The organism is uncultured Aliiroseovarius sp. (assembly GCF_947497285.1).
Lineage (GTDB): Bacteria > Pseudomonadota > Alphaproteobacteria > Rhodobacterales > Rhodobacteraceae > Aliiroseovarius.
Genome location: NZ_CANMFT010000001.1, coordinates 112,937 through 169,961, shown reverse-complemented (window position 1 = coordinate 169,961; position 57,025 = coordinate 112,937). Strand labels below are relative to the sequence as shown.

Here is a 57,025-nt window from a genome sequence, read left to right as displayed (position 1 = left end):
TATCCAATGATCCGTACACTTACACTTGCCGCCGCTCTTCTCACACCTGCTGCTGCGTTTGCGCAGGACTTGCCATCCGCACCCTACCTGCCGCTCAACATGGCCACCCAAGCGGCACAGGCTGCTGTCGATGCGTGTGCCGCCGAAGGTCACAACGTCAGCGTTGCGATTGTCGCCCGCAGCGGCGTGACCAAGGTCATTCTGCGTGCCGACAACGCAGGCCCCCACTCCGTCGGGTCAAGCACGGGCAAAGCATTTACGTCCGCCAGCATGGGCCGCGACACTGCCGGCTTGGCCGGTTTCATCGGTGGGAACCCTGAAAACGACGGCCTGCGCGATATGGACAGCCGTTTGGTCATTCAAGCCGGTGGTTTGCCGATCAAGATCGGTGGTGCCTTGGTGGGTGGCATCGGTGTCGGTGGCGCACCATCAGGCGCGATTGACGAGACTTGCGCGCGCGCAGGCCTTGATACCATTGGCGCCGAATAAACCAAACATGACCTGCCCCTGTTCGGGGCGGGTCACCGCATGTGAAAGGTCAATCAAATGCTTCGTTTCCTGATCATAGCCGCCACGTTTGCTTTCACTGGCGTGGCCCATGCACAGACGGCACCCTCAGCCTCAGACATAGCGTCTTACACCGGGCTTCATCTAGCAGCCCACGAAGGGCACCTGGACGATGTCAACCGGTTGATCGCATCAGGTGCAGATGTAGATGCACGAGATCGCGCGGGCCGAACGCCCGCCCATGTCGCCGCCTTCGCCTCGCATGACGATGTCGTCGCTGCTCTGGCCAAGGGTGGTGCGGATATGAACGCGCTGGAAGACCGTGTCTACGATGTTCTGACCATTGCCGCTGTCGCGAACGATCCTGAACTGGTGTCGTTGGCCATGCAGGTTGGCAACAGGCCGGACCTCGTCACCAGCGTCTACGACGGAACGGCCTTGATCGCTGCGGCGCATCTGGGCCACCACGACGTCGTCGCCCGACTGGTCGCCGGCGGCGCACCGCTGGACCACGTCAACAATCTTGGGTGGACCGCGTTGATCGAGGCTGTGGTACTGGGGGATGGCGGATCAGATCACGTGCGGACGGTCGAAGTTCTAGTAGAGGCCGGTGCAGATAAAACCATTGGTGATCGCGACGGTGTAACGCCACTTCAGCACGCAACGGCGCGTGGTTATGCAGACATGGTCACGCTTCTAAGGTGACAGTTGATCCATTGCAAAAAATCTAACGGATTGACGCAAAACCAGATACATCGAGCGTGTTTTGCCACACCAATGCCAAAAGGTCAGGCCGTTCGCATCGCCCGAAAAATTGTGCTATTTGATCAGATGCGCGGCTGATCTTGGGTCGCGGACGAACCTGACCGAGTATCTGCCGAGATGGACAAGCTTTCTGTCATGCACGCCTTTCGCCGCATCGTTGAACGCGGCAGTTTTGCGCGGGCGGCGGAAGATCTGGGCGTTTCTCCGGCCCTCTTGAGCCGAGAGATCAAGTTGCTCGAGGAAAGTCTGGGCAGCACGCTGCTGACGCGGACGACACGATCCATGTCGCTGACGGATGCTGGGCAGATCTACTACGACGAAGCGTCCGGCATCCTCGACAACGTGGCCCGGGTCGAAAACCGCATCCGTGACGGCGCCGGGGCGGTGCGCGGTCATCTTAAGGTGAACGCCTCCAGTTCCTTTGGCCAGACAGTTATCGCGCCTTTGCTACCGGGTTTTCTCGACGCCTATCCTGAGCTCAGGTTGACGCTTTCTCTGGATGATCGCGTGGTGGATATGGTCGAGGGTGGGTTCGACGTCTCGATCCGCATCCGGGCCACATTGCCGGATTCGGCACTGGTCGCGCGCAAGGTCGGCACCATGCGCCAGCGGATATTCGCAGCACCCGCGTATCTGGAAAAAGCCGGTGTTCCGAGCGCGCCTGAGGACATCGTGCATCATCGTGTGGTCGGTTTCTTGCTTGCAGATCACCTGACCACTTGGACCATGCATGGACCTTCTGACACCATCACGCTTGATCTTGATCCACCTGTCCGCGTCGGCAACAGCCTTGTCTTGCGCGACCTGTTGATCGCGGGCCAAGGCCTCGGCACACTTCCGGAATTCGTCTCGAACGAGCCCGTGGCGCGCGGCGAACTTGTGCGCGTGTTGCCAGACTACGAACTTCCATCACCCGAGATTTTTGCTGTGACAGCGTCGCGGTTGGGGATGGACGCCAAGGTGACGGCCTTTCTTGACCATCTGCGCGCGGCCCTGCACGGCTGACATTCTTCAACCAGCGTAAAGAATGAAGTGAGAACCAGCCGGTTAATCCCGTCCACCCCATCCCCCATCCTCTTAGGCATCGAAACGCCAACACCCTGAGAGGATCCAATGACCCGCATTCTTGTTCTTTACTACTCCAGCTATGGCCATGTCCGCGCGCTTGCCGAAGCCGAAGCCGAAGGGGCGCGCAGCATCGCTGGCACCCATGTCGATCTGAAACGTGTGCCTGAAACGGTGCCTGACGCCGTGCGCCAGAACGCTGGTTTTATCGACGACGACACGCCGATCGCGACGCCCGCTGATCTGGAAAGCTATGACGCCATCATCTTCGGCACGCCTACCCTGTTTGGGATGATGGCTAGTCAGATGAAGAGCTTTCTTGATCAGGCCGGTGGCCTTTGGGCACGCAACGCGCTGGTCGGCAAGGTGGCTGGTGTTTTCACCTCGACCGGATCGCAGCATGGCGGGCATGAGGCGACGCTTCTGTCCACCCAGATCCCGCTTCAGCATTTCGGAATGCTGATTGCCGGGATGCCCTACACCTTCGCCGGTCAGACCACCGCCGATGGCATCGTGGGCGGCGCACCTTATGGGGCAGGCACCATTGCCGGGGCAGATGGATCGCGCGCGCCCTCCGCGATCGACCTTGCAGGCGCGCGCTTCCAAGGTGCGCACGTGGCCCGGATTGCCACGCGCCTGGCTGGCGCAAATCTGCATGAGGAGGCCGCGTGATGGCCTCGCTCACCATAGATTTTTTCCACGACGTTGTGTGCTGCTGGTGCTTCAATATCTCGTCGCGAATGCGCAGCTTGGCCGCCGAGTTTGACCTCGACATCCGGCATCGGACCTTTGTCCTGCAAGCAAGCCGCTCTGAAATGGCGTCGCGCTGGGGAAACCCGGAAGACGCACGCGAAACCATTCTTGGGCACTGGGTGAATTGCCGCCGGGTCAGTGACCAGCCTGAGTTGGTCGACATCGACGCCATGCGGTCCGCCCCGTTCGACTACCCACACGGATTGACCGCTGCACTGGGGTGCAAGGCGGCGGAACGGCTCGGCGGGCAAGCTGCCCACTGGGACATGTTCGACCGGCTGCAACGTGCCCATCTGACCGAGGCACGTGATGTTGCCGACCCCCAGACCGTGTTGGCCGTGGCACGAGAGCTCGGCTTTGAAAATGCCGCCTTCGCCGAGGCTTTTGACGACCCTGACACTGCGCGGGCAGTCGAGGCCGACAGGCAACATGCCCGTCAGCTCCAAGTCCGCTCTATCCCAACCCTCATCGTCCGTGAGACCGGCGCACGCCTTGTCAACGGACCGCGCGAGGATCTGGCCGCGCAACTGCGTGCCGCCCTTCGCCTAACCGCTTGAAAGGAGACCCTGATGAACCTGTTCTTCCGCCGCACGCAGGTCCGACACCGCCGCCACCTTCCGCGTGGCGCAACCCGCGACCTGTCACCCCACATGATGCGCGACATCGGCCTTGAGACATGGCCGGAACACCCGCGCGACCATATTCGCCGCCTCTGGTGAGCTGCTAGCCCGGAGATCAACCATGACCCGCACCACCGACATTTTTCTGACCGCGCTCGCCCCCGCGATTTGGGGCAGCACCTACCTTGTCACGACAGAGGCGCTGCCTGCGGGCTATCCGGTGACGCTCGCCGCGCTGCGCGCCCTGCCCGCCGGATTGTTGCTTCTCGCCGTTACGCGCTGCTTTCCACCGCGCGTCTGGCTCGGACGGGTTTTCCTGCTTGGCAGCTTGAACTTCGCGCTGTTCTGGGTGCTGCTGTTTGTGGCCGCCTATCGGCTGCCGGGCGGGGTCGCAGCGACACTTGGTTCCGTGCAAGCCATGATCGTCATCGTGATGGCCCGCGGCTGGCTTGGAACACCAATCAGGGCCGGGGTGGTGGCCGCAGCTGCAACCGGTGTCATCGGAGTGGCCCTGTTGCTAATCGGACCAGAGGCGCGCCTTGATCCCACCGGCATCGCCGCCGGACTTGGCGGAGCTGCTTCAATGGCGGCGGGCACCGTGCTGAGCCGCAAATGGCAGCCGCCCGTTCCCGCGCTCAGCTTCACGGCGTGGCAGTTGACGGCGGGTGGGCTGATCCTGTTGTCGATCGCGCTTTTGATCGAGCCACCTTTGCCGCCGCTCACGACGACGAACCTTCTCGGCCTAAGCTGGCTTGGCCTCATTGGCGCAGCGGTGACTTATGCGATATGGTTTCGCGGTGTGGCCCGACTTGAGCCGGGCGCTGTCTCGATGTTGGGTATGATGAGCCCCGTAACGGCGGTGATCCTTGGGTGGGTCTGGTTGGAACAAGCGCTGTCACCGATGCAATTCGCCGGTGCGGTGATCGTGCTTGGGTCTGTCTGGGCAGGCCAGCGCGCGAACCGTCCACGTGCTGGCGATGCCTCGGTGCGCCCTGCCCCGACAAGGGCCAAGGCCGCCTGATTGCAACTCAAGAAAGGATCTTCAGAATGTTCAATCTTACCCTGACAAATGACGTCGCGCGGAAGGTTCGCCTGGCAGGACTGCTGTATCTCATCATCATTGTCACTGGCCTTGGCGCCGAGCTTGGGCTTCGTGGTCCGCTCGTCGACTTCGAAAACGCTGCTGGCACGGCCCGTTCCATCCTCGCTGCACCGGTTCAGTTCCGGCTGGCCATCGCCGCTGACCTTTTGATGGCGCTCAGCGATGCGGGGCTTGCCGTGCTGCTCTATCTGGTCTTCCGAACTGTCGCGCCGGGTCTTGCGCTCTCGGCCATGGTGTTTCGCCTGATCCAGACCGTGCTGATCGCCGCCAATCTCATGGCCTTGCAGGCTGCGTGGCTGTTTCTGGCCAGCACGGATGGTCTTGCGGATCACGCTGCCCTCGCGCTGCTGCTTCTCAACCTGCACGCTCACGGCTATGATCTGGGACTTGTCTTTTTCGGTGTGAACAGCCTGATCATGGGCGTGCTTGTCTGGTATTCAGGTCTGTTTCACCGCGCCTTTGGGGCCGGACTGGCAGTTGCCGGAGCGGTCTATCTGATCGGAAGTGGGCTGCGCTTCTTCGCCCCCGAGTTTCACGCAGGCTTCACCCCGATCTATGGCGTCACAATCCTTGCGGAAACGGCGTTTTGCGTCCGGTTGCTCCTCCAGCGGAACCCCAATTTACTGGAACTGGATCAAAACTGAACGCCGTGTCGCGCTGATTTCAAAACCGTGCAATCTATCCTATCATCACCAATCAGGAGAGATCTTATGGCTGAACGAGGCTTTACTGTCCGCGCCCTTGGTGAAATCGCCATCCGGTGCATTGATCTTGACGCGATGGTCGCGTTCTATCGCGATGTGATCGGGCTTGAACCATTCAATGATCCGGAAAACGGCAACATCGTTTTCTTCCGTATCGCCGAGGGCTTTGGCGGCCATACCGCCGTGCTGGCACTGTTTCGCCACGACATCGAAGGCGCAGGCCGCACCCGGGCGGGTGAGTTGCCCCCCGCGACGGGTCCGGGCTCCTCGCTCCATCACATTGCGCTTAGCCTGCCTTGGGAAGAGCAAGATGCGGTCATCGCTTGGTATGAGAAACTTGGGCTGGAATACAACGTGGAAACATTTGATTGGGTCGGGTGGCGCGGGGTCTTCACCTTCGATCCGGACGGCAACACCGTGGAACTCGTTGCGAAAGACCCACGCTGAATCACGCCTTTCGTAGCGGTGTCTAAGCTCGCTACCCGCTAGCCAAATTGACCCGTCGCATGCTGCTTCACCAACGGGTGTCAGACGTGCTGAACGGCGGATGCGGTGGGTGCAACCAAGGCTAGGAATGGGTTTTGAACCGATTGCTCGATGCCTTGCAGTATTAACGCAATGATCTGCGAATTCTCCGGGCGCAGACGCGCCCAAAGCCGACTTTGCCGATGTCGTCAACCGCTGCGATGCAGCTAAGCCAGATCGGACATTCGCTGCGGTTGCATGATCTAGGATCTCTTAAAGTGACAGTCGCGCGACGGAGCAGGCATTCACAACGTTCGCACAAACCGCAGCTTTCGGCACACTGCGCCAATTGAGTTTGCATCTATTCAGCTATCAGAGCTTTGGTCTTGCCACGCTCTGGTGCGCATTGAATATATCGAAACGCACATTGTGGTTGCGAGCCAACCGACCAGTGACAGGTGAAATTATCTCGTCCACAAACGACATTTTCTGCATTGCAATGCTTGTTTTGTCGAAGGTTCTTCCTGCAACCGCGCCAAGCAGGTTGCGTCGAGTGCAGCAGGTTCTGCTGCCTCAGAGTGCGTATTGCTCCATCGCCCAAATTATATCGTCACGATGCTGCTCGATGGCCGCGAGGCAGTGGTCCACATTCTGTGGCGAGAAGTAGTGCTCTTTGTCGAGAATGTTGACTGTCCCAATGACCTCTTCCAAGCAAATCGGCACATTTAACGCAGCGCCACATCCAAGGCTTTCAATCAAGGCATGGTCCGGGAAATAGATCGCGAACTCCGCAACGGTGTTCGCGACGAAAACCTCACCGCGTTCTACAACCTGTTCTGTCCAAGCCCCTTGCGACATCGATTTGGTCCCGGACACCGGATAAGCGTCGGTGTGAGATGTATAGACCCGCCGCGCAAGACCAGCGGCGCGGTCCAGAACCGTTACGGTGAACAACCGCCCCCCGGTTTGCGTGTGCAAGGCACGATAGATCGCCTCGGGGGACGGTTGTTGGGTCATTCCTTTTCGACCAGACGGTAGAAGACGTAGTCAGATGTGGCGCCGTTGACGAACCCTTTGATGTTGTCCCGCATCGCGACCTGTTTGATCGCCTGGAACATGATAACGAACGGCGCTTCGGCCTGGGTTTCTTTCTGAAGCTCCAGATACATGCCAAGCCGCTTGTCCGCGTCCTGCTCGCCCAGGGCTGCCATGGTTTTGGCGTTCATCTCTGCAGGTGGCATCCATGCGTTGCGCCACGTCGTGGTGGAGGCGTATTTGTCATCGGAGTTATCCTTGTTGTACGCAAATGCCTTGGCGTTGGAATGCGGGTCCATGAAGTCAGGCCCCCAATACAGCAACATCGCCTCATGGGTGCGCGCGCGGTACTTGGTGATGACCTGCGCGCCTGTGCCTGCAATGATTTCGAGGTTAATCCCGCCTTCGGCGAAGGAGGCCTGTAACGCCTGTGCCATTTCCACGAAAGTTGGGGCCGATATGACATCCATCGTGACGTTGATGGGCGTCTCCACCCCGGCGTCCTTCAGGATCTGTTTGGCTTTTTCGGGGTCGTAACTAAACGGTGTGTCGGTCAACGCGCCCGGAAAACCATCCGGCCAAAATGCCTGATGCACCTTCATCTGACCCTTGAGCATGCCATTGGCCATGCCTTGATAATCCACCAGATAACGTGCAGCTTCCCATACTGCGGTATCGGTCAGACTGTCGGTTTTCTGATTGAACGACACCCAATGCACGGCGGCTTGCGGGTAGGTCTCTACACGCACACCATCAACCCCCTCAAGGCCGGCGATCTGACCGGGATCAAGGTCCTTGGCCATGTCGATATCGCCCGCTTCAAGCTGCAATCGTTGGGTTGCACCTTCGGGGTTGTGTTGAATGACGATGCGGTCCATCGACGGGCGGCCCTGATAATAATCAGGGTTGGCATCGAGCGAGAGGATATCGGCAGGACGATAGGTGCCCAAGCTGAACGGCCCGGTGCCCGCAGAGTTCTTGTTCAACCACGCATGGCCCATGTCGCCGTCGACCTCGTTGGCCATGACGGTTTGCATGTCCACGACTGATGCCGGGCGTGCGGCGAGCACGTTCAAAACGAAAGATGGCGCAAAGTCGCCCTCGTAACGCACGATGACCGTATTGCCTTCTGCGGTGACCATTTCGGCGATGTTGTCAGCGGTCCAACCCAACTGAGTCAGGATGAAGGATGGTGCCTTATCAAGGGCGACGACACGGGTCCATGATCCGACCACATCCTCGGCTCGCACCGGATTGCCAGAGTGGAATTTAACTCCGTCGCGCAAGGTGAAAGTGACAGTCTTGGCGGTGGCGTCGACGGTCCACTCGGTGGCCAACGCAGGGGCCAACACAGTCGTGTCGGTCGCATCATAGCGCACCAGCGTGTCATACGTGTTGGCAACATATTCGCCTGAGCTGAATTCGTAAGCCGAGGCTGGATCGATCGTGACAATGTCGTCGATGTTTTGGGCCACCACAAGCATGTTGTCTGGCGTTGCGGCTGTCACCGGCGAAAGCGCCAAGGCGCTTGCCAGAAGTCCCGCAATGAACGTTGTCTTTAGGTTAAGCATGTCGTCCCCCTAGTGGTTGGTGCCCTCGAACAGAGGTCTGCAGCAACTGCTGCGAATAAGGAAGTTTGGCCGAGAATTGTACGCTAGACCTCTACTTCTATGATTTCAACAATCTCGCCGTCCTTCGTGACCGCAAGCCTGTCGCATATGCAACCCGCGGCTGAGAGGTGTGCGACACGATCTGACAGGCGAGCCAGTGTTCCGTGCGCAGGACGGGGCCACTTGTTGCTGTAGGCCGCCAGCGTCGCGTGCGTGCAAGCGTGACAGACGGTACCGTATGTCACTGAAACGAGTTGAAGACTGGAAAGAGCTTTGTCTAGCTCAGGCGGACCCGCTGGAGGCAGTGAACCTGTATGACGCGGTTGATCGAAAAAACCTCTCGGCAGTCCTTGTCAGAACTGATGCTCCGGCGGACCATCGACCTTCGAGGTCGTGCGCCGCGGCTACTGCGCCCTGGCGTTCAGGTGGCAGTCCAAGTCGATTTCAAATGAGAAAATCTTTATGACGATGACGGCTTTGAACGGCCGAAGGGGAGTGAAGCTATCACTTGTCTCTCCGACTTCAATCTAAGAAAAGGTAAAAAATAGCGTTCATGCGTCCTGTTGAGGATTGCTGAACTCTCACGCCGCCTACAGCCAGCGCTCAATTTCACGTCAGGCCATCACCCAAGGGAATAACCCGCGCCCCGCACTGTTCGGATTGGATCGGTGCCGCCGTTGCGCGTTATGGACTTGCGCAGCCGTGCGACATGGACATCGACGGTTCTTGAATCCAAAAAAATACCACGACCCCAGACCAGATCGAGCAATTGCTCGCGACTGAAGACGCGACCGGGCCGTTCCATGAACCTTGATAACAGTCGAAACTCGATAGGTCCCAAATTGAGGTCTTGGTTATCGCGGCTGACACGATGGCTTTCAGGATCAAGGACAATATCTTCGTAAGTTAAGGTCGCGACAGCCGCTGACTGGGTCCGGCGCAATTGTGTGCGGGCGCGAGCCATTAATTCTTTGACGGAATACGGTTTCGTCACATAGTCATCGGCGCCGGTATCCAGACCACGGACACTGTCAACTTCTTCGGAACGAGCCGACAACATGATGATGGGGATGTGTTTTGTGGCGTCACTGGTCTTGATCCGGCGACAAACTTCGATCCCGCTGAGCAAGGGCATCATCCAATCTAGGATAATTAGATCGGGCAGGTCTTCTCGTATCATTTGCATCGCTTCCTCGCCGTTGGTCGCGTGGCGCACTGCAAAGCCTTCTGCATTCAAATTGTAGGTCATGATCTCTGCCTGAGCAGGCTCATCTTCGACAAGCAGGACCTGCGCTTGAATTGGCGCCATCCCTTAGCCCCCCGTGACTGTGGATGTTGTATCCGCCTTCGGACGCGCCTCTTCTGGTTGCTTTCCGTCGGCCAAATATATGACTTGTTCCGCAATTGATGTCACATGGTCCCCCATGCGTTCCGTGTTTTTTGAAATGAAATGCAGATGCAAGCAGGCCGTAATATTGCGGGGATCCTCCATCATGAAGGTCAACAGTTCACGAAACAGCGCGTTATACATCTGATCCACCTCGACATCGCGGGCAATAACATCAGCGGCAAGCGCAGTATCGCGGTGGATATAGGCATCCAGCGCGTCTTTGAGCATTAACTCGACCGCACGCGTCATGCGATGAAGGGTGCCGGTGCTGCCGCTGATCGGATCGGCATTCGACAAAACTTCGGTGCGTTTCGCCATGTTCTTAGCGTAGTCCCCGATCCTTTCAAGATTGCCGCTGATCTTGATCACGCTCAAAATCAATCGCAAATCAATGGCAGTCGGCGCACGCAAAGCAATAATCCGTGCCGCACTTTCATTGATAGCCTCTTCAAGCGCATCAATTGAAGAATCCGCTGAGCGCACCTGCTGTGCAAGGTCTTCATCGCGTGTTTCAAGCGACTCCATGCCCAGGCGGATGGCGTTTTCGACCAACCCTCCCATTTTCATGATCTGCGCTTGAACAGCTTCCAGGTCGGTATCGAACGCCGAAGAAATATGTGCGTTGGTCATGGGTTATCCAATCCTGCCGGTGATGTAGCTTTCGGTTCTGGGGTCACTTGGGGCCGTAAATACCTGATCTGTGTCGCCATATTCAACCAAACTGCCAAGGTGGAAAAACGCCGTTTTCTGGCTGATCCTTGCTGCCTGCTGCATGGAATGGGTGACGATCACGACGCAATAGTTTTCGCGCAAATCGTTGATCAATTCTTCGATCTGGGCCGTCGCGATCGGGTCAAGCGCAGAGCAAGGTTCATCCATCAACAGCACTTCGGGCGAGGTTGCAATCGCCCGCGCGATGCAAAGTCGCTGCTGCTGGCCGCCTGAAAGGCCAGTACCGGTCTTGTTCAAACGATCCTTGACCTCATCCCAAAGCGCCGCTTTTCGAAGCGCGTTTTCGACAATGTTGTCCAGATCGGCCTTATTGCGGGCAAGACCGTGAATTTTTGGGCCATAGGCCACGTTGTCAAAGATAGATTTGGGAAACGGATTCGGCTTTTGAAAGACCATCCCAACCTTGGCGCGTAGTTGCACTGGATCGACTGAGCGGTGGTAGATATCTTCACCTTCGATCAGGATTTCACCGCTCACACGGCAAGTTTCAATCGTGTCGTTCATCCGGTTCAAGCAACGTAGGAACGTCGATTTTCCACACCCGGATGGGCCGATAAATGCGGTCACAGTGTTTGCGGAAATACCTACCGACACATCTTTGATGGCGACGCTGTCCCCATAAGAAACATGTACGTTTCTGGCAGTGATTTTTGGGACGGCCATATCCGGGTTAGGCTGGATCAATGTGTTCACTTTCATCATATTTTCTTTCTACCACCGGCGTTCAAAGCGGCGGCGCAGCAGGACGGCGACTGTGTTCATCACTGCCAAAAACACCAATAGGGTTATGATCGCGCCGGACGCGCGTTCCACAAAACCGGGATCGGCACGCTGCGTCCAGTTGAAGACCTGCACGGGCAGCGCAGTTGCAGCTTCGCCAAACAGGCCCGCAGTCTCGCTGTAAGCCGCCGGATAATCGCGCACGAAGGCCACCATGCCAATCAGCAACAGCGGCGCGGTTTCGCCCAAGGCTTGGGCCAGCCCGATGATTGTTCCCGTCAAGATACCAGGTGCGGCAAGCGGTAAGACATGGTGAAACACCGACTGCATCTTTGTCGCGCCAAGCCCCAAGGCCGCGTCGCGGATCGACGGTGGCACCGCCTTAAGTGCGGCGCGGGTTGCGATGATGATCGTCGGCAAGGTCATCAGCGTAAGCACCAGCCCGCCAACCAAGGGCGACGACTGCCGCAGTCCCAAAAAGTTGATGAAGATCGCCAACCCCAAAATTCCGTATACGATGGACGGCACAGCTGCCAGATTGCTGATGTTCACTTCGATCAGATCTGACACACGGTTTTTCGGCGCAAATTCTTCAAGGTAGATCGCAGCGGCGACCCCGATGGGCAATGCCAGAACCAAGACAACAAGCATCATGTACAGCGACCCCAGAATTGCGACGCCAAGTCCTGCAGCTTCGGGACGCTGATCGCTCGCGTCAGGAGCGGTCAAAAACTGCCAATTGAAACGAGTTACGAGCACGCCCACATCCGCGAGGAGTTGGGCAACACGCAAAGCCTCAGGCGAGGTGTTGCCGTCGCGCTCAGCACTTTCCATCGTGACACGGCCTTTGAAAAAACCGTCAATCCGACCGTTGGCCAGCACGTCCAACGCAATGACACCACCAACAAGGTCCGGGTTTGCAAGGACTTGATTGCGCAGAGACGCCGCGGCCTCTTTGCTGATCATGTCGCCTACATCTTTGTTGGACAGTGTTGTTTCGATGTTCAGCTTGGCGATGCTGGCCACAAGTGCATCGCGCAGCAACGGCGCGTAACCGAATGTAGATACGCTCGCCATGGCTGCGGGGTCGCGGTCACCGCCTTTGTCCAAGGTTTCGGCGGGCAGGGGAATCTCGAGCATGAGGTAGGTCTGGCGGAACGCACTTGCCCCGTTTGCCAGCACAGAGGCCAGCAAGACCACCAGCGCAAGAGCAGCCACACCGATTGCGCACAAGCCGTAAGAATGGAACCGCTTTTCAGCGGCATTGCGACGTTTGACACGTTCATCTTGTACGAACAGAGACTTGGTTGGGGAAGTCATTCGTATTGTTCCCGGTATTTGCGAACGACCAACAAGGCGACCGCGTTCAAGGCTAAGGTAAAGGCGAACAGTGTCAGCCCAAGCGCGAAAGCAACCAGCGTTTCGGGGCTGGCAAAATCCGTGTCGCCTGTAAGCTGGCTCACGATTTTGACTGTGATCGTTGTCATCGCCTCAAACGGGTTCAGCGACATTTGTGCGGCGGCACCCGCTCCGAGGACGACGATCATCGTTTCGCCAATAGCGCGGCTTGCAGCCAGCAATACTGCACCCATGATACCGGGCAAGGCGGCCGGCAGAATGACCTTTCGGACGGTTTCCGACCGCGTAGCGCCAAGTGCATATGACCCATCGCGCATCGTTTGTGGCACGGCATTGATCGCATCATCTGATAGCGAGGAAACAAAGGGGATAAGCATGATGCCCATCACCACGCCTGCAGTCATGACCGAGGATGCACTGCCCCCCAACCCGAGCGGTTGCGCAAAATAGTCCCGAAGCAACGGTCCGACAGTGACAAGCGCAAAAAGCCCGTAAACAATTGTGGGAATCCCGGCAAGGATTTCGATCAGCGGTTTCGCAATGCCCCGCATCCAGGGTCCTGCATATTCGGACAAATAGATCGCCGCAAACAGGCCAACCGGTACGGCAAGCGCCAAGGCAATGAAGCTGACATAAAAGGTGCCCCAAAGCAGCGGTAGAAAACCAAGAGAGCTGTCGCCCCGAAAGTTAGGGGCCCAATCGGTGGAAAAGAAGAAATCTTGCCAAGCGTATTGCTGGAAGAAATGCATCGCCTCAAAAAGCATCGACAAGACGATGCCGACCGTGGTCAGAATCGCGACCACAGATGCTGCAATTAAGAGCGACTTAATCCAAACCTCAGAGGCTTGGCGGGCTCGAAAGTTGACAGTGGACCGCAGTATCGCAACAACGCATCCCAGAACCGCAACCGTCAGAACTGTCCAATAGACCACGTAGTCAGGTAGTGCCGCGGTATTCAGCCGAGGTCCGATTAACTTGACCAAAGATAGCCCGACAAAACAGATCGCCGCAGGGACAAGAACGCTGAGAACCGCGTTTATGCCGTGCGCACGAGGCAAAGCGGCCAGACTGCGCAAATCGCCCTTGGCAGCGCGATGCACCCGAACTTGCGATCCGAGCAGCCCAAAAAGGGCGAGAACGGCCAGCAACCCCGGCAAAGACGAAAACAATTCAACAACCCACATCAGTGCAGATTTCCCCCATTAGAAACGGGGCCGGCAGGATGCCGGCCCCGTAACCTAGTTACATGACATCCAGCAAAGTGCGGTTGGCGACTGCGTCCTGAGTCTTGGAAAGCTCCGGGTCTGAGACGAGGCCGTATTCAGCCAATGGACCATCAGGGCCAGCAATCTCATCACTGACGAAGAAGCTGACAAACTCTTGAAGGCCGGGAATGACATCCAGATGCGCTGCCTTGACATAGAAATAAAGCGGGCGTGACACAGGATATTCACCGGATGCGATGCTCGCTGTATTCGGCACGACGTCTGACATAGGCGCGACTTGCAAGCGGTCTGTGTTGTTTTCATAGAACGCCAGACCAAACACCCCGATGCCGTTCGCATCCGCTTCGATCCGCGCCAAGGTTTCCGTGTAGTCGCCGTCAATATCGACAGACAGACCGTCGGTGCGCACGGCCATGCAGCTCTGTTCGGCCGCATCTTCGTCGCCACCATTCAGGTTCAAGATCGCGTCCATTGCACCGCTGTCGATGCAACCCTGCAGAAGAACCTTCTCTTCGAACACTTCGCGTGTGCCGTGCTTGGTGCCAGGGATGAATGCCTGAATTTGCTGATCTGGAAAATCGCTGTTGACCGCGTTCCAGTTGGAATTGGAATTCGCAACCATGGCGCCATCAACGGGCAGCTCAGCAGCCAGGGCCATATACCAATCAGACGGCGTGAAGGCGAAACCGTTGCCTGCGATGTCGCTGGCAAAAACAATCCCGTCGTAGCCGATGCGTATTTCGACGATATCGGTCACACCGTTTTCAGCGCAGACTTCAAGCTCGGAGGATTTGATAGCGCGGCTGGCATTGGCGATGTCTACAGTGTTTTCACCGACCCCCTCGCAGAACCGTTTGAGGCCAGCGGAGGACCCGCCGGATTCCACCACAGGCGTTGAGAAATCGAAATTCTCACCAAACGCCTCGGCAACGATGGCCGCGTAAGGAAGCACGGTGGACGACCCTGCGACCTGAACATTGTCGCGGGCAGCGGCGGCAGTGACGGATGCGGCGACGATGGCCAGTGTGGATGCTGTAAGATTCAAGGGCGACATGAAAACTCCTGTCATATCCGGATCAAAGGCCACCCCCTTGATGGCCCTGCCGCGTTTGTCGACACGGCATGCTTCGGTTTTGCGACAGGTAAGTTACGGTTTTATGACAGATGGATATTTTGCTCTTGATGACCAAAATAGTTTGTTCAGCCCTAGGCCGGTGGCAGGATGACCGTGAATTGAGACCCTTGCTCCAATTGGCTGTCGATCTTTAATCGTCCCCGATGACGGTTCAGGATATGTTTAACGATCGACAGTCCCAATCCGGTGCCACCGAGTTCTCGACTACGATGGCTGTCGGCGCGATAAAACCGCTCTGTCAGGCGGGGCAGGTGGATGGGGTCAATTCCGGGCCCATGATCATATACCGTGATTGCGATCGCAGGACCGCGCAGGACCGGATCATGTACTGATTTCGAAGCCGCAATCTCTACAGATTGATCCGCACCACCATATTTAATCGCGTTCTCAACCAGATTGGTGAAAACCTGTATCAACTGATCACTGTCACCGATTACAAGCAACGGGGTTTCGCCCAGATCGCACTGCAACCTCACACGCCTATCCTTCGCTAGTGGAGAGATGTTGCTCAGCATTGTTTGCAGCGTGTCTCTTAAATCAATCGTCGTCTTGGGGCGAACGCGCTCATCAGCCTCGACGCCGCTCAACGATTGCAAATCCCCGACAAGACGGTTCATCCTTTCTGCTTCACCCGCCATAATGGTCAAAAATCGGTCCCGCGCTTTGGAATCGTCTCGAGCAGGTCCCCGCAGGGTTTCAATAAACCCCATCAAAGATGTCAGAGGTGTTCGCAATTCGTGACTGACATTCGCAACGAAATCGCTGCGCATCTGTTCTGCCTGAACGACATCCGTTACATTTTGGAAGCTGAGGATCAGGAATGGGGTGCCGTCAACCGCGTGAACATGCGCTTCATAGAAAGCATCGCTGCCGTTCTCGACGACTTGATAAGAAACTTTGCGCGGCACCCGGTCCAGCAAACTACGTTCGACCGCGTCTACCAGTTTAGGGTGACGCAAACTCGTCGTGAAATGCCGACCCAAGACCTTCTTGCCAAACAGCGCTTCTGCCGCTGCGTTCATGCAGGCGAGTGACCCGGTGACGCCAATGACCAGCGTGGGGAGCGGAAACGCCTCGATCAGAACTTCAATTGCCGGGGTGTCGGTCAGGTCGCTCTGAAGCATGGCTGTATCTCCAGGTTGCTGCGTCAATTCAAAGGTAGTCAGATTATGACTCAATCAACAGCGCAGCGACCCACTAATTTATTCGACCGCACTGCAAGTGATAATACTCTCCACTCGTGCACGCGACAACTGACTCTTCGGCTTTCCGCCCTTCGGTGTTGAATCTGATTGCTTGAAGACTCAAACCTCCGGCGCACTTCATAGAATGCAGCGACCAGACGCCCTAAACCACTCGCCAGGTTTTAAAATCGTTGCCTATGCTGAAAGTCGCCATCTTCCCCGACAGAAGTTGCGTTTCTGGCACACGGAGAGCCAGAGCATCTAAAAGCCAAGTGATCTTTTCTGGAACGCCATTGCCAACAATTTTCCGTCAGGAGGAACGGCAATGGCGGACCCGCCCAGACAAGGGCGCAAAGCAAATCCGCGGTCCAGTTTCAGCTCGGCAGTCTCGCCAGGAAGGACCCCATGCGCAGCGCGCCTCTTGATCCGGGCTGCTATGTCCGTGCCGCCTCAAAGGCAGACCACGCGGCTTCGAAAGCGTCAAAGTCGAACCCCTCCTGACGTGCTGGGTCCAGCACGAGTTTCTCGGTGTCCAACAGGCGCCGGATTGCGGCGTCCAGATCAGGCAGGACCTCAGGCGGAATAACCAGCGCACCGTGGCGGTCAGCATGGATCAGATCGCCATCGGCGACACGCAATCCGAAGACCGACACCGGCTGGCCAATATCCTTCACATGCACGAAGCCATGGCTGGGACCGATGGAGCCTGCAATCACCGGAAACCCCTCCGGCAGATCGCCAAGGTCACGCATCACCCCATTGGTCAGGGCACCCGACAGGCCGAACCCCTTGTGCACCGTCGTGTTGATCTCGCCCCAATAGGCCCCGATGCACTGGGGGAAATCCACGTCTTCAATCACCGCAAGCGCGGGGCGCGGACCTTCGGACATATGGCGGTAATACTCCATGCGCCGCGCCTTGATAACTTCGGGCGCCTCAGTCGGCGGGGTGACAGCGGCAATGCGTGCGGTGCGGGCATAGCCCACAATGGCCGGGGCATCCGGGTGCGAGGCCAGCATCGTGCCACGGGTAAACGCATCAAATCCGCGCTTGCCCTGCGCCACTTCGATGGCGTTGCACACTGTGGGTGTATCGACCTGCTTCAGCAGGGTCAGAAGCGAGTTATCCATTCAATCCTCCAGCCAGCGGGCCAGCGCCGCGTTGGTTTTTTCGGGTTGCTCCAGCGTGGGCAAATGCCCGGCCCCGTCGATGATCTCCAGACGCGCGCCGGGGATCAGGTCGGCCATCAGTTCATGGCGGGAAACGGGACACAGCGTGTCATCCCGCCCGCACAGAACCAGCGCGGGAAGCTGCGCCGCCCGCAAGGTTTCAGCCTGATCGGGCCGGTCCATCAAAGCCCGCGACTGTGTCAAAAACACATGCGGACCAAGGTCCAGCGCCATCTGCATGCACAGATCGAGGATTTCCTGCCGGCGCGGGCCGTCGCTTAGGTAATTTGGCTTCATCTCATCGCGCATGACATGCGCCAGTTGGCCCTCGCGCACCTTTTGCATTTGCGGAAAACGGCGGTCTTTGACGGCATCGGTTTCAGCCATCGGGTTGGTGTCCAGAAGGGCCATCCGGTCCACCCGGTCCGGGGCCTGACGCAACACCTCCATCGCGACGATGCCGCCCATCGAAAGACCGGCCAAGGCAAAGCGCGGCGGGGCGTCCGACAGCACCGCCTGCGCCAACCCTTTGACACTGTCATATTCAGTGATGGGGGCGCTGACCACCATCCGTCGCCCTGAAAAAGCGGCGAATTGCGGCGCAAACAGTCGCGCGTCGCACATCATTCCGGGAAGCAGCACAAGGGGCGTCATTTGATCAGCGCGGCCCCTTCAGCCAAGGCCGACAGCTTGGCATAAGCAATGTCAGGGTCCACCGCACCAAAGCCTGCGAATGTGCCAAAGCCGCAGTCAGACCCTGCGATCACGCGGTCAGCGCCGACGATATCGACAAACCGTTCAATGCGTTGGGCAACCAATTCGGGGTGCTCAACGAAGTTGGTTGTCGTATCGACAACGCCCGGCACCAGCACTTTGTCATCCGGGATGTCCGCTTTGCGATCACGGAACGTTGTCCATTCATGCCCGTGGCGCGGGTTCGAGGTTTCAAACAGCACATAGCGCGATTTCGTGGCCATCAACGTGTCGAACATCTTGGCCATCGGAATGTCGCAGCAATGCGGCCCCTCGTAATTGCCCCAGCAAATATGCACCCGCACCTTGTCGGCAGGCACATCGGACAGCGCGTGGTTCAACGCCTCGACATGCAGGATCGCGACCTTGATGAATTCGTCATCACTGAGGTCGGTGAACAGCATATGGCGCGACAGGGCAAGGTCGGGGCAATCCAGTTGCAAATCCAGCCCCGAGGCCACGATGGTCTCGTATTCCGCCTTCATCGCGTCGGCCAGCGCGGCCAGATACGCCTCGCGCGATGTGTAGTAGTCATTCTGAAGGAACAGCGAGATCACACCGGGGCTGGCGGCGTTCATGAAGCCGCGTTCCGCCCCGCGCTCTGCCATTGCGGCCTTCAGGTTCGCGATGTCTTTTTCAAGCTCACCCTGCCCTTTTGATCGCACCTCGCCCACACACATTGGTCGCGCATATTGCGGTGTGCCCCCATCATCCGCCAACCGCTTCAGAAAGCCCGGAAACATTTTCAGATCGGCCGGCGCATTGCGCGGGCTGTCGCCGTCAAACCCGGTATAGCGGTCCTTCACATAGGTGGCATAGGATATCTTGGACGTCTCACCGTCCGAGACGATGTCTATCCCCGCCTCCACCTGTTTGCGCACAGTGTCGGACACCGCCTGTGTCATGCAGGCGTCAAACTCTGCCGGATCGTATGGTTTCTCATTTTCGCGGGCGAAAATGAAATCCACCACCGCCTGACTGCGCGGCAAGGAGCCCACATGGGTTGTTTTGATACGTGTCATAATAGGCTCCTTGCAGTTGGTTATGTGCCGGACCAGGTCAGGCCAGCGGGATCATCGGTTCTTCGCACACGGTAAAGGCTTGCTTCGCCCGTCATGGAGGGCGCAAGCGCGTGGGATTCGCCCGGATTGATCAGGCAGGTATCGCCTGGGTTCAACACGGTTTCGCCGCCCTTAAACCGCAGCTTCCAATGGCCGCGCATCGGCATCAGAACGGTTGGCTTGTCATGGCTGTGCATCTCGTCCGGGGTCGAGCCGCGGGTCAGGAAATCAACCTCGAACCCCGGTTTGTCGCGCAGCAAACCATCCTCGCCGATGACTTTCGCGGGTTTCTTGCCCGCCAGCGCCATCAAGTCCCAATACCGGGCGACATAGTCGCGCACGACGTTTTCGACCGGCACTTCGGGAAAGGCTTTCAGCTGCTCTTCGGTCAACAGCGGCATGGGGTTCACACCATCGGGCAGGCTTTGGCCCTTTTTGCTGTCGTAAAGCGCGCCATTGTCCCCCAGCACAAGACCGTGGTCCTTGGCGTCCTCGATCACCTGTGGGGCCCATGTCACGCCGCCACCCGCGTCGTCGCCGCCCAACACGGCCATGATCATGCCGTAGTCGGTGCCGATGTTTTCAAACCCACGGAAAATGCCCGTGGGGATGTTGAAAATATCGCCTTCTTCGGCGACGAATTCGCCGGCCGTGCCATAGCGGCCCCAGAAGAACCTCCAACGTCCCTTGAGGACAAAAAACACCTCGGCGGTGGTGTGCGAATGCAGCGAGTTGCGGCATTTCGGCGGTTGCCCCGCCGCGCCGATGTTGAAGCCGATCTGGTCGGTGATGTGCACGTGCTGGTCGGGGCTTTCGCTGACGCCCCCGCCGATGATGGTGAAGTTTTCCTTCTGGTCCGATCCCGGCGTGTGGGCGTCGATGAAGGCCGTTTTGCAGGGTTGCAGCTCGCCATAGCGGACGATGCGGTCTTGGATGGTGCTCATTGGTCTGTCTCCTATTGGTTTGGGTCTGAGTGGTTCAAACCCAAACGCCGGGCGGGCGATTGTTCAGCCGCCGCGCCCGTCGCGACGCGCAGAAGGCATGGAACCTTCGCGTCGCCTGACTGGCATCCAGATATCGGGCGCTGGTGGACATCAGACCGCGCCCGTCTGAAGCAGAATTTGCTTCCAGATCGAGGTTTCGTCGAACAGAGTGAACTCCCTCCGCAGCCCCCACGGCCCGAACTCGGCATGGCTTGCGCCCAGCACATAGACCTCGGCCCCGGTGGGCACGCCAAAGACGCCCCAACCGTCATGCTTGCCCTGCAGCGTCCAGCGTAGTGCTGCACGCGGTGGCATCAAAGGATCATCGCGACCGATCTGGTGGTGAATGGTGAACTTGGCATTCGGAAAGGATGCGCGCAGCCCCATCCAGAACCGATCCACCGGCCCCCAACTGTGGCCCGTCGCCCCACCGGGATATTCAGACTGCACCGCGCGGTCATACTCGGATTCGATCGTCGTCATGTCGGCATTCATCATCCGGGTCAGGATGTCGGCGTATTTCTGGCCCCATTCATTGTCATTTCCGGTGCCCTTGTAAGGGCCGGGTTTGTCATTGGCCGGGGTGAACGGCTGCACGCAATTCTCGGGCCCGCCTTCACGGGCGATCAGGTCGCGGGCATAGTCCTTTGGCTCCCATCCCATCTGGCGCACAATGGCGCCCTGGTCGCGGATCAGCCATTCATCGTTGATCTGGTTGTTGATCGCGTGGCAGTCCGCGATGATGCGATAGGCCAGCTTGTTGCCCGTCGCCTTGCCATAAACCCCGTCGCCCAGATGGGTCGCGGTCGAAAACAGCCGGTGCGAGGACAACATCCCTTCCTCGGGCGTGCCTGACCAGATCACGTCTTCGCCCAACAACGTGCGGTCGGGAAACTCGGCCAGTGTGGCCATGGTGGCGCCGATCACATCGGTGTTGCCGACAACCACAGAAGCGGGCGAGCGCACTACGATATCGGGGGCATAGTAATCATGCAGCGTGGCAATGCCGCGGTCTTCCCAGATCTCTTTGGTGATGCCGATGATATAGTCAGGGAAATCCTTGAACTTGCTGTCAAAACCCTTCATTCGCTCCATCCTTCCGGTTTGCGGGCCGAGCCGCGCACGACTAGCGGGCCGTCAATTTCAATCTTCTGCGGGCCTTGCCCGGTGCCGTCGATTTCCGCCAGAAGCAGGTCGACGGTTTCGGCCACCATACGGTTGGCGGGTTGGCGCACGGTGGTCAGGTCATAAGCGGGCCAGCCGGCAATCGGCACATCGTCGTAGCCGACGACCGACACGTCGCCGGGCACCGACAGGCCAAGATCTGTCCGCAATACATCCATCACGGCAAATGCCATGTGATCATTGCAGACAAACACCGCGTCAGGCCGATCATCGCCGGAAAACATCTGCCGTGCGGCCTCGGCGGCGCGGTCAGAACGGAAATCCCCCACGGCGCGGCTGTGAAGCGAAACACCTGCCGCAGCCAGTCCGGCCCGGAACCCAGCCTCGCGGTCGCGCTGGGTCGACGCCCCTTCCCACCCCGCGATATAGCCGATCCGCTTGTGGCCACCCCCGATTAGGAACTCGGCAACCTTGCGCCCACCCGCGACGTTGTTCGATGCGACCGAGGACAGGTCGGGCCCGTCCTGCGAGCGGTTGAACATGACAATCGGCACACCGGCCTTGCGGCAGCGGTCGGTCAGCTCGGACGACATGCCGACCGAGGCTGTGATGATCCCATCCACTTGATAATCCAGAATTTCATCGACGACCCCTTCAATGTCAGCTGAGGTGCTGGAGGCCATGAAAATCAAGATGTGATAGCCCTGTTCCTGCAAGGCATTGGACAGTTTTTCCAAGGCTTCGGGATAGAAGTGATTTTCCAGATAGGCCACGACCAAGCCGATCATCCGGCTTTTCCCCGACACCATTGCCCGCGCCAGCGAATTGGGGCGATAGCCCAGTTCATCCGCCGCTTTCCTGACCTTTTCGACCGTGCGCTTGGACGCAGAGCCCCCCGGCGTGAACACCCGACTGACCGCCGATTGGCTGACGCCCGCGCGCTGTGCAACTTGGGCTGAGGTCACTTTGCTCATTCCGCAGTCCATCCCCCGTCGATCATCAGGGCGGTGCCGGTGACAAGGCTGGACGCGTCCGAGGCCAGGAATTGCACCGCGCCCATGATATCCTCGACCTCGCCCACGCGGCCCAGCTTGATCTTGTCTTCGATCCAGGCGCGCTTGTCGGGCTGCTCGAAGGTGGACCGCGTCAGGTCGGTCAGGATGAAGGTCGGACAGATCGTGTTGACGCGGATGCCCGCCTTGCCCCATTCGATCGCCATCGACTTGGTGAAGCCTTCGACCGCGTGTTTGGTGGCACAGTATACGGCACGATCCAGCCCGCCCACATGCGCCATTTGCGACGAAATGTTGATCAAACTGCCGGGCTTGCCCGCCGCCACCAGACCCTTGGCAACGGCCTGGGTCAGGAAATAGGCCCCCTTGACGTTCAGGTCGGACACCGCGTCGAAATCCGCTTCCGTCGTCTCGGTCGCTGGGCTGTGGCGCGCCAGACCGGCGGAGTTCACAAGCACATCAAACGGCCCGTGTTCCGCAATTGCCGCCTGTGTGCCAGCAATGTCGGCCACGTCCAGCGGCAGCGCACGGGCGGACATGCCCGCGGCTGTCATGTCACTGACCAAGGACTCCAACGCATCTGCGCGCCTTGCGGCCAAAGTCACTTCAGCCCCCGCCTCGCCCAAAGCTGCCGCACAGGCCAGACCGATGCCGGAACTGGCCCCGGCCACAAGCGCGCGACGACCATCAAGCCGAAACGACGGGGTTTTGGGCAATCCGCTCATCAACTCATCCCATCTGGTATATTCAGGCGCCCCATATGGCGCACCTTGTTGAACTCTCGCAGACGCGCGAACACGTCCACACCCAACTGATCATAGGCATCCAGCAGATCGACCAACACCCAGTTTTCCCGGATCTTGCCGTTTTCAATGCGCCAGAAATCAAGGCTGCGCATGGTGATCTTCTTGCCCGACGGCGCAATCCCCAACCAACCGCCATTGGTGACGGTCTGGATCATGTCGGGCCAGCCAGTGACGGCCGCATAATCGCCATCGCCAAAGAAGTGATAGTCGATTTCATCCACGTATTGCCCGCGATCCGGCATGCCTGACAGAAACGGGATCTGGTGCCAGTTGCGAAAGCCGCGGATGCCGCGCCCGGTGCCGATGCCCGATGGGCCGTACCAACTCATCTTCTCGTGCCAGAACTTGTCCATCTCCATCACTTCGGGGCCACCCTGACTGGGGTGGCGTTTCATATGCTCCAGCATGTCGATGATGTGCTGACGCGAGGCGGTGCCCTTGTCCATGTCATAGGGGCCGGGCACGATCCCGTCACAGGTTGACGGACCCGGCACATGCCATTCGCGCCCAAGGGACGGGGCCAGCGGCCAGGCATTGGCCTGCAACATGACCTCGGGAATGTCCCACAGACCCTGAAACTCGACGATCTTGCCATCCTCGATGCGGAAGAACTCGTGAAACCGCATATGGACCTGATGGCCGGTCGGGGGGATGTCCAGCCACGGCGCTTCGAACGTGCCGGTGTAATAACCACCACAGCCGACCCATTCCGCGCCGTCTTCGTCCGGTCCGGCCATGACGATATAGTCGCGCCGCTCCAGATCCGGCCAAGCGTCCAGCAGATCGCGATAGGCTGTGTTGTAAAACGCGTCGGCCCCGATGCTGTCGCCAATGGGGAAACACAGGTGAAACACCGCATCCGGTGCCGTCACCTTTGCGAGCGCCCTGCGCACCGACGCCTCGTCAAAATCATACATCGCCGCTCGCACAGGGGCGATCAACGCTTTGTTCTTGTTCTGAACGTCCATCACTATCTACTCAGCCGCCTCGCGGTATGGCGCGCCTTCGCCATAGGGAACGTTCACACCGCCATAGCGGCGCACGCGGATGTTGCATTGCTCGGCGTGGCCGACAAAACCTTCCAGCATGCACAGGCGCGATCCGTATTCACCGATCCGGGCGGCGGCCTCGTCCGTGGTGATCTTCTGGTAGCTATGCGTTTTCAAATACTTACCAACCCAAAGTCCGCCGGTATAACGCCCTGCCTTCTTGGTCGGCAGCGTGTGGTTGGTGCCGATCACCTTGTCGCCATTGGCCACGTTGGTGCGCGGCCCAAGGAACAACGCGCCATAGCAGGTCATGTTCTCAAGGAACCAGTCATCGCGGTCGGTCATCACCTGCACATGCTCGGAGGCAATGTCATCAGCCACGGCCAGCATCTCGTCATAGCTGTCGCACAAGATGACCTCGCCGTAATCCTCCCAGCTCACGCGGGCGGTGCCGGCGGTGGGCAGGATTTGCAGAATGCGGTCGATTTCGACCAGTGTATCCTCGGCCAACTTGCGCGAGTTTGTCACCAGAACGGCAGGCGAATTATAACCGTGTTCGGCTTGCCCCAGCAGGTCGGTGGCGCACAGTTCGGCATCGGCGGCGGTGTCATCGGCGATCACCATGGTCTCGGTCGGACCTGCGAACAGGTCGATGCCCACGCGCCCAAAAAGCTGTCGCTTGGCCTCGGCCACGAAGGCATTGCCGGGGCCGACCAGCAGATGCACGGGGTCGATGGTTTCCGTGCCGAGCGCCATCGCGCCCACGGCCTGAATGCCACCCAGCACGTAAATCTCGTGTGCGCCGCCCAGATGCATCGCGGCGATGACGGCCGGGTTGGGTTCGCCGTTGAAGGGCGGGGTGCAGGCGATGATGCGCGGCACGCCCGCAACCTTCGCGGTGGCGACGGACATATGCGCGCTGGCGACCATCGGGAACTTCCCGCCGGGCACGTAGCAGCCAACTGATTGCACCGGGATGTTCTTGTGACCAAGGATGACGCCCGGCAGGGTTTCAACCTCAATGTCCAGCATACTGTCGCGCTGCGCCTGGGCGAAGTTGACCACCTGTTCCTGCGCAAACTTGATGTCTTCCAGATCGCGCGGGCTGACCTTGGCGATCAGCGCGTCGATCTCGTCTTGCGTCAGGCGATAGCTGTCGCGGTCATAGCCGTCGAACTTCACAGCCAGCTCGCGCACGGCAGCGTCACCGCGGGTCTCGATGTCTTTCAGGGTCGCGGTCACGACGGCGGCGGTCTTGGCATCATCCTCGGCGCGATCGGAATCTGGTTTGCCGCGTTTCAGGTATTCGATTGTCATGTCACATCCTCGCTTGTTCGGGCCGGGGGGGACTGACGCTCGCCCCGGTCAAATGCTTCCCAGCCTTCGCCGCCAAACAGGTCCACACCCAGTTGCGCGGCCACATGGGCGAAATCGACATTCACCCAATTGTCGGTGATCTTGCCGTCGACGACTTTCCAGAAATCCATATAGCGGATCTCGACACGTTTTCCCGTGGGCGCAATGCCAAGGAATTCGCCGGAATGGGTGGCTTCCTGTCGGCCAAAGGCAGCAGCCCATTCCCCCATGTAAAGACGCGCCTCGTCGATGCAGGTCTTGTCCGAAAACGCCGCTTGAAACGGGCGCTGCCAGTTGTCCTGAAACTCCTTCAGACCGGTTTTCGTGCCGCAGCCCTGATTGCCCATCCAGCGAAACCCATCGGCGAAGAACTCACCAATATCACTGATGCGATGGTCGTTCAGGCCGTCAACCATGGCCTCGATCACCCGGCGGGTATCGTCGGTTTTCGACATATCTGTGTCGCGGGTCAGAACCGCTTGATCTGGGCGGGAACCTTTCATCCTTTGACGGCTCCTGCGGTCAGACCGCTGACAATCTGGCGTTGGAACACCATGACAAGGAAGAACAGAGGCGCCGTGATCGACACCGCAGCGGCCACCGCGACAACCTGATCGGTGGTGGTGGTTTCGCGGCTGAACATCCCGGCGATGGCTGGCACCATGGTCTGGTTCTGTGCATCCAGCAAAAGCGATGTGACAAGAAAGTCGTTATACCCCAATAGGAAGGAAAACAGCCCGGTCGTAATCACCCCCGGCCACATCACCGGCATGATGACACGGCGGAAGGCCTGGAAATGGTTGCAGCCATCCACCCGCGCGGCTTCGTCCAGCTCGGCGGGGATACTTTGGAAGAAGGACCGCAGCATCCAGATCGTGAAGGGTTGGTTGATGGCAACCAGAACCGCGATGACCGCGAAGGGTTTGCCATAAAGCGTGGGGGCGTTTTCCCCAAGGATCGGGGCCAGCCATTCGGACGACGAGATGAATACCGGCAGATAGCCCGCCACCAGCACCGAATGCGGCAACGCCCGGAACACCAACGCGATGATCAGGATGGCAAAGGCAAGCCCGGATCCTGAGCGCGCAAGCCCATAACCCGCAAGCGTGCCCACGGTCAGCGATATGGTCACGACGCCGGTGGTCACGATCATCGAGTTCTTGAAGTTGTTGGAAAACCCGCGATCAACCCAAACCGTTTTGTAATGCTCGGTGGTCAGGCCGATGATGTCCCGCCCCAGCGGCCCGAACCATGGGTTCAGCACATCCAAAATGGCAGGCAGGATCGCGAAGAACGTGACCAGAAACCCGATGGCCACGACCAGCACACCGATCACCCATCCGGCCCATTTCTGTCCACCCGGCGCATAAGACGCGATCATTCCCGGAAGGGTCTTGGTCATGATCCGTGCCGTGATCCAGATCACCGCTATCCCCAGCAGAATATCGAGGATCGAAATGCCGTGGCCTGTGTCCCGCGTATGCGGGCCAAACACGACATTCAGCGCATTGGACGAAAAGGCATCGACCGGAGATTTGAAGCTCATCACCGTGATCCAGAAGATCGGGAAGGCGGCGACGATGCACCAAAGCGCCAGAAACGAGGCCGAGGTGAGTTTCAGCCCCAAAGGCTGACGCAGGGCACGAGACGACATCTTAGTGATCTCCTTTATGGTCTTGCCAGGTGCGGCGCAGAAGCGGAACCAGAAGAGCGGCAATCCCGATCATGGTCAGCATCGCCGAGGCCGAGGCGCGGCTGATCGACCGGTTGCCCGCCTGATCCGGCACAAGGAAGTCATAGGTCAGCCATTGCAAGCTGATGACATAGCCTTGGCTTGAGAAACCGACGATTTCTTCGAAGACGCGATAGGCGTCCATCAGGTGGATCATCGAAATGAAGATGATCAGCGGGGTCAGATGCGGGATGACCACATATTTCATCCGTTGCCAGCGGCTTGCCCCGTCGATGACGGCGCTTTCCAACGCGTCGCTGTTGACGGTCTGCAGCCCGGCATAGAACACGATCGCCGCAAACGGGGCCACGTGCCACACGCGATACAGCATGATCAGAACCTCGATGGTCCAGGCCTGCGCAAACATCGACACGTCGCGCTGTAGATACCATTCGATAAGGGCGGTCAGAATACCGTCGCCACGAAACAGCCAATTGATGCTGAGCGCGCCGATCACCGGTGTGATAATGAACGGCAAAAGTGAGATGAAGATCACCGGCCCCTTGATGGCGAGCGAGGCATTGTTGATCATCAATGCGATGCCAAGCCCAAAGCCCAGCACCAGTGGCAAGGTGATCAAAGTGAAGGTCAGGGTGAACCGTAGCGCCTTCCAGAAATCAATCGACTGAAGGGCCATCAGACCGTCGGTTTTGACGGCGTTCCATGCCCGTTCCAGCTCCAGCACATTGCGATAGCTTTGCAAGCCAACGAAGGTCGTGATCTCGACGATCTTGCCGTCCTCATCCAGTTGCGGCACCGATTTCTGTTCGGTCACGCAGATCTGGTCGGGAAACCCCGGCGAGCATGTCTCGACCTCGACCGTGTCATAGATCGGCTGGGTGACATAGAAGCTCTGCTTCAACACGCTTGCCAGCGGAAACGCGATGAACAACAGCATCATGAAGACAGACGGCCCGACAAAAGCTGCGAAGGTCTTGAAGTTCATGGCTCTGCCTTTCTGATGATCCGGGGATGGCGGTGGTGGGTGGGGGAAGGGCCTGGCCCCTCCCCGCTTGGCGGTGGGTTACTGCACCAAACCCGATTCCTTGGCGGCGGTGATATAAGCCGCTTCGATGTCAGCCAGCGTCGTAGCCGCATCTTTGGCACCGTTCAGGTAATCGGAAATCCCGTTGCCTAGAACGGTGTGCATGATGCCCATCGGACCCGATCCGGGATATGGTGCCGTGCCTTTCTGCGCGGTCTCATAGGCCCCTTTGGCCAGCGGCCCGGCATTGAACCCGTCGATCAGCCAGACGGCAGCGTCATTGTTGGCTTTGACCATCTCGGTATCCATGCCTTCCATGGCGACTTGGAAGGCCGCTTCGGCCTCTTCATCGGTCATGTTGGTGGCAAAGACGACGCCATCCCACCACAGCGACGATGCCGGACGCTCGGACCCCATCGGGGCGGCGGCCATCACGACCTTGCCCACAACCTGGCTTTCGGCTTCGTCATTCATCGCGGCGGCGCGGCTGGCCCACAGGTTCGCCATGGCGATCTTGCCCTGTTGGAATTGCTGCTGAACATAAGTCGAATCCGAGACCAGATATTCCGGGTCCATAAATTCGGTCAGCGCCTTCATCACTTCCAGCGCGGCCACACCTTTTTCATTGTTGATATTGGGCATGTTGCCCTCGGCAAAGAACGCGCCGCCTTCACCCAGATAGTTGTTGATGAATTCTTCACCCAGGTTCCAGCCGGTCTTGAAGGTGGCACCGATGGGATATTCCACAACACCCGCCTCTTTGATCTTCGCGGCCGCGTCCAGCATCTCGGCATAGGTCGTGGGCACCGCGATGCCGAGGTCATTCAGGATGTCCTCGCGATACATCAGGTGCTGAAGGTTCACCATCATCGCAATCGCATAGGTCTTGCCATCCACCTTGATCAGCTGGTTGGGCTTCAGATGCTGGCCGTATTTCGCAACCAGGTCATCCAGCGGACGGATGGTGCCCGCATTCAACAGCGGCACCATGGTTGAGTTTGCAACGCCACCAATTTGATACAGCGCGGGTTTTGCCGCGAAAGCTTCCGGCTGCTTCTCGCGGAAGTCCTGATCCAGCGAGGCCTGGAAATTTCCGCATTCCGCCATCGCATCCGTCACCGCCTTCCAGGCTTCGAACCCGGCGGACAGCGATTTCAAAGGTGTTGTGTTTTCATAGGCACATTCGGCCCATGCTCCGGTTGCCATCACCGACAAAGCGCCGGCCAATGCAAGTTTCTTGAACATCAGAAATGTCTCCCTGTTTTATCAGGTCCGCCGTCGACACACGGACCATAGTTGTGCCGCAAGCGCGGCAAGTGTCTGAGGGTCAGCCCTCGATACGTTTGCCATCTTCGGTGGCTTCGAAAGTGTGGCAAATCTCTTTCGGAACCGAGATCGAGACCATGTCCCCAATCTCTGCCCGGAAGGTCTTGTCGGATTTCACCGACACCAGCGCGCCGTTGATGCGCACGGAAATCATCGTCGCGTCGCCCAGCAGCTCAAGCGTATAGATCGGCGCGTTGATCTGCCCCTGCCCGGTCTCGGCCAAGGCGGCATCTTCGGCGCGAAAGCCAAGCGTGACGGGGCCGTCGGGAGCGTTCAGGCCGGGGATTTCGGTGTGTTGTGCCCGGAACGTGCCGCCCTTTACCTCTCCATCCATCAGGTTCATGGCAGGTGAGCCGATAAAGCTGGCGACAAACGTGTTGGCCGGGGTGTCATAGATCTCGGTCGGGCTGCCCACCTGCTGCACCACACCTTTTTTCATCACGACGACCCGATCCGCCAAGGTCATCGCCTCGATCTGGTCATGGGTCACGTAAATGGTGGTGGCAGCCAGATCGTGGCTCAGGTTCTTGATCTGCGCGCGGGTCGAGACCCGCAGCTTGGCATCCAGATTGGACAGGGGTTCGTCCATCAAGAACACTTTGGGCTTGCGGACGATAGCCCGCGCCAGCGCCACGCGTTGCCGTTGCCCCCCCGACAGGGCGGCCGGTTTTCGGTCCAGAAAGTCCAGAAGCTCGACCCGTTCGGCAGCCTGCATCACGCGCTCATGGTGGGTGGACGGGTCATTGCCGCGCACTTTCAGCGGAAAGCGGATGTTCTCATAGACATTCATGTTCGGATAAAGTGCGTAGCTTTGGAACACCATCGCCACGTCGCGGTCCTTGGGTTCTTTGTCGTTCACCCGCTCTCCGTCAACGATAATGTCGCCTTCGCTGGCATCCTCCAACCCGGCGATCATCCGCATCGTGGTGGTCTTGCCGCACCCGGACGGGCCCAGCAGGACCAGAAATTCCTTGTCTGCGATGGTCAGGTCAAAATTATCGACACCGACAAAGGCGCCCCAGCGTTTGCTGATGTTGCGCAGTTCGATTTCTGCCATAAGGCCAACCTCCCACCGGGTTTTGCATACGAATGCAAAAAGGTTAGACTTTGCTGCGACAATTTGGCAAGCTAAATTTGCATTCGTATGCAATGCCGGGCGCAACCCGCTGTAAAGAGAGAGAAATGCAAGACCTTCAAGCCGCCAAGGACATCGTCCGTCGCCATCACGCCGATCTGATCGCACCGGGAATCACCGCCGAAGACGCGCTCGCCGCGCATACTGGTCCCGACTACCTCTGGCGTGGGTTCCACCCGTTCGGCGCGCTTCGATCGGCGCAGCAGGTCGCCCGTCAGTTCTGGACGCCGCTGAAGAGCAGCCTGACCGCGATGCAACGGCGCGAAGATGTCTTTTTCGCCGGGCGCAACCAGATGGATGGGTTCAACGGCATATGGGTGGTTTCGATGGGGCATCTGATGGGGTTGTTTGACGAACCGTTCCTGAACATTCCCGCAACCCACAAGATTGCCATGCTGCGCTATTGCGAATTCAACCGGGTCGCGGATGGCAAGATCGTTGAAACGGCGATGTATTTCGACCTGCCCCACCTGATGGTGCAAGCCGGTCTTGACCCCTTCCCCGACCAGACCGCCGCGCAACTGGTGCAACCGGGTCCGCAAACCCATGATGGACTACTTCTCGCGCCGCAGCCCGCCGACGAGGGCGCGGCGACGCTTGCCGTTATCAACCGCATGATCGGCGATCTGGGGCAATGGAACAGCGGGTTGAGCCTGGAAGACGAGCTGCGTCAGACCTGGGCCGAGGACATGCTGTGGTGGGGACCCACCGGCATCGGCGCGACCTATACGATCCCGCGCTATGCGCGGCAGCATTCAGGGCCGTTCCGCGCGGCCTTCTCGGATCGTTCAAAAACCACCCACATCGCTCGGTTGGCCGAAGGTCATTATGGCGGCTTCTTCGGCTGGCCCAATTTCACTGCCCGTCTGACCGGCGATTTCATGGGCCATGCCCCCACCGGCGAAACCGGCGAGTTCCGCGTGATCGACATTTACCGTCGCGACGGCGACAAGCTGGCCGAAAACTGGATCTTCATCGACCTTCTGCATTTCTGGAAAGGCCAAGGTGATGACGTGCTGCAACGACTGGCTGACGGAGAGCTGTGATGATCGACGCCCACCATCATCTTTGGGACCTGTCTGCGGTACATTACCCGTGGTTGATGGCCAAAGGAACGCCACGTTTTTTCGGCGATCCCGCCCCCATCCAGCGCAACTATCTGTTGGAGGAGTTTCGCCACGATGCCGCCGCGCAAGGGGTCACTGGGTCCGTCCATATTCAGGTGGGTGCCGAAGATGGCTGGGCCGAGGCGCAATGGGTGCAGTCCGTGGCAGATGCCAATCCAGACTGGCCGATGGCGCAGGTCGTCTTTTGCGATCTGACCGCGCCTGACCTTGGGCATCAGCTTGACCGGTTCCAAACCCTCTCAACCCTGCGCGGCGCCCGCCAGATCGTCGGTCGCGCGCCGGGCGAAGACGCCATGACCGGCACCAACACACTGCTGGACGACCCCCGGTTCGCAGACGGCCTGCGCGAATTGGGACGGCGTGGGCTGAGCTTCGATCTGCAATTGATCCCGGAACTGATGGAAAACACCGCCCGCGTGCTGGAAACCGCCCCCGACACGCAGATTGCCCTGTGTCATGCAGGCAGCCCGCATGATCGCTCAGTGATAGGGCTCGCCGACTGGGCACAGGCATTGCGCCACCTGTCCGCCCTGCCCCATATCACCTGCAAACTGTCCGGGCTTGGAATGTTCAAACATGACTGGAGACCCGCGGATTTCCGGCCCATCATCGAGGTTTGCCTTGACCAATTCGGCCCGGATCGCTGCATGTTCGGCTCTAACTTCCCGGTCGACAGCCTGTATTCCGATTACGAAACCCTGTTGCGCGCGCATGCGTTTCTGGTGCCCAAAGCGCATCACGAACAGGTCTTTGAAACCGTCGCGCGTCGGTTCTATCGGCTGGACGGCTGAAGGCTTGGGAAATGCCCTCAGAGTTTGCGATGCAGCGCGAGCAACAAGGTTTTTGGCTGATTGATTTCCATAAATCGGCCAATAATTCAGTACGCAGCATTTCGAATTTTCAACACCTGCAGTGCGGACACACCTTCTGTTCGATCTGGGCTGCAGAACGCAAACCGTAGACATTGTTTACGCGCGGCTCACCGACCACGTTATGCGCGCGCTCAACCCCCCTAGTGATGAGCGTTGGAGCGACAGAACGCAGCCGTGCGCTTGGGCCATATCGTTAACAATGGTCAAACCCAGACCCGCCCCCGGTTGCTTTGCGTCCAATCTACCGCCACGTTTCAGAACGGAAGATATCTCAGCGTCCGGAATGCCGGAGCCGTCGTCATCGACGGACAGGAACGCGTGCGAGCCATCCTGCCCAGCCCGCACGCAGATACGACTTTCCGACCATTTCATCGCGTTATCAAGCAAGTTGCCCAGAAGCTCGGTCAAATCAAACTCATCAAAGGGTGCATACAAGGTCTCAGGCACTTCGATATCCCATTGAATGTGCTCGGCCCCGGGTTGGCGGCTCAGGGCGCGATGCAGACGGGTGGCAATCGGGTGAATAGCACAGCGCCGCCGTCTCTGATGGCTGTCGCGGCTCTGCGCCAGCTCACGCTCGACCGTGTGTTGAATGCTGGTGATTTCCGACATCAATTCGTCGGCAAGCGCGTCGTTCCCGCCACGGCGCAACTTGCGTTCGACTCCGTGCATGATCGTCAGCGGCGTTTTCAAACCATGCGCCAGATTCCCGGCGCGCGATCGGGCGCGTTCAAGCGCCTCTGCATTTGCATCCAGAAGTTGGTTCACTTCTTCAACAAGCGGCAGAACCTCGGACGGATAATCCGATGACAACCGCACCTTGGGCGATTTGCTGACACCGCCAATTTCTGAACGAATTTTTTTCAGTGGGTTCAGCCCAAGTTTGACCTGAACCCAACCCGCCGCGAACAGAAACAGGCCCAATATGGCCAGCCAAATAACAGAGTTGGTAAAAAATCCTGAAACCGACAGATCCAGGTCTTCGCGGTCAATGGCAATCGCCAGAAAGACCTCTCGCTGGGTGGTGCCCTCTCCGATCGTGACCACCCAACTCGCGACGGCGACCGCATCGCCAGTCCCGGTGTTGACGTTGGCATACGAGATGACCCCCGGCGCATCCGGGCGATCCAACGCCAAAGGCGCCGCCCAGAACGAAGGCGACAGAACGGGGTCTTTGTCATCAACTTGGATTTGCCAGTAATAACCAGACAAGGCCTGATTGAACCGGGGGTCCGATATGGGCGTCACTTCAACTTCACCGTCGGCGCTTACGCCAATGTTGCCGGTCAAAAGCAGGAGGTAAGTCTCCAGCTCATCGCGCGCCCGGTCTTCAAAATACAGCCGGAACAAGAAGTTGAACACGATAACCGTCGCGACCAGCGCCAGTGTGGTCGTGATGGCAGCCGCCAGCAACAGACGCAGGCTTAGCGACATCCTCATTGCGGATCTTCAGCTATCATATAGCCAAACCCGCGTCGCGTTTCGATCACATCCCCACCGATCTTGCGGCGCAAGCGCCCGACCAGAACTTCAATTGCATTGCTGTCGGGCTCCTGATCCCGGAAGTAGATATTCTCAGCAAGCTCCTCTTGCGCAACCACCTGACCACGATTGTGCATGAGGTAATTGAGAAGCCGGTATTCCAAAGGTGTGACTTTCAATGGGCGCCCGTCGATGGACACGCGCATCTGCCTGAGGTCAATGCGCAGCGGCCCGGCTTCCAATGTCGTTGTTTTTTGTCCACTTGAACGCCGCAGCAGCGCGCGAAGGCGCGCGATGAGTTCTTCCATCTGAAAGGGCTTTCCCAGATAGTCGTCCGCGCCTGCGTCAATGCCTTCGACCCGTTCGTTCCAGTTTGCCCGCGCGGTCAGCAAAATAACCGGCATATCCTGGCCCTCATCGCGCCAGCTGCGCAACACCGAAAGCCCATCCCGTTTGGGCAGACCAATATCAAGGATCGCCGCAGCATAGCTTTCGGTGCTGCCGAGAAACCAGCCTTCTTCCCCGTCCCGGGCGATCTCGGGGACAAGGCCTTCGCCTTTCAGAACATCGGCAATCAGTTCCGCAATCTTTTGTTCATCTTCGACGATCAGAATACGCATTCAGCACTTCCGCATGCTTGTGACTCGGCCGGATTTGGCGTCAACGGTCACCGAAATCACGGCGCCAGACGACTCAACAATCAACACGTTGAAGGTCGGTCTGGTCCCGTTCTCGGAAAACCCTACATGTAAAACTTTCCCAGGGTGTTTGGCGCGAACGTTGCTTAGCACTTCGCGCAACGGTCGCGCGTCACCACGCGAAATGGCGCGTTGTGCACGTTGGTAATCCCGGCGCGATATCTGGGCGTCCCCTGAAATCGCAGATCGTTTGCATTTGCCGGGTCCGCTAGGGCCACTCGGCTGCGACCCACCGCTGCCATTTGGACCAGTTGGACCGCTTGGACGGCTTGGACCTGAAGGGGCGCTCGCTCTGCTCACTGGGCTAGGGCGGGAAGCCGGTGACGCCGGACTTGGGGGTGTTGCCCTACTGGCAGGCGACGGTGGCGATGAACTTGAAGCCGCTCTGGCCATGCTTAATCCAGCTAAGCTAGGGGCGATATAGGCGCCGGCTGCACCCAAACCCAGACGCTTCATGGCCTCGCGGCGTGATATGCGATTTTTGCGTTTCATTGCGCCGCATCCTTTGAAGCCACTGGCAGGATCAGACGCGCCTCGGCCAGACCACGCATCAACTGCTCGCAATCGGTGGTGATCTGATCTGCGGGGACATCGGGAAAGGCTGCTGCCAGAAGGGACACGACTTCGTCCAGATCGGTCGGCTCTTCCAGCAACCGCCAGATCGCAGTCGAGACCGGGTTCAATCGAAATATGGCCAAACCTGTGCCATCTGCAAGAAAACTGTCGTTGCCCGCCTGCGTCTCGGTCACGTTCGTTGCCTGAACATACTGCCGAACCGCCGCGAATTCGGGGGTGGATTGGCCAATCTGGTTTAACGGCGCTTGGCGATCATCCTGTGCAAGTTCTGCAAACCGGGTCGCCGGGAGCGATTTCAAATCGGAGTGACCCGAGAGGTATTCTGCTGCAGCCTCACCACTGTGATAGCTCAACCGATAGATCGGAAGGTGTCGCGTGATCACGTCGATCGATTTCAGGATCGCGCCAGCATGCCGTGTGCGGGCAAAGTTCTGAGAGATCAGGCTTTCCAGCGCATCCTCACGCGCCATGGGGGCGAGGACTGGTTCGACCGGATCATCCTGCCGATCAAGCACCACCATTGCGCCAAGCGGCAATGTTTCTCCATGTGGCGCTATCTGAGCGTCCAAAAGATACTTGTATTGTCGATTTGACGGGCCACGATCCTGACCCACCCACGCGTGAAAAGCATCGCTGAAGTCTTTCGGAACGGGAAGGCGAATACGTGGCGGTGCCCCATTCGCAATACCAAGACAAGTCTGATTGCTTGCATCAATTCGCACGGGCAAGAAGTCGTCCGTGTAAAGCTGCCGACCAAGCCGCGCCAGCGCAATGGCAAGCGTGCTCTTGCCCGCGCGCCGCGCATTAGGGAAGACAACCAACCGTCCATCGAAATTGACAGCTGCGGCGTGTAGGCAAAGCAATTCAGGCTCGGACCGCAGACGTTCCCAAGCCGTTTCCGCCACGAGATCACAGACGGTATTGACTGAGTCCCAAATCCGAACGTCGGATGGCGCGTCTTCGGCCACCAACGACCACCGACCGTCATCCGCTGGTCTGATTGTCACAAATGGTGGGTTTTGGGGCTGTGTCGCGGAAACCTGATGAGGCCACGCGGACAATACCTCCGACACCATCGTCTCTAAGGGCGCCGCGTTTTCAAGCGCGACGGAGTGATTCAAACCTTCAAAATTCAGATATCGCGTTGTTGCCACGTTTCAATCCTGAGCTGGTTCCGCTCATCCTACTCAATTTCCATCGTGCCCTAAAGCTGTCCGGTCTGCCAGCAAATGAATTGCAAGCAGACCGGGTGTCTGAAATGAGATATTTCCGACTTAGCTGCGGCTACAAACCGAAACTCCATCATCGCGCTTAACGACTGTGCCGCCAGAGTCCCTGCACTCGCTTGGCGTCATCGACTTGCTGGGTCTGCTTGGTCCGCTGGGAGATGTCGGAGACGACGTTGAGCTTGGTGAAGAGGAGCTTGATGAACTCGAAGGTCGGCTGGTGGCCGAGGCACGGCTTACTTTCGAGGCCGGGCTTGATTTCGAGGCCGGGCTTGATTTCGAGGCCGGGCTCGCCGCCGAAGCTGGGCTGGCGGATGAAGACGAACTGGCAGCATGTGCCGCAGAAAGTGTGGTCAATGTGGGCGCCACATAGGCGGCCACAGCCAGGCCACCGATGGCAGTGAATGCCTTGCGGCGGGAAAGTACTTTGTCATTTTGCTTGGTCATTTGTTCTATCCTTCAGTCTCGGTTCTGGCACATTTGGGTTCGCACCTCGAAACCAGACTAGCGAATGCACGCCTTCAACTGGCTGAACTGGATTGTCAGTGTTTTGTCATGTTCAAAACAAGAAGGCTGGCATGCATCTGCTGCTCATTTCGGGGTCCAAACCGACGCTTTCGATGCCTCTTCGAATATGCTTCCGTATTGGTCAGACCACGTTTGGGCGGTTCGGCTATTGCTGGGTTATACAACGATGGACAGCACTGTTCGGTCACTTGGTGTCGCGTTAGTGGTCGCCTTAGCGATCGCGGAGGCCATTGAGCTTTTACGCCAGAGGGTCGTCTTCATGGGCGGTCCATCTATTTGAACCGGCTGCTGTGCGTCGCGGTTTCTAACCACGGCCGAAATCTATACTTCTTTCTGATATTTGCATCTGAACCAGGGCGTCTATTGATAATCGGTTGGAAGATACCTTGAAGGCGCAGCAAGCGCCAAATCACTTGATTTGGTACGAAATTGGGTTTCTTCCCGGCAATAGTCCCAAATTTTGCAGGCCAAAAACGATCCAGATAGGACGGCACGTTTGTGGAAGTCTGCTGAGGTGGTAGTCTTGAGCTAGCCAGTCTCGGTCTGATTTTCCTGTTTTTTAGAACAGGGAAATTTCACCTCATGTTCAGGAAAAACGCGACCCCGAGCAGCGAAGGATCGTGACGGGTTTTATGGGTCAGGTGAAACTGACAACGCCAAGTCTGGCAATACCGAGGGGTCAACAGCCGCCACGGCAACCGCATGCAAGAATTGGCGCTTCACCCGACCGTCAAGCCGGTGCAGATGATTGCCGATGCTATCCGGGATGTGTCAGGCCGGGGCGATGTCGTCCTCGACGTCTTTGGCGGACCTGGCTCAACGCTGGTCGCAGCGGAAAAACCCGGCCGGAGAGCTTATCTTTGCGTAATTGATTGCATCTATTGTGATCACATTCTGGCGCGGTCGGAGGCCTATGCAAATGACGACGCCGAACAGGTGCTCTGCGGGTGACCACAAGCAGAGCAGGTTCAGGCGGCTGCACAACGACAAAAGACAAAACTCCTCTTCCCTGCGTCAAGAGAACTACGGATTATGAGGTCGGCAATGGCAAGCCACCGGCAGATGAGTGGGTTCAGACAGCAATATTGACTTCAAAACAGGCGAAGCACGGATACAAGGGCCAATGATGAGGAGGATGTGGTCGAGCTTGAAAAATGGCAAACGCAAGGGGCCAAGTGGGCGCAGGAGCTTGTCGAAATCGACAGGGATTTGGAAACTGAAGAAGTTGAAAGTACGCGCGCAATCCTTCTCGACGATAATACGCACGCCCAAAAAATGCTGTGCTCGCTTGATCCGTTGCTAGAGGCAATCGGGTACTGGCAGGGGCGCCGACGATTAACCCGTTGCGGTGGCCGCATACCTGCCAGCGGGTTGGAAGATTCATTCCCTGCGGAATGCGTAGATGACAGGTGTGCGAACAATTTTGGGCTTTCGCGGCGACGTACCAAAGGCGGCTGTGTTCTGCATGGCTGCTCTTAACGATAGCTGCGGCGAAGGGCTGAAACGAGCCCAAAGATGAAGCCTCAGGTTCTCGCTGCGTGCGATCACAGCACGAAGAATGCTGCACTTTACCAAACAGGTCTTTTGCGGTGGGGCGGAAATTGCGGACACTCGTGAAGTTTCAGCAAATCTGAGTCCACGAATGAGCAGTCGTATTTTCGCGGATGGTTCGCCTGCTTTGAGCGCTTAGAAAGCTTGTTTCGCTCGTTTTTTCCGCTTCATCAAAGTTCATCACGCCAAGGTGGATTTGCACCAGCTCGGCCGACATTGATTGCAGCGACTTGCGCCCCGAAACCAATTGCTTTTGCGACGTCATTTTCTGACACCGTCTGAATTGCGGTTTTGGTAAGCAGACCTGCTTCAGACAGGCTTGCAAGGACACCAGCATTGAACGTGTCACCGGCTCCGACCGTGTCGACAACATCAACCTTCTGACTGGCAACAAAGATAGATCGTCCATCTGGCAACCATGCTTGCGCCCCAGAACTGCCCCGCGTCAAGATCACGATGGAGGGCCCAAATTCCTGTAGTTGCGCGACTTTCGATTCGAGCGAGTCGGCATTTTGAAAGATCCAGTTCAAGTCTTCATCCGAGACTTTTACAATATCTGCCAAGCTGAACAGCCGCTCAAGGCGGCCCCGAAATACCCGTTCATTCTTGATGAAACTGGGCCGGATGTTGGGGTCGATCATCACAACACAATTACGCTCAAGCGCTACGGCGAGTTGCGCGTAGGTTTCGGCACCCGGATCACAGGCCAGGCTGATCCCGCCGAAATACAGGGCGGAAACATCTCTGATTTTTTCAGGCAGATCATGTGGTGCAATCATCCGACCGGCAGAGTTTTCGTCGAAAAATGAATACGACGCGTGGCCATCGGACAGCTTTACAAACGCAAGGGTAGATGGACGATCCGACCGAATGACATATCGGGTGTCGACATTGCTGGCCCTCAGATCGGACATAAGTTGATGGCCAAACATATCTGTTGATATTCCGCTCAAGAGACCTGTTCGACACCCAAGTCGGCCCAAACCAATGGCCGTATTGAATATCGCACCACCTGATCGTGGCACGTAGCCATCGAAACCCTGAACCGTTTGCTCGGGGATCATGTCGATAAGAGCTTCACCACAACAAAGGATCATAGGATTTCCTCAATGAACATGGGGCGAATTCCAGTAGCACGTTCTGCATTGTGAATATGGGTCATGACTTAGGTTTCGAGATAGGTTGCGATCGCCGCTTCCAACCCCTCGTCCCAAATCAAGCAGAGCCACCGGCCGAAACCATCCGCAAAACGAGGCTCCTCAGCGAGCTCCCCGTAGAATTGGCTCATCTCAAGCCATGCTCTTGGATTTGCGCGAGCTTCCAAAGCCTTCACATTCAAGTCGTCCCAGTTTGGATCATTGGGCTCAATTCTGCTGCCATCTCCACGCGTGCCTTCGCACATACGTGCCCAGGCCGCTTCAACCAGGGTAAGCCCTTCGATCGGAGTGCCTTTCGCCAGACCTTCACGGATAGACGGGATAACAAAGCCCGGATGACGGGAGGACCCGTCGAAGGCCACCCGACGGGTTGTGTCGATGATCTTGGGGTTCGAGAACCGCTTTTGGACCAACCCGACATATTCTTTTGTGGCCATGCCCGAGACTGGATTGACCAGCGGAGCGATTTCTTCATGCGCGACTTTGGCAAAGAACCGGCTGATCAGATCGTGTCTCATGCAATCTGCAATCGTCTTGACCGAGAGCACTTCGCCCGGAACTGCGATCACCTGATGCCCACCGTTCAAAATTCTGATTTTCATCGTTTCGTAACTGTGGACATCGTCCGTAAAGGTCGCGCCGACATTTTCCCAGTTCGGGCGTCCAGCGCAAAAGTCATCCTCCATCACCCATTGCCGGAAGCTTTCATGGGTCACAGGCGCCATATCATCAATGCCTAGTTTATGCGCCAATGCCAGCTCGTTGGGACCGGTTGCCGGTACAATGCTGTCGACCATGGAATTTGGAAATGTGCAGTTTGCGTCTATCCAATTTGCCAGATTTGGGTCGGACAGGCGCGCCAACGACACAACGGTTTGGCGCAGCACATCCCCGTTGCCCTGCAGGTTGTCACAGCAAAGGCACGTAAAGGGGCCGACACCGCTTTCGCGGCGCAAACGAAGTGCTGCGACAATTGCTCCGAACGCGGTTCTTGGAGCATCAGGGTTGTGAAAGTCGTGGATAATGTCTGGGTGCGTCGGATCAAACCCTTTGGTGGCTGGGTCGATGAAGTATCCACCTTCGGTCACAGTCATCGCTACGATGCGGATGTCTGGCAGAGCCATTCGTTCGATCAATGCGCCATTGCCCTCCTCAATGGGAAGGTAATCAATCATTGAGCCGATAACTTCAGCAGTCGCGGACAATGGATCCAGTTCAATCAGCGTTGTCAGACAGTCCTGCACCAGCAGCTTTTCCCGCATGTTGGCGTCATATTGACGAACACCCGCGCCAATGATCGCCCAATCAAACGCTTCGCCTTGTTGCATCAGGCGGTGCAGATACCATGCTTGGTGGGCACGATGGAAATTTCCAACGCCTATGTGAACAATCCCGGGTGTCAGCCGCTCACGGTCATAGAGCGGGCGCAGGACGGCCTCGGGGAGTCGGTTAAGTGTAGCGTTGTTTAGGTTCATAAGATCGGTTTCCTGCGCGAGATCTTCCATCAGCTCATCCAGTTTCCGCCATCGACATTATAGGTCTGTGCAACGATGTAATCGGCGTCTTGTGAGGCGAGAAATATCGCCATCCCAGTTATGTCTTCGGCCTGTGCAATGCGCCCGAAGGGGACGGCTTCGCCAACTTCTTTTTTCTTTTGTCCCAGTGCCTTGCCCTCATACTTGGCAAATAGGGCATCAACGCCGTCCCAGTGTTCGCCGTCCACAACCCCCGGGGCGATCGCATTCACGTTGATCCCATGCGCGATGAGGTTCAGTCCGGCGGACTGGGTCAAACTGATGACAGCAGCCTTTGAGGCGCAATAGGTGGCAACAAGGGGTTCGCCCCGCCGCCCTGCCTGACTGGCCATGTTGATGATTTTGCCCTTAATACCTTGCTTGATCATTTGACGTGCAACGGCCTGTAGTGTGAACAGGGTTCCGGCAACATTGACGTCAAAAACCCGCGCATATTCTTCGCGCGTGATATCAACGATCGGCGCAGCAGTGAACAATGCAGCGTTGTTGATCAGAATGTCTATCTGACCGAACACCGACACCGTTTTGAGAATGGCGGCGTCGATGCTGTCTTGTCGGGTGACATCCATTTCAACGGCAAATGCAGTGTCACCGATCTCGGCTGCAGCGTCACGCGCCCGTTCAAGGTCGATGTCCGCAATGGCAACCCGCGCGCCCTCGGCCACATAGGCCTTGGCAAAGGCCAACCCGATCCCCCGGGCGGCCCCTGTTATCAGTGCAGATTTGCCTGCCAGACGGCTCATTCGACCCGCAGCCCTTGTGCGTCGAATTTGTGAATCTGGTCCGCTTGCGGGGTCAGGTATATATCGTCCCCGTGCTTCACCGAGATATCCCCGTTGATACGAACCGTGATCATATCCGCAAGCCCGGTGTCATGAACGTGGATAAACGTGTCTGACCCAAGGTGTTCCGCAACACCCACGGTTCCTTTCCAGGCGCCTTCAGTCATGCTGACGTCAGTATGCTCTGGACGGATACCGATGGTGTGCGCCCCCAGTTTTTCAGCTTCCGGACCGGAAAAGATGTTCATCTTTGGCGAGCCGATGAAGCCTGCCACGAACACATTTTGAGGTTTGTGATACAGATCCAACGGCGAGCCGACCTGCTCGATCACACCGGCCTGAAGAACGACGATCTTGTTGGCCATTGTCATCGCTTCAACCTGATCATGCGTCACGTAGATCATGGTGGTCTGCATGCGTTCATGCATCTCGCTGATTTCAAGGCGCATACCGACCCGCAATGCAGCGTCAAGGTTCGACAGAGGTTCGTCGAACAGAAATGCCGAAGGGTCACGTACGATAGCGCGTCCAATCGCGACCCGCTGACGCTGACCACCGGAAAGCTGCCCCGGTTTGCGGTCCAGATAGTCGTTCAGGTTCAAAGACGACGCAGCGGCTTCGACACGCTTGTCAATCTCGTCCGGCGCCATTTTTTCCATCCGGAGTGGGAATCCGATGTTCTTGCGCACCGTCATATGCGGATAAAGTGCATAGGACTGGAACACCATGGCCAAACCACGTTTCGAAGGCGGGACCTCGGTCACGACCTCACCGTCGATCTCGATGTTACCGGATGTTAGATCCTCAAGACCCGCAATCATGCGCAGAAGCGTGGATTTCCCGCAGCCGGACGGACCGACAAATACGGCAAATTCTCCGTCTTCAATGGTCAGGTCCAGCGGAGGAATGACTTCGACGTCACCGAACTTCTTGGATACTTGATCGAGTACAATACGTCCCATGATCTTTCCTTATTTCACAGCGCCGAAGGTCAAGCCTTGGACAAGTTGTTTCTGGCAGAACCATCCTAGGACAACGATTGGTCCGACGGCTGCGGTTGAGACTGCTGAAAGGCGTCCAAAGAACAGACCTTCTGGCGCGCGGTTGCCTTCAATGAGCTTGGAGAGTGTGGCCGCGTCGATGGTGGTAAGGCGAACCGTCCAATAAGCTTCGTTCCAGCAAAAGATGAAGACCAGAAGCGCGGTTGACGCGATGCCGCCCCAAGCGAGGGGTACAAGGATCTCTTTGATCTCGCCCCAAGTGTTGACGCCGTCCATCTTGCCCGCTTCGATGATATCCTTCGGGATTTCCTTGAAGTAGGTGAACAGCATCCAGATTGCGATTGGCAGGTTGATCAGGCACAGCACGGTGATGACCAGGATATGCGTGTCATAAAGCCCGACGCCTTTGGCAAGAAAGATCATCGGATACAGGACCGCCGCTGCGGGAAGCATCTTGGTCGACAACATCCACATCAGAACGTCTTTGGTCGCACGACTTGGGTTGAACGCCATCGCATAGGCAGCAGGGACGCCAACTACCAACGTAAATGCTGTCGCCGATACGGCCGAGATGACAGAGTTACGGGCGAAGCGCCAATAGTCATAGTTCTCGGTCATGTTGAGATAGTTCTCAAGCGTTGGGGTGAAGAAGAATAGGAACTCAGGCTTCACCGCGTCGGCGTCTGTTTTGAAGCTTGTCAGAACCATCCAGAAGATAGGGAAGAAGAAAAGCAGTCCGACAGCCCAGGCCAAAACGGGCCGTCCATAGGTGCTGAATTTCGAGGATTGTGCAACGATTGCCATGATCTAGCCCTCCTATTCCATCAAAGTCTTGCCAACCATACGCAGCAGAAAGATCGCGACGATGTTGGCGAGGATTACGGCGAAGATGCCGGTGGCACTGGCTGCGCCGATATTGTTGTTGGCGAATTCACCGATCAGATAGGGCAGGTTCTTGTTCCCGTTGCCCCGGCTCACGATTTCGATTTCCGCATACAACGACAGGTGAAAAATCGCTTGGATCATCACCACGATGGCAATCGGGCGGCCCAGATGCGGCAATGTCAGAAACCGGAACTGCGACCAGGTGCTTGCGCCATCCAGAACTGCAGCTTCTTTTTGTTGCTGGTCCTCGGATTGGAGCGAGGTCATGAAGATGAGGACCGCAAAAGGCGTCCATTGCCAGGTCACCATCATGATAACGGCGATGGCCGATGTTTGGGTCGCGCGGAACGAAACCGGTTCGAATTCTGGCCAGAGCGAGAAGAAACCGCCGAGAACGGGCATCTGTCGCAACCCATCCATGATTTCGTTTATTCCAGCAACTGCGATCCCCTGCAAACCCAGGACAGGATCAAGGATCATGTTGATCCAAAGCACTGCATTAACCGCAGGCATTACGAAGAACGGTGAAATCAGCAAGACCCGGACGATCCCTTGTCCCGGAAAGGTCTTGTTGATCAGGACCGCAATCAGTACACCTAGAATGACGGTCAGAAACAGGATGCTGCACACGATGAAGAGGCTGTTTTGGATGGCGAGCAGGAAGTCTTTGGATTTCAGAACAAATTCATAGTTTCCGAACCCACGCCAGTTGCTCAGACTCGGTGACGTCCATTCCGGGCGGCGAAGGCTATTCAGCACATACCGGATGAACGAGAAGTAAAGCGTCATCCCAAGTGGGATAAGCATCCAAACCAAAAGCAGAAGTACCGCTGGAGTTTGAAGAAGCCTAGGAAGCTTTCTGTCAGACATTAGTCTATCCTCCTAGCAAAACGAGGCCATCGCTCTGCTTGTGACGTGTTGGTTGCGAATGTTTGGACTTTACGTGCCGCGGGGCCGTATTTTCAATGAAAGCGGCCAGGTTGTGAGAGGGCCCGGCAAGGCCAGGCCCTCGGTACTTAGTGGTTACTCGTAATAACCTGCTTCACGCATGATCGCATCAGCTGCAGCTTGCGATGCGGCCAGCGCATCCTCTACCGACTTAGCGCCGGACAAAGCTGCTGCCATTTCCTGAGCGACAGCCGAACCTACTTCCGGGAATTCCGGGATGGCGGCGAACTGAACGCCGACGTAAGGCTTCAGGTCTGTTGCTTCAGGCGCAGCGCTTTCGATCGCTGCCAGTTCGGCAGCTGCAAAACCCGCTGCGGCCTGAAATTCAGGGATCGCATAAGTCGAAGCACGCTGACCGGTCGGAACAGAACCCCAACCGAAGTCCGGGTGGTTACCCACAGCTTTCACATAGTCTTTCGACGTTGCCCACTCGATGAAGGCACCAGCAGCTTCAGCGTTCGGCGAACCGGCGGGGATTGCCATTGCCCATGCCCACAACCAGTTGGCTCCAACAGGGTTGCCAGCGTTCGGCGATTGAGCGTAGGCAACACCGTCAACTTCAAGGAACGAAGCTGCGATTGTCGCGTCGATCCACATGCCACACTTACCTTCGTTATAGAGCGCAAGGATCTCGTTGAACGAATTGCCTTCTGAACCCGGAGGTCCGTAGTTGCCAAGCAGGTCGACGTAGAAGTTGATTGCGGCATTCCATTCGGCGCTGTCCAGAACAGGCTTCATGTCGGCATCGAACCAAGCACCACCGAAGGAGTTAACGACCGTGGTGATGAACGCCATGTTGTCGCCCCAACCCGGCTTGCCGCGCAGGCAGGCGCCGTAAACGCCATTATCCGGATCGTGGATTGCAGCCGCGGCGGCTTTGATGTTGTCCCAAGTGTCGTTGTCGGCAATGGTCACACCGGCTGCGTCGGCAAGGTCCTTGCGGTACATGACCATCGACGATTCACCGTAAAACGGCGCGGCATAAAGCGTGCCTTCATGCGACAGACCATTGCGCATCGCAGGCAGGATGTCGTCGACATCGTAATCAGCGCTGAAGCTCAGCGGTTCGATCCATCCAGCAGCACCCCAGATGGGTGCTTCCTGCATACCAATGTTGATGATGTCATACTGACCACCACCAGTTGCGGTGTCCGACGTGACCTGTTCGCGCAGGACGCCTTCTTCCAGAGAGACCCAATTGAGTTCGACCCCGGTTTCCGCTGTATAGGCCTCGGCGACCTTTTGCATGTTGATCATGTGACCGTTGTTCACGATCGCGATTGTCAGGCTGTCGGCGGTCGCGGCAGCTCCCCCCAAAAGGGCAATTGCGCTAGCTGCGCAAAGTGCATTCTTAAAAGACATCCGGGTTCCTCCCTAGATAGGATGTTGAGCGTAAACGCTACCAACGATTATTACTTCGCGTCAATCATGTTTTTTACTCGCGTAAATTTTTCAATCAAAGGTTAATCTTATCAGGGATTTACGCGGAGCCGCGCATGACAAGCTTACCCTCAAATAGAATTTCCTCGCGCTTTTTGAGTCGTTCTCTAGAATCGACCAAGGACAAAACCGTCTCGACACTTTTTGCGGCGATGGCCTCATAATCCTGCGAAACTGTAGTCAAACTTGGGCATGTAAAGCGCGAGAATGGGTGATCATCATGTCCTGCAATTCTAAGAAAAGAATCCGCTTCTAAGCCGACCTTCAAACCGTTCTCAAATGCAGCCGACAGCAAACCTATTGCGAGTCGGTCGTTTGAACATAAAATCGTATTTGAGGGCAGTCGCTGGTTTGTCAGGACCCGTGCCCCTTCGCGAAAACCGATTTCTTCAAAGTTCCACCCCTGCCCATTAACCTGAATCAGATGTGGCTCATGCCCCAATCGTTCCATTGCTTCCAAATAGGCTGTGCGTCGTTTGTAAGCATTTGGGTTGATTGGTGCCTTCATTTCAAAGAATACCGGTGGCTCGCCTGATCGACACAGATAGTCAACAATCAAGCCAATACTTTGATTGTTGTCTGAACCGAAGAACGCCTCGCCAATTCCTTCGAGGTTGGCGTCAAACAACACGGTTGGGACTTCATTTGTGAACTCCGCGACCCGCTCTTCCAGCGATGCCCGACCGAGCGGTGCCAACAACACACCGGCGGGCTTAATGGACCGAAGGCTGTCGAGGTTGGCAAGTTCTTGCTCTGGCCCGCCATGAGAACTGAGCAACAACGGATTATAACCAGCCTCGACGACTAGCCCCTCAATTGTTCGAGCAAACCCGGCGAAAAAGGGATCGGTCAAATTGGGAACCACCAAACCAATGTTCTTAGTCTGACGTCGATTCTGATTGACCGCATAAATGTTCGGCCGATAGTCATATTTCTCTAACGCAGTCTCGATTTTCGCGCGGGTGGACTTCCTAACGCTATCAGGATCATTGAAATACTTCGAAATCGTCGGACGGGAGATTCCGCTAACCGCCGCAAAGTCCTCCATGTTCTTGATTTTTTGATCCGTCATTGGCGAACCCTTCCGTTGCCATCTTGATATTCCTGATGTCCAAGGATGCTCAGAAAACTTATTTCTGTAAAGTTTGAATTTGGCGCGCGTTAATTTATTTCTTACTGGTTCCCCCGATACACGGTGGAGACAGGATGGTCGCAACGTCTCGTCACAGAGTTCACTGGCCGGCTTGGCGACAACAGTTGCGTCGCAGCAAAAAACTCTGCCGTAGGCGCAAAGAAAGGCTCCGCAATCAATAGCGTGCCAGAGAAAGTCCGGAAGGTTGCACGTCTCGATGGTCGAAGTAACCGCGGCGAAAGTGAGGTTTGAAATTTGCGCCTCAGACCGACTTTCAATGGCCGCTCTGGTGAAAACCGCCACACAGCCACATTCTCGACACTGTGGGCGTAAGGGTTTTCTGCGTGAGCAATAGCTACACAAGCAAAAGGCGGCTCCCTCCCACATTTGAGAGATGGACCGCTTCAACTAGCAGTGACCACTTTTCTCAATTGCTGACATTCGAAAGAGCAGAGCTGGACCGCAGCTGGGCAGGACTTTTCCGACATTCGATTTTCAAACCTTCGCTGCCACAGCATCCGTGCGTATGCGCCGCGCGATCGCCGCTGCGACGCCGCGAATATCTCCGAAGCGGTCATTGAAAACTGCGAATGAACCCCGTTCCGAAACCGCACTTTCGCTGCAACCGATGAAACAGATGAGTTTTCTTGCCCTCGCCCGCAGGACTTGAGTGGTGATCTTCAACCGGTCGCTTGTGCTGACGCCTCAAGGTAATGGGCCTCGTTCAAATAGCCGATGTAGTCTGTCCAGCTTTGCGGAATGATACGATCAACCGTGGCAGGCAGTTTCTGGGCCACAGGTTCGGGCATCAAAGCTTCGTGCTTATTCACAACGCCACCCGCCCCGGCAGGAAACGCCTCTTCGAACCGGGAAAGCTCATCCCAGTGGGTTGTTGCGCGATGATCTTCAAGCAACCCGACCCGCGCCAAAAGCCAGCTGCCCGTATCCAGCTTGAGGTAGCCATACGAGGGCATGACAACCAAAACATCGCCGATCTGATCGCGCAGCGCACCATGCGGGGGAATGACAAGCCCGCTGGAACTCTGGACAGGATCGCCTTCCATGAACCAAAAGACCGCCATACATAAAGCTCTTGTCGCGCCAATGTATTGGCTCCGCGAAGCGGCTTGACCAAATTCGCGAGGCAAGGGTTCGAGTCCCCATCAAAGCACAGGATGTTGTAGCGGCGGGTCATTATTTTCCCTAAACTGCATGATAAACGACCAAATCTGCACACCGCAAATCTGCCCTGTGCCGTTTTATTGGTCTATCACCCACCCAAAGGAATACGCGCCATGCAGTTTGGTCTGTCAGAAGAACAGGAGATGATCGCGTCCACTGTTCGCAGCTTCGTCGAAAACGAGATCTACCCCCACGAGGACGCCGTAGAGCGCAGCGGCACCGTCCCTTTGGACCTGGGCGAGGAAATCAAACAGAAGTGTATCGATCTCGGCTTTTATGCCTGCAATTTCCCCGAAGAGGTTGGCGGCGCGGGTCTTAGCCACCTTGATTTCACGCTTGTGGAGCGCGAGTTGGGGCGCGGCTCAATGGCGCTGACCCACTTCTTTGGCCGCCCGCAGAACATCCTGATGGCGTGCAACGATGAACAACGCGAACGCTATCTGCTGCCCGCCGTGCGGGGTGAACGCATGGATGCGCTGGCGATGACCGAACCGGATGCGGGGTCAGACGTGCGTGGTATGAAATGCCAGGCGATACGCGACGGCGGTGATTGGGTCGTAAACGGGTCCAAACATTTCATCTCGGGCGCAGAGCACGCGGATTTCTTTATCGTCTTTATCGCCACCGGTGTGGATGAAACGCCGAAGGGCCCCAAGAAACGGATCACCACATTCCTTGTGGATCGCGGCACGCCTGGTTTTGAGGTGCGCGAGGGCTACAATTCGGTCAGCCATAGGGGCTACAAGAATTACATCCTGACCTTTGACGATTGCCGTTTGCCCGACGCGCAGGTGCTGGGCGAGGTTGATGGCGGTTTTGCTGTGATGAACGAATGGCTTTATGCAACGCGGCTGACGGTTGCTGCGTTTTCGGTCGGGCGGGCGCGGCGCTGTTTTGACTATGCGCTGAACTATGCCGCAGAACGAAAGCAGTTCGGCCAGCAGATTGGCAAGTTTCAGGGCGTCGGTTTCCAGATCGCTGATATGATTACCGAGATTGACGCCGCTGACTGGCTGACCCTTGCTGCGGCGTGGCGTCTGGATCAGAACCTGCCCGCCAACCGCGAGATTGCCTCGGCCAAGCTTTATGCCTCTGAAATGTTGGCGCGGGTCACGGACACGACGCTGCAAATTTTCGGCGGGATGGGCCTGATGGACGATTTCCCGATCGAGCGTTTCTGGCGCGATGCGCGGGTTGAACGCATCTGGGACGGCACGTCCGAAATCCAGCGCCACATCATCAGCCGCGATCTGCTGCGCCCCTTGGGCGCATAAGACCAAAAACCGATCAGGACCGTCGATGACAACAAAGCTCACCAGACTTCTGCACCCCAAGTCCATCGCCGTCATTGGCGGTGGCGCCTGGTGTCGGCAGGTCATCCTGCAATCCGAGCGCATGGGTTATGAGGGCGACATCTGGCCGGTGCATCCCAAGGCAGGTGACGTCGCGGGCCACACGGCCTTTGGCCGCCTCCAGGACTTGCCCGCTGCGCCCGATGCCGCGTTCATCGGCATCAACCGGCACGCCACCATTGATGCGGTTCAGGCACTGTCGGCAATGGGCGCAGGCGGGGCGGTATGTTTCGCCTCCGGCTTTTCCGAAGCCGTGGCCGAGGATGAAACCGGCACCGACCTACAGGAACTGCTGATCGCGGCGGCAGGCGACATGCCGCTGCTTGGGCCAAATTGCTATGGTTTTATCAACGCGCTGGACGGTGCGCTTTTGTGGCCGGACCAGCATGGCGCAACACCGGTCGACAAGGGCGTGGCGATCCTCACGCAAAGCTCGAACATTTCGATCAATCTGACCATGCAGCAACGGGCCCTGCCAATTGCGTATATGGTGGCCTGCGGGAACATGGCGCAGACCAGTCAGGCGGAAATTGCAACGGCCCTGGTCGACGATCCGCGTGTGACGGCCATCGGGCTGCATATCGAAGGGTTCAAGGACATCCGCCATTGGGAGGCATTGGCCGCAAAAGCTTATGCAAGAGGCGTGCCGTTAGTCGCGCTCAAGGTGGGGGCCTCCGAACAGGCGCAGGCCGCAACCGTGTCACACACCGCGTCGCTTGCCGGCAGCGATGCGGGCGCGCAGGCGCTTTTGAACCGGCTGGGTATTCCGCGTCTTGCAGCCTTGCCCGATTTCCTTGAGACTTTGAAACTGTTGCACTGCTATGGCCCGCTGCCGGGCGGCAACATCGCCTCGATCAGTTGTTCTGGCGGGGAGGCCAGCCTGATCGCAGATATGGCAGTTGGCACGGGACTGACCTTTCCAAACCTGACGACTGGTCAAAAAAACCAATTGCGCGCTGCACTCGGACCGATGGTCGCACTGAACAACCCGCTGGATTATCACACCTATATCTGGCGCGATACCAAGGCGATGACGCAGGCTTGGTCCGGCATGACTGGGGAGAACATCGACCTGACGTTCTCTATCGTGGACTACCCGACCACCGATGCAACGGACTGGGTCTGCACCAAGCAGGCCGCGTTGAACTTGCGCGCCGCCACCGGCGCACGCTTTGCCATCGCATCGACCCTGCCTGAACTCTTGCCGCTTGATATTGCACAGGACTTGATGGCCGGCGGCGTCGTCCCCTTAATGGGTCTGCGCGAAGCCCTCGCTGCCATCCGTGCTGCCGGTCAGATCGCGCGTCCTGCGACAGAGCCGATCTGCCTGCCGGGATCGGCAACCGCCACGCTGATGCTGACCGAAGCGCAGGCCAAGAAAGCCTTGTCCGAACATGGTTTGCATATCCCGAGGCACTGCACCGTTCAAAGCCCCGACGCCGCCCGCGCAGCCGCCCTGAAACTGACCTCCCCCTTTGCCATCAAAGGCGTCGGGCTGGCGCACAAATCAGAACACGCGGCAGTCCGTCTGGGGATCAGCGCCGAAGATGTGGCAGACGTCGCCGCTGCTATCGGCACACAAGAGATCCTGATCGAAGAGATGATCACCGGCGCAGTGGCAGAGCTACTGGTCGGAGTCCTGCGCGACCCGGCTCATGGTTTTGTGCTGACCCTTGGCGCAGGCGGCGTCCTGACCGAAGTGTTGCGAGACACCGTATCCTTGCTGGTGCCCAGCGCGCCCGAAGACATCCGCTCGGCGCTCGGCACCCTGAAAATCGCCCCGCTTCTCGCAGGCCATCGCGGTCAGCCCGCGGCCGATCTGGATGCGATCCTCGGTGCCGTCGTGGCAATACAGACCTATGTGGTGCAGAATGCCGACACGCTTTGCGAGGTCGAAATAAACCCGCTTCTCTGTACGCCCGACAGGGCGGTCGCAGCGGATGCTCTTATCAGAAAGGCCTGAAAATGGACTCGATCAAAACCCGCCGTGATGGCGCAATTCTTGAGGTGACGCTGGACCGGCCCAAGGCCAACGCCATTGATCTGGCCACCAGCCGCATCATGGGAGAGGTTTTCGCCGACTTCCGCGACGACCCGGGCCTGCGCGTCGCCATCGTGACCGGCGCAGGCGAAAAGTTTTTTTGCCCCGGCTGGGATCTCAAAGCCGCAGCCGACGGCGATGCCGTGGACGGTGACTATGGTGTCGGCGGGTTTGGCGGACTGCAGGAACTGCGCGATCTGAACAAACCTGTCATCGCTGCGGTGAACGGCATTGCCTGCGGCGGCGGACTGGAACTGGCCCTGTCAGCCGACATGATCCTTGCCGCAGACCACGCCACTTTCGCCCTCCCCGAAATCCGCTCAGGCACCGTCGCGGATGCAGCCAGCGTCAAGCTGCCCAAACGCATCCCCTACCACATCGCGATGGAGCTTTTGCTGACCGGGCGCTGGTTCGACACCGCAGAGGCAAAGGGCTGGGGGCTTGTGAACGAAATTGTCCCCGCAGATCAGTTGATGAACCGCGCATGGGATCTTGCCCGCCTTCTGGCCTCCGGTCCGCCGCTGGTCCACGCGGCCATCAAGGAAATCGTGCGCGACGCCGAAGATGCAAAGTTTCAGGATGCCATGAACCGTATCACCAAACGCCAACTGCGCAGCGTCGACACGCTTTATTCCAGTGACGATCAGCTGGAAGGCGCACGGGCTTTCGCAGAAAAACGCGACCCGGTCTGGAAGGGTCGGTAAAGCGGTAAGGTGTTCATGGGCGTAGATGAATAGATCGCAATGAGAGGCGGTCCTAGTTTTTCGACCAGTTTTCAGCCTTGTTGAGGTGGATCAGGGTTTCATTTCAGGCTGCCAGTCTCATTGGTTCTGTTTTGCTGGCATAGGCCTCGTCAGGGGTCAAGATTCCGTGGGGCGAATGTGGGCGTTCGACCTTGTAGTGGGCCAGCCACTTTCCGATGCCAGCCTTCGCCTCCGAGCCTGTCTCAAAGGCGTGCAGATAGACGCATTCGTTTTTGAGTGACCGCCAGAGCCGTTCGATCATGCGATTGTCACGCCACGCGGCTGTGCCAATCCATGATGGTCACGAGTTCGACGTGGAAAGCGGCCTCTGCCACTACCGTGCCCGCCACTATGACCCGGACACAGGCCGCTTCCTGCAATCCGACCCGCTGGGCATTGCCGCAGGCGACATGAACCTTTACGCCTACACGTGGAACGATCCAGCCAACTGGTCGGACCCAAGCGGGTTGACCTCAAGCAATGAGAACAGCCGCTTGACCAGTGGTGTTGCTGGCATGACGCGCTATGCGGGCAAGCAAGTGGGCAAAGGCGCAAAATGTGTTGCCCAAAAAATCGGCACCGCTTTAACGAGTATCGCGAAAAACCTTGCTGCTGGGCGCGACATTTCGCGAGGTGCATTCGTAAATCGTCCAGGATGTCGAACAGGCTTCCGTGCTCAAAAATGTAGGTGTGGAAGCGGAGGGTCCCGTTCTTCCTTCACCGCAGGCACCGAAGTTCTGACCCCCAACGGCAAAGTCGCCATCGAAACCCTGCGCGAGGGCGATATGGTTGTCGCCCGCAACGAAGACACGGGCGTTTCGGGCACCTTCCCTGTAACGGCTCTGATGACCCGCGTAGCGCTGGACACCTATTGGGTTGAGCTTGCACGGGCGGATGGAACGACGACGCGGCTTGGCGTCACGTCCGAGCATCCGATGTTCGTGGTCGGCAAAGGCTGACTGCCTGCAGGCGAGGTTGAGGCGGGGGACAAGATCCGGGATGCGGCTTTGGGGGAACTGCTGGTCCTCTCCGCCGAGGCCGACAGCACGCCCCAGCGCGTCCACAACCTCGAAGTCGCAGATGCGCATACATACTTTGCGGGAGAGTTGGAGGCGTGGGGGCATAACTCTGGGAGGCCACCCGCACGCTGGTGGAGTAATCTACGTTGCAATGATAAAGTGGCGTCACATATTCGTGGATATTTAACACAGCAGAGAAACGCAGGAATTCCACCGTCTCGTTGAAAACTTCCCAAAGGATATGATCAGGGTCATTTCCCTTCTAACCGCGGCAAACATAATATGTGCTCGCGTGCCGAGTTCTCGCGCGATAATCGAGGCAGACCGGGGAAAACGGGGAACAATCCAAAATGGCGATGAAGCAGTCTTTTCGCAGCGCTGAAGAGCGCAAGATTTTCATGAGCATGTCCGATGACGAAAGACGTAACCAACGTAAGCCGCTTACAACAGCAAAAATTAAGGGTTTGAAAGCTGCCACGGCTTCGGATCGCGCTCGTTATCTCGAGAATGAAGCGCTTGGGCAGGAGGAGCTATGGACTGCGTTTGAGGGAGGATACTTGACTGGTTGGGAAGATCGCGGTGTCGGTCGGCTGGTTACTCCGATCTGGCCACACAAAGAGTTTGTTGATTGCTTTGCAGCATTCCAGAGCAATGATGTAACGGCCGTTCCTATCCCCATAACGGATTGGGTTGATATTGTGACCCCCGACCTGTTGGACGAACATCGGCTTGTCGCTTTGTTTCCAATTGATGGCGAGGATGTGATGCTGGTTGAGCCGGTAGATTTAGTGAATGAGTGGGAGGAGAGTTGGAAGAGATATCTCAAGTACCAGTATAAGTTTGGTGACAAAGCTACACATAAAGCTTTTGGGTTTGATCAAGAGTAACGTCTGTTGGGCGGCTAGCACGCTCTTCCCACAGGAAAAGTCGCCATCGAAAGCCTGCGCGAGGGCGATATGGTTGTCGCTCGCAACGAAGACACCGGTGCAACAGGCGTCTTCCCTGTGGTGGGCACTTCGGTTCGTCAGGCCACGGACATCCTGCATCTAACCCTTGCGCGGATGGACGGCTCAACCACGGTATTGGGCGTCACCACGGCCCACCCGGTCTTTGTGCAAGGCGCAGGCTGGATTTTCGCCGGAGACCTGACCCCCGGAGATGCGATCCGTGACAAGAATCTGGAACCGCTGACGGTCATCTCGATCACGCAGATTGACACGCCACAGCTTGTCTATAACTTCGAGGTGGCGGAAGCGCATACGTATTTTGCGGGTGAGTTTGAGGCTTGGTCGCATAATGCCAAATCATCGACAAGTGGTAACAGTTCGGCTGCCCAGATTGGGCGCGAGCGGCACTGTCAATTGGGAGACTTCTTGGGAGATGGATGGGAGACGGAAGTGCCCTTGGGAAAAGCTGGTCGCGCAGATGCAGTCAACTTTGGGTCCCGTACCGTCGTCGAGCTAAAGCCTAGAAGCCGTCGATCTCGCGACTGTACGCAACTTGCTCGTTATATCTCTGCATTGGAAAAGAAGTATGGCGGCAAATGGACTGGGATTATCATGAGATACAAGCAATGAGAGCGACGAACGATGACAGCGTCCAACATGCTGTAAACTTGTGGGCTACGGAGTTTGGTTTTGCTCGGTTCAGTAAAAACTCCTGGCGCGAAAAGCTCCCGGGCGGGATACGCAATGTTTGGCTCCAACGCAGTCAGTGGTCAAAAACTGCATCTTACTACCCGACAGTTGGTTTCTATCCCGCAGAGTTTCTCGATTTTGAAAGTCTTCCGCCCAAGCGCCCTCTTGATGCAAGTTTTCCTGTTAACCTTCGCCTGTCGCAACTGTGCACCCGAGAACACTACAAACAGCAGATCGCACCCAGCTTCGATACCGGGTCAAATGTGTCTGATTTTGATCGTGAAGAACGAATTTTGCAGATCTTAACAGATATGGTGAGTCCAATAGTTGAGAATTGGTTTTCGCTAGACGACATTGTCGTAATGTTTACTCAAGGGAAGCTGCCAGCTGGATCAGTTGGCATGCCTGTACTTGCCGAAATAGACCCAGAACTCGTTCCGAATCTCAGTGACTATGTATTTGATAGAGGTGAATTTGTGCTAAATCAGAACGACAATTGAGTATGGTGGTGATGTGCCCCAAAGGCGGTAGGGGCCTAGCGCCTTTGCGCCGGAATGCGTTTGGGCTTCGCGCTTGGTTCTACATGTGTGTGCCAAGGATAGCGGATGAACGCGTGATATAAGTCGCCATCGAATCCCTGCGCGAGGGCGATCTTGTTATCGCCCGCAACGAAGACACGGGCGTTTCGGGCACCTTCCCCGTAGCGGCTCTGATGACCCGCGTGGCGCTGGACACCTATTGGGTCGAGCTTGCACGGGCGGATGGGACGACGACGCGGCTTGGTGTCACCTCGGAACATCCGATGTTTGTGGCCGGCAAAGGCTGGTTGCCTGTGGGCGAGGTTGAGGCAGGGGACAAGATCCGGGATGCGGCTTTGTGCGAACTGCTGGTGCTGTCGGTGGAGGCCGATGATAACCCCCAACGCGTCCACAACCTCGAGATTGCCGACGCCCACACCTACTTCGCCGGAGAACTGGAGGCGTGGGGGCATAATAACAATGCTCCACCCCCCAACCCTTCAAAGGCTACTGTCAACGGCGAATGCTATACGAGCAACTTCCCTAATGACCACGGCCCGGCTCATTTTCATGTCAGTGGTGGAGGATCACTCGAAACGTCCGCTACTGAATTCATCTTCGGGATCGTATTCTACGACACGCCAGGGTCCGAGACCTTCGCCGTCACGGGTGATGAACTCGCCGCCCGCCAGCTCTAGCACGTATCCGCTTGCCATCCACTCATCGTGGCCCACGAAGTTTATTGGGCAAATCAAATCCATATGACGCAGAATAGTTCACGCGAAAGA

General features: G+C 57.5%; 55 protein-coding genes and 2 pseudogenes. 21 read left to right on the top strand and 36 right to left on the bottom strand.

The window, feature by feature from the left end; all coding sequences use genetic code 11:
* The first annotated feature begins 6 nt into the window (after positions 1-6).
* The 9 genes from Q0864_RS00870 to Q0864_RS00830 all read left to right on the top strand — a co-directional run bounded on the left by Q0864_RS00870 (position 7) and on the right by Q0864_RS00830 (position 5,963).
* Positions 7-489 carry a heme-binding protein gene (locus tag Q0864_RS00870; RefSeq protein ID WP_298565227.1) on the top strand — a complete coding sequence of 161 codons (483 nt, stop codon included), beginning with the start codon at positions 7-9 and terminating at the stop codon, positions 487-489.
* Between the two features lie 57 nt (positions 490-546).
* Entirely contained in the window at positions 547-1,212 is a 666-nt protein-coding gene (locus Q0864_RS00865) for an ankyrin repeat domain-containing protein (protein ID WP_298565224.1), read from the top strand.
* A 177-nt stretch (positions 1,213-1,389) separates the two neighbouring features.
* Positions 1,390-2,277, top strand: a complete 888-nt coding sequence (locus tag Q0864_RS00860) for a LysR family transcriptional regulator (RefSeq protein WP_298565222.1) — start codon at positions 1,390-1,392, stop codon at positions 2,275-2,277.
* 108 nt (positions 2,278-2,385) lie between these two features.
* The gene (gene wrbA / locus Q0864_RS00855) at positions 2,386-3,009 is read left to right on the top strand and encodes an NAD(P)H:quinone oxidoreductase (protein WP_298565220.1); all 624 of its coding nucleotides are present in this window, start codon (positions 2,386-2,388) and stop codon (positions 3,007-3,009) included.
* Positions 3,009-3,647 (top strand): DsbA family protein, encoded by a 639-nt coding sequence (locus Q0864_RS00850; protein ID WP_298565217.1) that lies wholly within the window; start codon positions 3,009-3,011, stop codon positions 3,645-3,647. The genes wrbA and Q0864_RS00850 overlap by 1 nt, the downstream gene beginning before the upstream one ends.
* Before the next feature lie 12 nt (positions 3,648-3,659).
* Positions 3,660-3,809 carry a hypothetical protein gene (locus tag Q0864_RS00845; protein WP_298565213.1) on the top strand — a complete coding sequence of 50 codons (150 nt, stop codon included), beginning with the start codon at positions 3,660-3,662 and terminating at the stop codon, positions 3,807-3,809.
* 22 nt (positions 3,810-3,831) lie between these two features.
* Entirely contained in the window at positions 3,832-4,731 is a 900-nt protein-coding gene (locus Q0864_RS00840) for an EamA family transporter (RefSeq protein ID WP_298565210.1), read from the top strand.
* Positions 4,732-4,757: 26 nt separating this feature from the next.
* Positions 4,758-5,456, top strand: a complete 699-nt coding sequence (locus Q0864_RS00835; protein ID WP_298565207.1) for a DUF4386 domain-containing protein — start codon at positions 4,758-4,760, stop codon at positions 5,454-5,456.
* A 66-nt stretch (positions 5,457-5,522) separates the two neighbouring features.
* Entirely contained in the window at positions 5,523-5,963 is a 441-nt protein-coding gene (locus Q0864_RS00830; protein WP_298565204.1) for a VOC family protein, read from the top strand.
* Positions 5,964-6,554: 591 nt separating this feature from the next.
* Here the strand turns inward: Q0864_RS00830 and Q0864_RS00825 are convergent.
* The 23 genes from Q0864_RS00825 to Q0864_RS00715 form a co-directional block, all read right to left on the bottom strand.
* A complete protein-coding gene (locus tag Q0864_RS00825) occupies positions 6,555-6,998 on the bottom strand; it encodes a GAF domain-containing protein (RefSeq protein WP_298565201.1) in 444 nt (147 codons plus the stop codon).
* On the bottom strand, positions 6,995-8,587 hold the full coding sequence (locus Q0864_RS00820; protein WP_298565198.1) for an ABC transporter substrate-binding protein: 1,593 nt from the start codon (positions 8,585-8,587) through the stop codon (positions 6,995-6,997). Before Q0864_RS00820 ends, Q0864_RS00825 begins: the two co-directional genes overlap by 4 nt.
* A gap of 661 nt (positions 8,588-9,248) precedes the next feature.
* Complete coding sequence (gene phoB / locus Q0864_RS00815) at positions 9,249-9,935, bottom strand: phosphate regulon transcriptional regulator PhoB (RefSeq protein WP_298565195.1); 687 nt, start codon at positions 9,933-9,935, stop codon at positions 9,249-9,251.
* A gap of 3 nt (positions 9,936-9,938) precedes the next feature.
* A complete protein-coding gene (phoU, locus tag Q0864_RS00810; protein WP_298565192.1) occupies positions 9,939-10,646 on the bottom strand; it encodes a phosphate signaling complex protein PhoU in 708 nt (235 codons plus the stop codon).
* Between the two features lie 3 nt (positions 10,647-10,649).
* The gene (gene pstB, locus Q0864_RS00805; protein WP_298565189.1) at positions 10,650-11,447 is read right to left on the bottom strand and encodes a phosphate ABC transporter ATP-binding protein PstB; all 798 of its coding nucleotides are present in this window, start codon (positions 11,445-11,447) and stop codon (positions 10,650-10,652) included.
* 12 nt (positions 11,448-11,459) lie between these two features.
* Positions 11,460-12,788, bottom strand: a complete 1,329-nt coding sequence (gene pstA / locus Q0864_RS00800) for a phosphate ABC transporter permease PstA (RefSeq protein ID WP_298565186.1) — start codon at positions 12,786-12,788, stop codon at positions 11,460-11,462.
* On the bottom strand, positions 12,785-14,011 hold the full coding sequence (gene pstC / locus Q0864_RS00795; protein ID WP_298565183.1) for a phosphate ABC transporter permease subunit PstC: 1,227 nt from the start codon (positions 14,009-14,011) through the stop codon (positions 12,785-12,787). The genes pstA and pstC overlap by 4 nt, the downstream gene beginning before the upstream one ends.
* 58 nt (positions 14,012-14,069) lie before the next feature.
* Positions 14,070-15,107, bottom strand: a complete 1,038-nt coding sequence (locus Q0864_RS00790; protein ID WP_298565180.1) for a substrate-binding domain-containing protein — start codon at positions 15,105-15,107, stop codon at positions 14,070-14,072.
* 152 nt (positions 15,108-15,259) lie between these two features.
* The gene (locus tag Q0864_RS00785; protein ID WP_298566164.1) at positions 15,260-16,312 is read right to left on the bottom strand and encodes an ATP-binding protein; all 1,053 of its coding nucleotides are present in this window, start codon (positions 16,310-16,312) and stop codon (positions 15,260-15,262) included.
* A gap of 494 nt (positions 16,313-16,806) precedes the next feature.
* A complete protein-coding gene (locus Q0864_RS00780) occupies positions 16,807-17,502 on the bottom strand; it encodes an RraA family protein (protein WP_298565178.1) in 696 nt (231 codons plus the stop codon).
* Positions 17,503-18,195 (bottom strand): alpha/beta fold hydrolase, encoded by a 693-nt coding sequence (locus tag Q0864_RS00775; RefSeq protein WP_298565174.1) that lies wholly within the window; start codon positions 18,193-18,195, stop codon positions 17,503-17,505.
* Positions 18,192-19,316: a cobalamin-independent methionine synthase II family protein gene (locus Q0864_RS00770; RefSeq protein WP_298565172.1), complete on the bottom strand. Its 1,125-nt coding sequence runs from the start codon at positions 19,314-19,316 to the stop codon at positions 18,192-18,194. The genes Q0864_RS00775 and Q0864_RS00770 overlap by 4 nt, the downstream gene beginning before the upstream one ends.
* Positions 19,317-19,336: 20 nt before the next feature.
* A complete protein-coding gene (locus tag Q0864_RS00765) occupies positions 19,337-20,299 on the bottom strand; it encodes a cupin domain-containing protein (RefSeq protein WP_298565169.1) in 963 nt (320 codons plus the stop codon).
* Positions 20,300-20,449: 150 nt separating this feature from the next.
* Positions 20,450-21,424, bottom strand: coding sequence for an ester cyclase (locus tag Q0864_RS00760; protein WP_298565166.1), 975 nt, complete (start codon positions 21,422-21,424; stop codon positions 20,450-20,452).
* Positions 21,421-22,437: a LacI family DNA-binding transcriptional regulator gene (locus Q0864_RS00755; RefSeq protein ID WP_298565163.1), complete on the bottom strand. Its 1,017-nt coding sequence runs from the start codon at positions 22,435-22,437 to the stop codon at positions 21,421-21,423. The genes Q0864_RS00760 and Q0864_RS00755 overlap by 4 nt, the downstream gene beginning before the upstream one ends.
* A complete protein-coding gene (locus tag Q0864_RS00750; RefSeq protein ID WP_298565161.1) occupies positions 22,434-23,201 on the bottom strand; it encodes an SDR family oxidoreductase in 768 nt (255 codons plus the stop codon). The genes Q0864_RS00755 and Q0864_RS00750 overlap by 4 nt, the downstream gene beginning before the upstream one ends.
* Positions 23,201-24,250, bottom strand: coding sequence for an ester cyclase (locus Q0864_RS00745; RefSeq protein ID WP_298565159.1), 1,050 nt, complete (start codon positions 24,248-24,250; stop codon positions 23,201-23,203). The genes Q0864_RS00750 and Q0864_RS00745 overlap by 1 nt, the downstream gene beginning before the upstream one ends.
* Before the next feature lie 6 nt (positions 24,251-24,256).
* Positions 24,257-25,588 (bottom strand): histidinol dehydrogenase, encoded by a 1,332-nt coding sequence (gene hisD, locus Q0864_RS00740; protein ID WP_298565157.1) that lies wholly within the window; start codon positions 25,586-25,588, stop codon positions 24,257-24,259.
* Positions 25,585-26,130, bottom strand: a complete 546-nt coding sequence (locus tag Q0864_RS00735; protein ID WP_298565154.1) for an ester cyclase — start codon at positions 26,128-26,130, stop codon at positions 25,585-25,587. Before Q0864_RS00735 ends, hisD begins: the two co-directional genes overlap by 4 nt.
* Complete coding sequence (locus tag Q0864_RS00730; RefSeq protein WP_298565152.1) at positions 26,127-27,281, bottom strand: carbohydrate ABC transporter permease; 1,155 nt, start codon at positions 27,279-27,281, stop codon at positions 26,127-26,129. Before Q0864_RS00730 ends, Q0864_RS00735 begins: the two co-directional genes overlap by 4 nt.
* A 1-nt stretch (position 27,282) precedes the next feature.
* Complete coding sequence (locus tag Q0864_RS00725; RefSeq protein WP_298565149.1) at positions 27,283-28,305, bottom strand: sugar ABC transporter permease; 1,023 nt, start codon at positions 28,303-28,305, stop codon at positions 27,283-27,285.
* A 78-nt stretch (positions 28,306-28,383) separates the two neighbouring features.
* Positions 28,384-29,589 carry an extracellular solute-binding protein gene (locus tag Q0864_RS00720; RefSeq protein ID WP_298565146.1) on the bottom strand — a complete coding sequence of 402 codons (1,206 nt, stop codon included), beginning with the start codon at positions 29,587-29,589 and terminating at the stop codon, positions 28,384-28,386.
* Positions 29,590-29,671: 82 nt separating this feature from the next.
* Positions 29,672-30,727, bottom strand: a complete 1,056-nt coding sequence (locus tag Q0864_RS00715; protein WP_298565143.1) for an ABC transporter ATP-binding protein — start codon at positions 30,725-30,727, stop codon at positions 29,672-29,674.
* A 125-nt stretch (positions 30,728-30,852) separates the two neighbouring features.
* Here Q0864_RS00715 and Q0864_RS00710 point away from each other — a divergent pair, with 125 nt between their 5' ends.
* Positions 30,853-31,851, top strand: a complete 999-nt coding sequence (locus Q0864_RS00710; protein WP_298565140.1) for an ester cyclase — start codon at positions 30,853-30,855, stop codon at positions 31,849-31,851.
* Positions 31,851-32,723 carry an amidohydrolase family protein gene (locus tag Q0864_RS00705; protein ID WP_298565137.1) on the top strand — a complete coding sequence of 291 codons (873 nt, stop codon included), beginning with the start codon at positions 31,851-31,853 and terminating at the stop codon, positions 32,721-32,723. The genes Q0864_RS00710 and Q0864_RS00705 overlap by 1 nt, the downstream gene beginning before the upstream one ends.
* A 177-nt stretch (positions 32,724-32,900) precedes the next feature.
* On the opposite strand, the gene Q0864_RS00700 is transcribed toward Q0864_RS00705, so the two are convergent.
* The 3 genes from Q0864_RS00700 to Q0864_RS00690 form a co-directional block, all read right to left on the bottom strand.
* Positions 32,901-34,244 carry a HAMP domain-containing sensor histidine kinase gene (locus Q0864_RS00700; RefSeq protein WP_298565134.1) on the bottom strand — a complete coding sequence of 448 codons (1,344 nt, stop codon included), beginning with the start codon at positions 34,242-34,244 and terminating at the stop codon, positions 32,901-32,903.
* On the bottom strand, positions 34,241-34,906 hold the full coding sequence (locus tag Q0864_RS00695) for a response regulator transcription factor (protein ID WP_248368286.1): 666 nt from the start codon (positions 34,904-34,906) through the stop codon (positions 34,241-34,243). The genes Q0864_RS00700 and Q0864_RS00695 overlap by 4 nt, the downstream gene beginning before the upstream one ends.
* Before the next feature lie 566 nt (positions 34,907-35,472).
* The gene (locus Q0864_RS00690; protein ID WP_298565126.1) at positions 35,473-36,567 is read right to left on the bottom strand and encodes a PqqD family protein; all 1,095 of its coding nucleotides are present in this window, start codon (positions 36,565-36,567) and stop codon (positions 35,473-35,475) included.
* Between the two features lie 313 nt (positions 36,568-36,880).
* On the opposite strand from Q0864_RS00690, the gene Q0864_RS00685 reads away from it, so the two are divergent.
* Together Q0864_RS00685 and Q0864_RS00680 are read left to right on the top strand one after the other, a co-directional pair.
* The gene (locus tag Q0864_RS00685; protein ID WP_298565124.1) at positions 36,881-37,159 is read left to right on the top strand and encodes a hypothetical protein; all 279 of its coding nucleotides are present in this window, start codon (positions 36,881-36,883) and stop codon (positions 37,157-37,159) included.
* An 824-nt stretch (positions 37,160-37,983) separates the two neighbouring features.
* Positions 37,984-38,265 (top strand): annotated as a pseudogene (locus Q0864_RS00680) (DNA methyltransferase); the annotation flags it as partial.
* A gap of 770 nt (positions 38,266-39,035) precedes the next feature.
* Here the strand turns inward: Q0864_RS00680 and Q0864_RS00675 are convergent.
* From Q0864_RS00675 to Q0864_RS00635, 9 genes are all read right to left on the bottom strand, one after another.
* Entirely contained in the window at positions 39,036-39,962 is a 927-nt protein-coding gene (locus Q0864_RS00675; protein WP_298565122.1) for a carbohydrate kinase, read from the bottom strand.
* 68 nt (positions 39,963-40,030) lie between these two features.
* Positions 40,031-41,527, bottom strand: a complete 1,497-nt coding sequence (locus Q0864_RS00670; RefSeq protein WP_298565119.1) for a mannitol dehydrogenase family protein — start codon at positions 41,525-41,527, stop codon at positions 40,031-40,033.
* Complete coding sequence (locus Q0864_RS00665; protein WP_298565117.1) at positions 41,527-42,300, bottom strand: L-iditol 2-dehydrogenase; 774 nt, start codon at positions 42,298-42,300, stop codon at positions 41,527-41,529. Before Q0864_RS00665 ends, Q0864_RS00670 begins: the two co-directional genes overlap by 1 nt.
* The gene (locus Q0864_RS00660; RefSeq protein ID WP_298565115.1) at positions 42,297-43,301 is read right to left on the bottom strand and encodes an ABC transporter ATP-binding protein; all 1,005 of its coding nucleotides are present in this window, start codon (positions 43,299-43,301) and stop codon (positions 42,297-42,299) included. Before Q0864_RS00660 ends, Q0864_RS00665 begins: the two co-directional genes overlap by 4 nt.
* A 9-nt stretch (positions 43,302-43,310) precedes the next feature.
* Positions 43,311-44,144: a carbohydrate ABC transporter permease gene (locus Q0864_RS00655; protein ID WP_298565113.1), complete on the bottom strand. Its 834-nt coding sequence runs from the start codon at positions 44,142-44,144 to the stop codon at positions 43,311-43,313.
* A 12-nt stretch (positions 44,145-44,156) separates the two neighbouring features.
* On the bottom strand, positions 44,157-45,095 hold the full coding sequence (locus Q0864_RS00650) for a sugar ABC transporter permease (protein WP_298565111.1): 939 nt from the start codon (positions 45,093-45,095) through the stop codon (positions 44,157-44,159).
* Between the two features lie 153 nt (positions 45,096-45,248).
* Positions 45,249-46,535: a sugar ABC transporter substrate-binding protein gene (locus tag Q0864_RS00645; RefSeq protein WP_298565108.1), complete on the bottom strand. Its 1,287-nt coding sequence runs from the start codon at positions 46,533-46,535 to the stop codon at positions 45,249-45,251.
* Positions 46,536-46,653: 118 nt separating this feature from the next.
* Complete coding sequence (locus Q0864_RS00640) at positions 46,654-47,685, bottom strand: LacI family DNA-binding transcriptional regulator (protein ID WP_298565104.1); 1,032 nt, start codon at positions 47,683-47,685, stop codon at positions 46,654-46,656.
* Positions 47,686-48,425: 740 nt separating this feature from the next.
* Entirely contained in the window at positions 48,426-48,827 is a 402-nt protein-coding gene (locus Q0864_RS00635) for a hypothetical protein (RefSeq protein WP_298565102.1), read from the bottom strand.
* Between the two features lie 213 nt (positions 48,828-49,040).
* Here Q0864_RS00635 and Q0864_RS00630 point away from each other — a divergent pair, with 213 nt between their 5' ends.
* Genes Q0864_RS00630 through Q0864_RS00620 form a run of 3 tightly spaced genes read left to right on the top strand, consistent with a single transcriptional unit; the run spans position 49,041 to position 53,024 of the window.
* Complete coding sequence (locus Q0864_RS00630) at positions 49,041-50,201, top strand: acyl-CoA dehydrogenase family protein (RefSeq protein WP_298565100.1); 1,161 nt, start codon at positions 49,041-49,043, stop codon at positions 50,199-50,201.
* A 25-nt stretch (positions 50,202-50,226) separates the two neighbouring features.
* Positions 50,227-52,242 carry an acetate--CoA ligase family protein gene (locus Q0864_RS00625; protein ID WP_298565097.1) on the top strand — a complete coding sequence of 672 codons (2,016 nt, stop codon included), beginning with the start codon at positions 50,227-50,229 and terminating at the stop codon, positions 52,240-52,242.
* A gap of 2 nt (positions 52,243-52,244) precedes the next feature.
* Positions 52,245-53,024, top strand: coding sequence for a carnitinyl-CoA dehydratase (locus tag Q0864_RS00620; protein ID WP_298565095.1), 780 nt, complete (start codon positions 52,245-52,247; stop codon positions 53,022-53,024).
* 103 nt (positions 53,025-53,127) lie between these two features.
* Here the strand turns inward: Q0864_RS00620 and Q0864_RS00615 are convergent.
* Positions 53,128-53,340, bottom strand: a pseudogene (locus tag Q0864_RS00615) (integrase core domain-containing protein); the annotation flags it as partial.
* Here Q0864_RS00615 and Q0864_RS00610 point away from each other — a divergent pair.
* The 5 genes from Q0864_RS00610 (at position 53,324) to Q0864_RS00590 (ending at position 56,935) form a co-directional block, all read left to right on the top strand.
* Positions 53,324-54,022, top strand: coding sequence for an RHS repeat-associated core domain-containing protein (locus tag Q0864_RS00610; protein ID WP_298565092.1), 699 nt, complete (start codon positions 53,324-53,326; stop codon positions 54,020-54,022). The pseudogene Q0864_RS00615 and the gene Q0864_RS00610 overlap by 17 nt on opposite strands.
* A 410-nt stretch (positions 54,023-54,432) precedes the next feature.
* Positions 54,433-54,969: a DUF2750 domain-containing protein gene (locus Q0864_RS00605; protein ID WP_298565089.1), complete on the top strand. Its 537-nt coding sequence runs from the start codon at positions 54,433-54,435 to the stop codon at positions 54,967-54,969.
* Between the two features lie 45 nt (positions 54,970-55,014).
* Positions 55,015-55,659, top strand: a complete 645-nt coding sequence (locus Q0864_RS00600) for a polymorphic toxin-type HINT domain-containing protein (protein ID WP_298566163.1) — start codon at positions 55,015-55,017, stop codon at positions 55,657-55,659.
* Positions 55,626-56,219 (top strand): hypothetical protein, encoded by a 594-nt coding sequence (locus tag Q0864_RS00595; protein ID WP_298565086.1) that lies wholly within the window; start codon positions 55,626-55,628, stop codon positions 56,217-56,219. Before Q0864_RS00600 ends, Q0864_RS00595 begins: the two co-directional genes overlap by 34 nt.
* A 128-nt stretch (positions 56,220-56,347) precedes the next feature.
* Positions 56,348-56,935 (top strand): polymorphic toxin-type HINT domain-containing protein, encoded by a 588-nt coding sequence (locus Q0864_RS00590; protein ID WP_298566141.1) that lies wholly within the window; start codon positions 56,348-56,350, stop codon positions 56,933-56,935.
* The last annotated feature ends 90 nt before the right edge of the window (positions 56,936-57,025 follow it).

Coding starts and splice junctions, on each gene's coding strand:
- Q0864_RS00870 (WP_298565227.1), top strand. CDS start 7: ATGATCCGTACACTTACACTTGCCGCCGCTCTTCTCACACCTGCTGCT.
- Q0864_RS00865 (WP_298565224.1), top strand. CDS start 547: ATGCTTCGTTTCCTGATCATAGCCGCCACGTTTGCTTTCACTGGCGTG.
- Q0864_RS00860 (WP_298565222.1), top strand. CDS start 1,390: ATGGACAAGCTTTCTGTCATGCACGCCTTTCGCCGCATCGTTGAACGC.
- wrbA (WP_298565220.1), top strand. CDS start 2,386: ATGACCCGCATTCTTGTTCTTTACTACTCCAGCTATGGCCATGTCCGC.
- Q0864_RS00850 (WP_298565217.1), top strand. CDS start 3,009: ATGGCCTCGCTCACCATAGATTTTTTCCACGACGTTGTGTGCTGCTGG.
- Q0864_RS00845 (WP_298565213.1), top strand. CDS start 3,660: ATGAACCTGTTCTTCCGCCGCACGCAGGTCCGACACCGCCGCCACCTT.
- Q0864_RS00840 (WP_298565210.1), top strand. CDS start 3,832: ATGACCCGCACCACCGACATTTTTCTGACCGCGCTCGCCCCCGCGATT.
- Q0864_RS00835 (WP_298565207.1), top strand. CDS start 4,758: ATGTTCAATCTTACCCTGACAAATGACGTCGCGCGGAAGGTTCGCCTG.
- Q0864_RS00830 (WP_298565204.1), top strand. CDS start 5,523: ATGGCTGAACGAGGCTTTACTGTCCGCGCCCTTGGTGAAATCGCCATC.
- Q0864_RS00825 (WP_298565201.1), bottom strand. CDS start 6,998: ATGACCCAACAACCGTCCCCCGAGGCGATCTATCGTGCCTTGCACACG.
- Q0864_RS00820 (WP_298565198.1), bottom strand. CDS start 8,587: ATGCTTAACCTAAAGACAACGTTCATTGCGGGACTTCTGGCAAGCGCC.
- phoB (WP_298565195.1), bottom strand. CDS start 9,935: ATGGCGCCAATTCAAGCGCAGGTCCTGCTTGTCGAAGATGAGCCTGCT.
- phoU (WP_298565192.1), bottom strand. CDS start 10,646: ATGACCAACGCACATATTTCTTCGGCGTTCGATACCGACCTGGAAGCT.
- pstB (WP_298565189.1), bottom strand. CDS start 11,447: ATGAAAGTGAACACATTGATCCAGCCTAACCCGGATATGGCCGTCCCA.
- pstA (WP_298565186.1), bottom strand. CDS start 12,788: ATGACTTCCCCAACCAAGTCTCTGTTCGTACAAGATGAACGTGTCAAA.
- pstC (WP_298565183.1), bottom strand. CDS start 14,011: ATGTGGGTTGTTGAATTGTTTTCGTCTTTGCCGGGGTTGCTGGCCGTT.
- Q0864_RS00790 (WP_298565180.1), bottom strand. CDS start 15,107: ATGTCGCCCTTGAATCTTACAGCATCCACACTGGCCATCGTCGCCGCA.
- Q0864_RS00785 (WP_298566164.1), bottom strand. CDS start 16,312: ATGCTTCAGAGCGACCTGACCGACACCCCGGCAATTGAAGTTCTGATC.
- Q0864_RS00780 (WP_298565178.1), bottom strand. CDS start 17,502: ATGGATAACTCGCTTCTGACCCTGCTGAAGCAGGTCGATACACCCACA.
- Q0864_RS00775 (WP_298565174.1), bottom strand. CDS start 18,195: ATGACGCCCCTTGTGCTGCTTCCCGGAATGATGTGCGACGCGCGACTG.
- Q0864_RS00770 (WP_298565172.1), bottom strand. CDS start 19,316: ATGACACGTATCAAAACAACCCATGTGGGCTCCTTGCCGCGCAGTCAG.
- Q0864_RS00765 (WP_298565169.1), bottom strand. CDS start 20,299: ATGAGCACCATCCAAGACCGCATCGTCCGCTATGGCGAGCTGCAACCC.
- Q0864_RS00760 (WP_298565166.1), bottom strand. CDS start 21,424: ATGAAGGGTTTTGACAGCAAGTTCAAGGATTTCCCTGACTATATCATC.
- Q0864_RS00755 (WP_298565163.1), bottom strand. CDS start 22,437: ATGAGCAAAGTGACCTCAGCCCAAGTTGCACAGCGCGCGGGCGTCAGC.
- Q0864_RS00750 (WP_298565161.1), bottom strand. CDS start 23,201: ATGAGCGGATTGCCCAAAACCCCGTCGTTTCGGCTTGATGGTCGTCGC.
- Q0864_RS00745 (WP_298565159.1), bottom strand. CDS start 24,250: ATGGACGTTCAGAACAAGAACAAAGCGTTGATCGCCCCTGTGCGAGCG.
- hisD (WP_298565157.1), bottom strand. CDS start 25,588: ATGACAATCGAATACCTGAAACGCGGCAAACCAGATTCCGATCGCGCC.
- Q0864_RS00735 (WP_298565154.1), bottom strand. CDS start 26,130: ATGAAAGGTTCCCGCCCAGATCAAGCGGTTCTGACCCGCGACACAGAT.
- Q0864_RS00730 (WP_298565152.1), bottom strand. CDS start 27,281: ATGTCGTCTCGTGCCCTGCGTCAGCCTTTGGGGCTGAAACTCACCTCG.
- Q0864_RS00725 (WP_298565149.1), bottom strand. CDS start 28,305: ATGAACTTCAAGACCTTCGCAGCTTTTGTCGGGCCGTCTGTCTTCATG.
- Q0864_RS00720 (WP_298565146.1), bottom strand. CDS start 29,589: ATGTTCAAGAAACTTGCATTGGCCGGCGCTTTGTCGGTGATGGCAACC.
- Q0864_RS00715 (WP_298565143.1), bottom strand. CDS start 30,727: ATGGCAGAAATCGAACTGCGCAACATCAGCAAACGCTGGGGCGCCTTT.
- Q0864_RS00710 (WP_298565140.1), top strand. CDS start 30,853: ATGCAAGACCTTCAAGCCGCCAAGGACATCGTCCGTCGCCATCACGCC.
- Q0864_RS00705 (WP_298565137.1), top strand. CDS start 31,851: ATGATCGACGCCCACCATCATCTTTGGGACCTGTCTGCGGTACATTAC.
- Q0864_RS00700 (WP_298565134.1), bottom strand. CDS start 34,244: ATGAGGATGTCGCTAAGCCTGCGTCTGTTGCTGGCGGCTGCCATCACG.
- Q0864_RS00695 (WP_248368286.1), bottom strand. CDS start 34,906: ATGCGTATTCTGATCGTCGAAGATGAACAAAAGATTGCGGAACTGATT.
- Q0864_RS00675 (WP_298565122.1), bottom strand. CDS start 39,962: ATGATCCTTTGTTGTGGTGAAGCTCTTATCGACATGATCCCCGAGCAA.
- Q0864_RS00670 (WP_298565119.1), bottom strand. CDS start 41,527: ATGGAAGATCTCGCGCAGGAAACCGATCTTATGAACCTAAACAACGCT.
- Q0864_RS00665 (WP_298565117.1), bottom strand. CDS start 42,300: ATGAGCCGTCTGGCAGGCAAATCTGCACTGATAACAGGGGCCGCCCGG.
- Q0864_RS00660 (WP_298565115.1), bottom strand. CDS start 43,301: ATGGGACGTATTGTACTCGATCAAGTATCCAAGAAGTTCGGTGACGTC.
- Q0864_RS00655 (WP_298565113.1), bottom strand. CDS start 44,144: ATGGCAATCGTTGCACAATCCTCGAAATTCAGCACCTATGGACGGCCC.
- Q0864_RS00650 (WP_298565111.1), bottom strand. CDS start 45,095: ATGTCTGACAGAAAGCTTCCTAGGCTTCTTCAAACTCCAGCGGTACTT.
- Q0864_RS00645 (WP_298565108.1), bottom strand. CDS start 46,535: ATGTCTTTTAAGAATGCACTTTGCGCAGCTAGCGCAATTGCCCTTTTG.
- Q0864_RS00640 (WP_298565104.1), bottom strand. CDS start 47,685: ATGACGGATCAAAAAATCAAGAACATGGAGGACTTTGCGGCGGTTAGC.
- Q0864_RS00635 (WP_298565102.1), bottom strand. CDS start 48,827: ATGGCGGTCTTTTGGTTCATGGAAGGCGATCCTGTCCAGAGTTCCAGC.
- Q0864_RS00630 (WP_298565100.1), top strand. CDS start 49,041: ATGCAGTTTGGTCTGTCAGAAGAACAGGAGATGATCGCGTCCACTGTT.
- Q0864_RS00625 (WP_298565097.1), top strand. CDS start 50,227: ATGACAACAAAGCTCACCAGACTTCTGCACCCCAAGTCCATCGCCGTC.
- Q0864_RS00620 (WP_298565095.1), top strand. CDS start 52,245: ATGGACTCGATCAAAACCCGCCGTGATGGCGCAATTCTTGAGGTGACG.
- Q0864_RS00610 (WP_298565092.1), top strand. CDS start 53,324: ATGCGATTGTCACGCCACGCGGCTGTGCCAATCCATGATGGTCACGAG.
- Q0864_RS00605 (WP_298565089.1), top strand. CDS start 54,433: ATGGCGATGAAGCAGTCTTTTCGCAGCGCTGAAGAGCGCAAGATTTTC.
- Q0864_RS00595 (WP_298565086.1), top strand. CDS start 55,626: ATGGACTGGGATTATCATGAGATACAAGCAATGAGAGCGACGAACGAT.